The following is a 51,950-nucleotide window of genomic DNA, read 5'->3' on the forward strand; positions in this document are numbered from 1 at the left end:
GCCCCCAGGTACGGGACGGGTAGGGGCGGCGGGGGCGAGGAAACATAGGCTGCCCCCTGTGAACGCGAACCCCACCTTCGGCCCCGCCACCGGCATCGGTTCCCTGCCCGGCGGCGACGCCCGGGAAGCCGTCAAGGCGGCCACCGGGACCTTCGACGACTTCCCCTTCCTCCCCGAACTCCCCGCCAGGGGCCCAGGCGCCGACATGATCGGCCGCACCGCCGGAATGCTCGTCGAGATGTACGCGCGCGTGGAGCCAAGCGGCTGGCGCCTCGGCGACCGCCCAGGCCGGGACACCAAGCGGGCCCGCTCCTGGCTCGGCGAGGACCTCGACGCGCTGGAGGAGTTCACCCAGGGCTATGAGGGGCAGCTCAAGGTGCAGGCCGTGGGGCCCTGGACACTCGCCGCCGCCCTCGAACTGCGCAACGGCGAACTCGCCCTCTCCGACCCCGGCGCCTGCCGCGACCTCGCCGGCTCCCTCGCCGAGGGCATCCGCCTCCACCTCGACGAACTCCGCCGCCGCATCCCCGGCGCCCAACTCGTCCTCCAGCTCGACGAACCGTCCCTCATGGCGGTGCTGCGCGGCCAGGTGAGAACGGCCAGCGGCTACCGCACGCACCGCGTCCCGGACCGCCAGATCGCCGAGGCCACGCTCCGGGAGGTGATCGGCGTGCACCGTGACGGGCCCGTCGTCGTCCATTCCTGCGCCCCGGACGTCCCGTTCGCCCTGCTTCGCCGGGCCGGTGCCGCCGCCGTCTCCTTCGACTTCTCTCTCCTCACCGAACGTGACGACGACGCGATCGGTGAGGCGGTGGAGGCGGGGCTGCGGCTGTTCGCCGGTGTCGTGCCGGGCACGGACGGCCCGTTGTCAGACCCTGCCGGTAGCGTCAGTGGTGTCAGAACGCTGTGGCGCAGGCTGGGGCTGCATCCGGGACTTCTCGCGGAGGCGGTCACCGTCACTCCGTCGTGCGGACTCGCGGGCGCTTCCCCGCGGTACGCATGGGCGGCGCTCGCCCACTGCGTCCAGGCGGCGAGATCACTCGCGGACAACCCAGAGTAACGGGAGGACAACACGGTGGCCGGCGAACAGCACGCACAGACCACATCGGTGCCCGCCGAGGCGCGCGACAGGCACGCCCAGCTCGCCGAGCGCATCGAGGAACACCGCTTCCGGTACTACGTGAACGACGCTCCCGTCGTCAGCGACGCGGACTTCGACAAGCTCCTGCGCACCCTGGAGGCGCTGGAGGAGGAGTATCCAGAGCTGCGCACGCCCGACTCCCCGACCCAGAAGGTCGCGGGGGCGTACGAGACGGACTTCACCTCGGTGGAGCACCGCTCCCGCATGCTCTCCCTCGACAACGCCTTCGACGACCTGGAGTTGGCGGCGTGGGCGGAGCGCGTCCACAAGGACGTCGGCGCCTCCGAGCACCACTTCCTGTGCGAGCTGAAGGTCGACGGCCTCGCCGTCAACCTGACCTACGAGCACGGTCGGCTCACCCGTGCGGCGACCCGCGGCGACGGCCGCACCGGCGAGGACATCACGCCCAACGTGCGCACGATCGCGGAGATCCCGGACCGGCTCACGGGCGACCGGGTCCCGGACCTGGTCGAGATCCGCGGCGAGGTCTTCTTCCCGATGGAGAAGTTCGAGGAGCTCAACGCCCGTCTGGTGGAGGGCGGTGACAAGCCGTTCGCCAACCCGCGCAACGCGGCGGCCGGTTCGCTCCGCCAGAAGGACCCGCGCGTCACCGCCACCCGCCCGCTGCACATGGTGGTCCACGGCATCGGCGCCCTGGAGGGCTACGACCCGCTGACCTGCCTCTCCGAGGCGTACACCCTGCTGCACGGATGGGGCCTGCCGACCACGCGGTACGCGAAGCGGGTCGACGACCTCGACGGCGTACGGGAGTTCATCGCGTACTACGGCGAGAACCGGCACTCCGTGGAGCACGAGATCGACGGCGTCGTCGTCAAGCTCGATGAGATCCCGCTCCAAGGTCGCCTCGGTTCCACCTCCCGCGCTCCTCGCTGGGCCATCGCCTGGAAGTACGCGCCCGAGGAGGTCAACACCAAGCTCATCAACATCCGCGTGGGCGTCGGTCGTACGGGTCGCGTCACGCCCTACGCCCAGGTCGAACCGGTCACCGTCGCCGGCTCCGAGGTCGAGTTCGCCACCCTGCACAACCAGGACGTCGTCAAGGCCAAGGGCGTGCTCATCGGCGACACCGTGGTGCTGCGCAAGGCCGGTGACGTCATCCCGGAGATCCTCGGCCCGGTCGCCGACCTGCGCGACGGCACGGAGAGGCCCTTCGAGATGCCGGCCGTGTGTCCTGAGTGCGGTACGCCGCTGCGGCCCATGAAGGAGGGCGACATCGACCTCCGCTGCCCCAACGGGCAGAGCTGCCCCGCCCAGTTGAGGGAGCGGCTGTTCTATCTCGCCGGGCGCAAGTGCCTGGACATCGAGAACTTCGGTTACGTGGCCGCCGCCGCGCTCACCAAGCCGCTGGAACCGGCCGACCCGCCGCTCGTCGATGAGGGCGACCTCTTCGACCTCACCATCGAGCAACTGCTGCCGATCAAGGCGTACGTCCTGGACCAGGACAGCGGGCTGCCCAAGCGGGACCCGAAGACCGGCGAGGAGAAGATCGCCACCGTCTTCGCCAACCAGGAGGGCGAGCCCAGGAAGAACGCGGTGTCGATGCTCGCCAACATCGCCGCCGCCAAGGACCGTCCGCTCGCCCGGATCATCACCGGTCTGTCGATCCGGCACGTCGGTCCGGTCGCCGCCGAGGCGCTGGCCCGTGAATTCCGCTCGATCGAGCGCATTGAGCAGGCCTCCGAGGAGGAGCTGGCGACCACGGACGGGGTCGGCCCGATCATCGCGGCCTCCCTCAAGGAGTGGTTCGCGGTGGACTGGCATCAGGAGATCCTGCGCAAGTGGCGGGCCGCAGGGGTCCGGATGGAGGAGGAGCACTCCGGCGAGGACGAGGGGCCCAGGCCGCTCGAAGGGCTCACCGTCGTCGTGACCGGCACGCTGGAACACCACACCCGGGACGGCGCGAAGGACGCCCTACAGAGCCGTGGAGCAAAAGTGACCGGTTCTGTTTCGAAGAAGACGTCATTCGTGGTTGTGGGTGACAATCCTGGTTCGAAGTTCGACAAGGCCATGCAGTTGAAGGTCCCTGTGCTGAACGAGGACGGCTTTGCCGTACTGCTCGAACAAGGACCCGAGGCCGCGGCTGAAGTGGCTCTACCTAACGAAGAGTAGGGGTTGAAGACCACCCGATCGGCGCATACCAGATGCATACGGGTGGTTGGGTCGCATTCGGGCAACCGTCGGCGACCGCTGCCCGTGGAAGCCTTCCGCGGCCTACTGTTGACGTAAGCGCCCGCCGTGCCCGGAGCGGTTTCGGACGCGGTGCCGGTTGACGGTTGACGGACATCGGACCGCGTGGCGTGGGCACCGCCGGCTGTGAGAGGGACGGGAATGGAACCGACCGATAGCGCCGCCCCTCCCTCAAGGCTGCTCGGACGCCGGATATCCGGCGTCCGGCGCTGGGGCTCCGCCCTCCTCGCGGGCCGCCCAGGATCCGGCCGGGAGCCGGACGCGCCCCGCCGGACGGCGGGGTTCCTGGAGCGGGCGGGCGTCGGCGTCCGTACATCCGGACGCGCGTCCGGACCGGCGGGCGGCACCGGCACGGCGGGCGGAACAGGAGCGGGAGTCGCGGGCGGTGCCGGACCGTGCGTCGTCGCCGACAGCAGGGTGTCGACCCCGCTGACGGCCCACCTCACCGCCGAGGAGCGCGTCGCCCATCTGCACGCCCACGACCCCGCGCGCCAGTTGACCTGGCCCGCGCTGCCCGCGGCGGTCGTCGCGGCGGCCGGGTTCGTCCTCGGCGCCGGCTTCTACCGGGGCTTCACCGGTCACAGCGCGCTGTTCCCGTCCGGCACCGTCGGCTGGGCCCTCGCCGTGCTCACCGGGGTCATCGTCTTCCACCTCGTCGCCCTCGGCCGCGCCCGCTGGTGGGGCGGCACCGGCTCCGGCTCCGCCCTCACCCTCTCCGTGCTCCTGCTGTTCGGGTGGGTGCCGGCCGGCATGGTCAGCCTCACCGTCGTCGTCCTGGTCGGCGTGGCCCGGCGCCGCCGCTGGCGGGTGGGCCTGCTGCACGGGGCGGTGGACATCCTCGGCATCGGCGCCGGCGCGCTGGTGCTCGCCGCGTTCGGACGGGTCCCGTCCGTCGAGTCACCGTGGAACCCGCAGACCTGGAGTTTCTACACGGCACCCGAGGTGATGCTGGTCGCGGTCGCCTACCTGGTCCTCACCCGCACCCTGCTCTGGTATCTGCACACCCCGCGCGGCGGACTGCCCACGGCCGCCCGCTCCGCCCTGGTCAGACAGGGCCTGGTCGCGGTCGCGCTGCTCGCCATCGCACCGCTGATCTGCGTCGTCGCCGTCGCCCTGCCGATCCTGCTGCCGCTGTTCGCCATTCCGCTCATCGCCCTCGACTCCACCCTGTGGATAGCCAGGGTCCGGGCCGAGGAACAGCTCCGCGACCCGCTGACCGGGCTGCCCAACAGACAATGGCTCCTGGAACGGACCTGGACGGCCCTCGACGACGCCGAACGCATCGACGCGCGGGCCGCGTTGATGCTCATAGACCTCGACCGCTTCCGCTCCGTGAACGACACACTGGGCCACCTCGCCGGTGACCGTCTCCTCCTCCAGATAGCCGACCGGCTGCGCCTCGCGCTTCCGCGCGGCGCGGAGGCCGCCCGGCTCGGCGGCGACGAGTTCGCCGTGTTACTGCCGGTCGTCGACTCCACGACGTCCGCCACCCGCGTCGCCCGCAACCTGGTCACCGTGCTCGGCTCCCCGCTCGACCTCGACGGACTCACCCTCGTCCTGGAGGCCAGCGCGGGCCTCGCCGTCTTCCCCGACCACGCGCTCGACGCGGAGGGGCTGCTGCGGCGCGCGGACGTCGCGATGTACCAGGCGAAGCGGGACCGCACGGGCGTCGAGGTGTACGAGTCCAAGCGGGACTCGAACACCCCGGACCGGCTGGGCCTGCTGGGCGACCTGCGGCGCGCGCTCGACGCGCACGAGGTCGAACTGCACTACCAGCCCAAGGTGCGCTTCGACGGGCAGGTCGCCGGTCTGGAGGCACTGGTGCGATGGGTGCACCCGGAGCGCGGGAAGGTGCCGCCGGACGAGTTCATAGCCATCGCCGAGTCGTCCGGGCTGATGCCCCACCTCACGGAGTACGTACTGGAGACGGCGCTCGAACAGGTCGCCAAGTGGCGCTCCCAGAAGCTGTTCGTCCCGGTCGCCGTCAACGTCTCCCCGCGTGACGTCCACACCCCCGGCTTCGCCGGTTCCGTCGCCGCGCGCCTGGCCCGGCACGGGGTCCCGGCGGGAGCGCTCCAACTGGAGATCACGGAGCACGTGCTCCTGGAGGATCCGCAGAAGGCCGCGGACACGCTGGCCGCGCTGACCGGGCACGGCGTGAAGATGTCCCTGGACGACTTCGGGACCGGGTACTCGTCGCTGGTGCATCTGCGGCGGCTGCCGGTGAGCGAGCTGAAGATCGACCGGTCGTTCGTGGCGCGGCTGGCGGTGGACACGGAGGACGCGGAGATCGTGCGGTGCACGGTCGATCTCGCGCACTCCCTGGGACTGCTTGTCGTCGCCGAGGGCGTCGAGGACGACGAGACGTGGGAACGGCTGCGGGACATGGGCTGCGACGCGGTGCAGGGGTGGCTGGTCGCCGCCGCGATGCCTCCCGAGGAGGCCACGGCCTGGTTGCTGGCGCGGGGGACCCGGGGGTGGCAGCGGCCCCGGGCGGCTCTGCCCGCAGCAGAGTGATTCCGGGCGATCTCTCACCCGAGCGCCGCCCGTTTCCCGCGGCTGCCGGTCGCCGGAAACAATCCCGTGCGCGGGGTGGTTCGTCCGACCCCTAGGATTGGGGCCAAAACCACACCGCACTCACCCCAGAGGATCGCTGCATGCCTGGCATCACGCGCGAGGAGGTCGCCCACCTCGCACGGCTGGCGCGTCTGGAGCTGAAGGGCGAAGAGCTCGACCACTTCGCAGGCCAGCTCGACGACATCATCGGCGCGGTCGCCCGCGTCAGCGAGGTCGCCGACCAAGACGTACCGCCGACCTCGCACCCGCTGCCGCTGACGAACGTCATGCGCGCGGACGAGGTCCGTCCGTCGCTCACCCCCGAGCAGGCGCTCTCCGGCGCCCCGGCCCAGGAGCAGCAGCGTTTCAAGGTGCCGCAGATCCTGGGGGAGGACTAATCACATGACGGACCACAGCAGCATCATCCGGCTCACCGCCGCCGAGACCGCCGCGAACATCGCCTCCGGCGTCCTCACGGCCGTCGAGGTCACCGAGGCCCACCTCGCGCGTATCGAGGAGGTCGACGCGAAGGTGCACGCCTTCCTGCACGTCGACCGGGAGGGCGCCCTCGCCCAGGCCCGCGCCGTGGACGCCAAGCGCGAGCGCGGGGAGACGCTGGGCCCGCTGGCCGGCGTACCCCTCGCGCTCAAGGACATCTTCACCACCGAGGGGATCCCGACCACCGTCGGCTCCAAGATCCTCGAAGGGTGGATCCCGCCCTACGACGCGACGCTCACCAAGCGGCTGAAGGCCGCCGACGTCGTCATCCTCGGCAAGACCAACATGGACGAGTTCGCCATGGGGTCGAGCACCGAGAACAGCGCGTACGGGCCGACCGGCAACCCGTGGGACCTGACCAGGATCCCTGGTGGTTCCGGTGGTGGGTCGAGTGCCGCGCTCGCCTCCTTCCAGGCGCCGCTGGCCATCGGCACGGACACCGGCGGTTCCATCCGCCAGCCCGCCGCCGTCACCGGCACGGTCGGCGTGAAGCCGACGTACGGCGCCGTGTCGCGGTACGGCATGGTCGCCTTCTCGTCCTCCCTCGACCAGGGCGGGCCCTGCGCCCGTACGGTCCTGGACGCCGCGCTCCTGCACGAGGTCATCGCCGGGCACGACCCGCTCGACTCCACCTCGATCGACGCGCCGGTCCCGCCGGTAGTCGAGGCCGCCCGCAACGGCAGCGTCGAGGGCATGCGCGTCGGTGTCGTCAAGCAGTTCCGCGGCGAGGGCTACCAGGCCGGCGTCATCCAGCGCTTCGACGAGTCCGTCGCCCTTCTCAAGGAGCTGGGCGCCGAGATCGTGGAGCTGGACTGCCCGTCCTTCGACCTCGCTCTTTCGGCCTACTACCTGATCGCGCCCTCCGAGTGCTCGTCCAACCTCGCGCGCTTCGACGGACTGCGCTACGGCCGCCGTACGGGCGACGACGGCACGCACTCCGCCGAAGAGGTCACCTCGCTCACCCGTGCGGAGGGCTTCGGCCCCGAGGTCAAGCGCCGCATCATCCTCGGCACGTACGCGCTCAGCTCCGGCTACTACGACGCGTACTACGGCAGCGCCCAGAAGGTCCGTACGCTCATCACGCGCGACTTCGAGAAGGCGTTCGAGTCGGTGGACGTGATCGTCTCCCCGACGACGCCCACCACCGCCTTCCCGATCGGCGAGCGTGCCGACGACCCGATGGCGATGTACCTCGCGGACCTCTGCACCATCCCCACCAACCTGGCGGGCAACGCGGCCATGTCCCTGCCCTGCGGTCTCGCGCCGGAGGACGGACTGCCGGTCGGGCTCCAGATCATCGCCCCGGCGCTGAAGGACGACCGTCTCTACAAGGTCGGCGCAGCCGTCGAGGCCGCCTTCGTGGAAAAGTGGGGGCACCCGCTGCTCGAGGAGGCACCGTCGCTGTGAGCAATGCTCTTTCGAAGGCCAAGGGCTTCAAGAAGTCCAAGTCCGGCACGTACCTGTCCATCGCGACCACCGCGTTCGGAGCCGTCAGCGTCGTCAAGCAGGCCAGGAAGGCCCGCTCGGAGAGCGACACGCTGCGCCTCATCGACGCGGCCGTGTCCGCCGCCGCCATCGTCACCGGCCTCGCCATCCTCTACCGCGAGCTGAAGCGGCTGGGCGACGACGACGTCCTGCTGGGCTGAGAGGGAAGTTTTCACCGTGACCACCACGACCGACACCGAACTGGTGTCGTACGAGGACGCGCTGGCGTCGTACGACCCCGTCATGGGCCTTGAGGTCCACGTCGAACTCGGCACCAGGACCAAGATGTTCTGCGGCTGTTCGACCGAGCTGGGCGGCGAGCCCAACTCGCAGACCTGCCCGACCTGCCTCGGCCTGCCCGGCGCGCTCCCGGTCGTCAACGCGACCGGCGTCGAGTCCGCCATCAAGATCGGCCTCGCGCTGCACTGCGAGATCGCCGAGTGGTGCCGCTTCGCCCGGAAGAACTACTTCTATCCGGACATGCCGAAGAACTTCCAGACCTCCCAGTACGACGAGCCGATCGCCTTCAACGGCTACCTCGACGTCCAGCTGGAGGACGGCGAGACCTTCCGCGTGGAGATCGAGCGCGCCCACATGGAGGAGGACACCGGCAAGTCGCTGCACGTCGGCGGCGCGACGGGCCGTATCCACGGCGCCTCGCACTCGCTGCTCGACTACAACCGCGCCGGCATCCCCCTCATCGAGATCGTCACCAAGCCGATCGAGGGCGCCGGTGAGCGCGCTCCCGAGGTCGCCAAGGCGTACGTCGCCGAGCTGCGCGAACTCATCAAGGCGCTCGGCGTGTCCGAGGCCCGGATGGACCAGGGGCAGATGCGCTGCGACGTGAACCTGTCGCTGCGCCCGCACGGCCGCGAGAAGTTCGGCACCCGCAGCGAGACGAAGAACGTCAACTCGCTGCGTTCCGTGGAGCGCGCGGCCCGTTTCGAGATCCAGCGGCACGCCGCCGTGCTGAACTCGGGCGGGACGATCATCCAGGAGACCCGGCACTTCCACGAGGACACCGGGTCGACGACCTCGGGCCGCGTGAAGGAGGAGGCCGAGGACTACCGGTACTTCCCCGAGCCGGACCTGGTACCGGTGGCCCCCGCCCGTGAGTGGGTCGAGGAGATCCGCGCCGGGCTGCCCGAACTGCCGCTGGCCCGCCGCAACCGGCTCCTCGCGGAGTGGGGTGTCACGGCGACCGACATGCAGGCGATGCTCAACGCCGGTGCCATCGACCTGATCGTCGCCACCATCGACGCCGGTGCCGACGCGACCTCCGCCCGCAAGTGGTGGATGGGTGAACTCGCGCGCAGCGCCAACGAGTCGGGCACCCCGCTCGACGAACTGGCCATCACCGCCGAGCAGGTCGCCCGGGTCTCCGCGCTGGTCGCGTCGGGCGACCTGAACGACAAGCTGGCCCGCCAGGTCATCGAGGGCGTCCTCGCGGGCGAGGGCACCCCGGACGAGGTCGTCGAGAAGCGCGGTCTGAAGGTCGTCTCCGACGACGGCGCGCTCAACACGGCCGTCCAGGAGGCCATCGCCGGCAACCCGGGCATCGCCGACAAGATCCGCGGCGGCAAGGTGGCCGCGGTCGGCGCCCTGGTCGGCGCGGTCATGAAGGCGACCCGCGGTCAGGCCGACGCGGCCCGCGTCAAGGAACTGATCCTTGAGCAGTTGGGCGTCAGCGAAGGCTGAGCCGAGCGGCGAACAGCGGCCGAGGGGTGCATCGGGTTCCCGGTGCGCCCCTCGGCCTTTGCCGCCATCCCGGCTACGTGCGGGCATCCTGGGCCCGCAGCCGGATATTCAGATGGTCGCGCTACGCTCCCGCGCCATGGACGCGAAAGACGAGACCCGAGAGAACGAGGAGGAGCGCAAGGACGTGCGCGAAGAGGTGCGCGACGAGGTGCGCGAAGAGGTGCGCGAGACGGAGCGCGAGGCCGAAGCCGAAGTCAAAGTCGAAGCCGAAGTCAAAGTCGAAGCCGAAGCCGAAGGCGAAGACGAAGGCGAAGACGAAGGCGAAGGCGAAGGCGAAGTCACAGAGAAGCCTGAAGAGGAACTCGACGACGAGCGCGACACCAAGGACGAGGACGAGCTCGACGACGAAGAGGACGACGAAGAGGACGACGAAGAGGACGAGTACGAGTACGACGAAGAGGACGCGGAGCTGGACGCCCGGCGGGCCCGCTGGACGGCCACCGGGACCGGGGCGCTGCTGGCCCTCGTGGGACTCGCCGCCGCCACGATCCGCCTCCTCGGCCCCGCACCCGTGCTCGTGCCCGCCGCGTACGCCCTCGGCGCCGCCATATGTGTGCTCGCGGCGGTTTTGGGGTCACGGGGACGCACCCGGCGGGCCCTGTGGCTGCTGATTGTCGGCGTAATGGTGATGGCGCTCGGAGACCAGTTCGACTGAGCCCTACGAGCCCTTTATGTAGTCGTCCTCCGAGGTGACAGACCCCCTGTGATTGTCCTGTGATGTGACTCGCAATCTTGTGAATAAGGGCACTAACGGCTCAAACGATCATCAGCGCCTGTAACAGTGGTTCGGCATCGCTCTTGCGTTCTTTCGTCTCTTCGCGGGCTGTTCTGTTCATTCACGACTGCTCCCGGCCAAAGATCCATATGTCAACCAGGGAGCACGTCTGTGGCAGTCCTCGCGCGCTGGTGTGTCAGGCACCGCCTCGTCGTCGTTCTGCTCTGGCTCGCCGCCTTCGCCGGGGTGACCGCGGCCGCGGCCGTCGCGGGCTCGGCGTACTCGAACGACTACGAGGTCCCCGGCACCGAGTCGGGCCGCGCCGCCCACCTCCTGGAGAAGGGTTTCTCCGGGCTCGGGGGCGACACCGACACCGTCGTCTGGCACACCCGCTCCGGCACGGTCCGCGCCACCGACGTCGAGCAGCCGATGACCCGCACCCTGGACCGCATCGCGGACCTGCCCGGCGTGGCCTCGGTGGTCAGCCCCTACGAGGGCGGGGGCAGCGGCCGGATCAGCGCCGACGGGCGTACGGCGTACGCCACCGTCACCTTCGACAAGCCGGCCGAGGACGTCGGTGTGGGCGAGGCACGGGCCGTCGTCGGCGCGGCGGAGGCGGCGCGCGGCGACGGGCTCCAGGTGGAGCTGGGCGGCAGTGCCATCGCGCTCACCCAGTCGTCCGGCGGGCACCTCGCCGAGATCGTCGGCGTGGTCGTGGCGGGCGTCGTGCTGTTCCTCGCCTTCGGCTCGCTCGCCGCATCCCTGCTGCCCATCGCCACCGCCCTGGTGAGCGTCGGCACGGCGTACGCCGGGATCGGGCTCCTCGGGCACGCGATGACCGTCGCCGACTTCGCGCCCATGCTCGGCATGCTGATCGGCCTCGGCGTGGGCATCGACTACGCGCTGTTCATCGTCACCAGACACCGGCGCGGCCTGAAACGCGGCCTGCCCGTCGCCGAGGCCGCCACCAACGCCGTGACCACCACGGGACGGGCTGTCGTCTTCGCGGGCGCGACCGTTTGCATCGCGCTGCTGGGGATGCTGATCCTGCGCCTCGGCTTCCTCAACGGGGTCGCGATCGCGGCCTCGCTGACGGTGGTCCTGACCGTAGCGGCCTCCGTGACCCTGCTGCCCGCCCTGCTGTCGTTCATCGGGCCGCGCGCCCTGAGCCGGCGCGAGCGGCGCAGGCTGGCCGAGCACGGGCCCGAACCGGAGCTGCCCACCGGGTTCGCCGCCCGCTGGTCCGCGTTCGTCGAGCGCCACCCCAAGCTGCTCGGCGGCGCCGCCCTGGCCGTCATCGCGCTGCTCGCCGTGCCCACCCTCTCGCTCCACCTCGGCACCTCCGACCAGGGCAACAACCCGAGGACGACGACCACACGCCAGGCCTACGACCTCCTCGCCCACGGCTTCGGCCCCGGCGTCAACGGCCCCCTCACCCTGGTCACACACGTCTCCGACGCCGAGGACAAGCTCGTCCTCGACAACCTCGGCACGACCTTGCGGACCACCGAGGGCGTCGCGTCGTCCTCGCCGGTCACCTACAGCGCCGACGGCTCCACCGGGTACCTCACCGTCGTACCGGAGTCCTCCCCGCAGTCCGCGCGGACCGGCGACCTGGTGGAGCGGCTGCGCGAGAAGGTGCTCCCGCGCGCGGAGACCGGCACCTCGCTCGACCTGCACGTCGGCGGTGTCACGGCCAGCTATGACGACTTCGCGGCTGTGATCGTCGGCAAGCTGCCGCTGTTCGTCGGTGTCGTGATCAGTCTGGGCTGTCTGCTGCTCCTGCTCGCGTTCCGGTCGATCGGCATCCCGCTCAAGGCCGCCGCGATGAACGTGGCCGCCGTCGCCTCCGCGTTCGGGGTCGTCGTCGCGATCTTCCAGTGGGGCTGGGGGAGCGAACTGCTGGGCCTCGGCAGCGCGGGCCCGATCGAACCCTTCCTCCCCGTGATCATGGTCTCCGTCCTCTTCGGACTCTCCATGGACTACCAGGTCTTCCTGGTCAGCCGGATGTACGAGGAGTGGCTGGAGACCGGCGACAACCGGCGGGCCGTACGGGTCGGCCTCGCCGAGACCAGCCGCGTGATCAACTCGGCGGCGGTCGTCATGATCTCCGTCTTCCTCGCCTTCGTCCTCTCCGGCGACCGGGTGATCGCCATGTTCGGCATCGCGCTGGCCGCCGCAGTCGCCCTCGACGCCTTCGTCCTGCGTACGCTCCTGGTGCCCGCGCTGATGCATCTGCTCGGCGGCGCCAACTGGTGGCTGCCCCGCTGGCTGGACAAGCGCCTGCCCCGCATCAGCATCGAGCCGCCCGAGTGCCGCGCCGCCGCCGCGCAAATCCCGGGCGCCCGGAAGGCCGACCGTGCGAGCATGCCGGACGTGATCGACATGGACGTCATGGACGTCGTCGACGCTGTGGACGTACGGGACGTACTGGTGAAGGAGCGACCACAGGATGTACGCGATATCCCTGGGTGACGACGGCGCCGAACTCCGGCCCCTGGAGCCCTGGCACGCCGAGGAGTTCCTCGCGCACCTCGACCGGGGACGGGAGTTCATCACCCGCCACATCCCCTTCGGCATGAAGTCGACGGACGTCGACTCCGCGCGGGAGCAGCTCCAGCAGTACGCCGACCGGCGCGCCGCCGACTCCGGGTCGCTGCACGGGATCTGGCTGGACGGGAAGCTCGTCGGCGGAGTGCTGTTCCTCAACTTCAGCGCGGAGCACGGCAACTGCGAGGTCGGCTGCTGGCTGGAACCGGCCGGCACCGGACGGGGACTGATCACGCGCGCGATGCGGGTCCTCATCGACTGGGCGATCGACGTACGCGGCATGCACCGTGTGGAATGGCACGCGTCGTCCGTCAACGAGGCGAGCATCAACGTGGCGCGGCGGCTGGGGATGAGCCGTGAGGGCCTGCTGCGGGAGAACTATCCGCACCGGGGTGTCCGCGCGGACACCGAGATCTGGGCGGTACTCGCGCCCGAATGGCGCGACGCACGCGCGCGTGCCGCTCACAAGGATCGTTGACGATCGTCAGCGATCATTAAGGAACTTCTCAGACGACGTCCGTACGGTGCGGGCATGGGAACCAGGACAGCAGACGAGACCGGCGCCGAGACCGGTACCGAGGCGAAGAGTGACGACGTGAAGAGCGGTAACGACACGGTGGACATCACCAAGGACGAGCAGTCGGCGCAGGCCGAGACCGAGACCCACACCGACACCAAGGCGGAGACCCTGGGTGACGCGGACGAGTACGAGGGCGAGGCCGACCTGACGGACCTCGAGAAGGCGGAGCTCGCGGCCCTGACGGAGGGCCCCTCCGACGTGGGACAGGGCGCCGCCGCCGTCGTGTCAGCCATCCTCGGCTTCGTCTCGCTCACCGGCAGCTGGCTGGGCACGGTGGCCGGGGCGCGCGAGGGGCTCAAGGGCCAGCTGGCACTCCAGGCCGCGCAGTCGCCGAGCATCGCCACCGTCGTCAAGGAGCAGTACGGCGACGCCTGGCAGACCACCGCGCTGTGGGGCGGCATCTTCGCCCTGCTCGGGCTGCTCGTCGCCGTCGCGGCCCTCGCCCGGCCCGCGTTCGGCGCCCCGGGCAGGCCGCAGGCCGCCTGGATCAAGTCGGTCTCCTGGGCGGGCGTCGCCCTCGGCGTCCTCGGACTGCTCCTCGCGGTCCTGAAGTACACCGACGTCCTGCTGGGCCTGCCGTCCACGTCCTGACCCGGGAGCGGGAATCACCGCAGGTCATGAGGGGCCTTAGGCCGGTCGTAAGCACCTTACGGCCCGCCCGGGGCCCCTCACCCGTTTCTAAGGCCCCCACCCCCTCGGAAGATGCGGAACTCTCCCGATGTGGCGCACCCACCTGGGAGACGAAGGTTGAGACATCGCGGAAAGCGATGAACGACCGACTCGCCAGAGACTTGAGGGGCACCACATGTTCGAGTACGAACTCCAGCAGATGCGTTCCGCCGAACTGCGCCGCGAGGCCGCCGACGAGCGACTGGCCCGGGAGGTCGTCCGAGGCGCCCGTGCCGCCCGCCGAGAGGCAGCCGGCCGAGCCGCCGAGGGCGAGGTGCATTCCGACGGCCAGCGCCGGCACTGGTTCACCCGGGCCGCATGAGCACGGGGGGCCGGGCGCCCCGCAACGGGCCGGTCGCCGTGTCGGTGACCGGCCTTTCGGCTGCCCCGGCACCGGGCCGGACGTCCGGCCCGGCGCGCACCAACTCCAGCACCAACTCCAGCATCAACTCCAGCACCAGAGCCATCACCAGATCCATCACCTGGGCCGTCGGCCCGATAACCAGTCCCGCGATGTCAGAGCCCCGTGCGATGCTCTGGCCTGTGGAGACCAGGTCCGTCTGTCCGGTGTTCGTAGGTCGAGCCGATGAGTTGGGGGTGTTGCACGACGCGCTTGCCCGCGCCGCCGCCGGTGAGCCGCAGGCGCTGCTGCTCGGCGGGGAGGCCGGGGTCGGCAAGACGCGGCTCGTCGAGGAGTTCGCCGGCGCGGCCCGTGACCTGGGCGCCGTCGTCGCGCTCGGCGGCTGCGTCGAGATCGGCGCCGACGGCCTGCCCTTCGCGCCCTTCTCCACCGCCCTGCGTGCCCTGCGGCGGGCGCTGCCCGACGAACTGGCCACCGCCGCCGCCGGACAGGAGCAGGAACTGGCCCGGCTGCTGCCCGAACTGGGCGAGACCGGCACCGGCCGGCACGACGAGGAGGGCATGGCACGCCTCTTCGAACTCACCGCACGCCTCCTGGAACGCGTAGCCGCGGACCGTACGGTCGTCATCGCCCTCGAAGACCTCCACTGGGCCGACGCCTCCACCCGCCACCTGCTCGCCTACCTCCTCCGCACCCTGCGCACCGGCCGCCTCGTCGTCCTCGCCACCTACCGCGCCGACGACATCCACCGGCGCCACCCACTGCGCCCCCTGCTCGCCGAACTGGACCGGCTGCGCACCGTCCGCCGGATCGAGCTGGGCCGCTTCAACCGCGCCGAAGTGGGCCGTCAGATCGCCGGGATCCTCGCCGCCGAACCCGAACCGGCCCAGGTGGACGAGATCTTCGGCCGTTCCGACGGCAACGCCTTCTTCGTCGAGGAACTCGCCGTCGCCGCCCACGAGGGCTGCCAGACCCGGCTCACCGACACCCTCCGCGATCTGCTCCTCGTCCGCGTCGAAAGCCTGCCCGAGAGCGCCCAGCGGGTCGCCCGGATCGTCGCCGAGGGCGGCTCCACCGTCGAGTACCGGCTGCTCGCCGCCGTCGCCGGACCGGCCGAGGACGAACTCATCGAGGCACTTCGGGCGGCGGTCGGCGCCAACCTGCTGCTCGCCACCCCGGCCGGCGACGGCTACCGTTTCCGGCACTCCCTGGTCCGCGAGGCCGTCGCCGACGACCTGCTCCCCGGCGAACGCTCCCGCCTCAACCGCCGCTACGCCGAGGCCCTGGAAGCCGACCCGACGCTCGTCCCCGCCGACGAGAGCGCGATGCGCCTGGCCAGCTACTGGTACCACGCCCACGACCCGGCCAAGGCCCTCCCGGCCGTCCTGGACGCCTCGGTCACCGCCCGCCGCCGGTACGCCTACTCCGAGCAACTGTGGCTCCTGGAACGGGCGATGGAGCTGTGGGACGCGGCCCCCGACGAGGTACGGGCCGCGCTCCGGCCCGTCGACCACACCGAGGTCTACCCTCCCTGCGGCTGCGACCCGGCCGTCGGCGCCCTCCGCTACCTCGACCTGCTGGCCGAGGCCGCCGTCGCCGGCCGGCTGTGCGGCGAACGCGAACGCGCCCTGAAGATCATCAAGCGTGCGCTGCGTCTCCTGGAGGACGACGGCGACCCGCTGCGCGCCGCCTGGTTCTGGTGCCAGCGCTCCCGCCTGGTCCAGGCCCAGTCCCGGGGCGACGGCTGGCAGGAACTCGGCACCGCACAGGAACTCGTACGCGGCCTGCCGCCCTCCGAGGTGCATGCCGAGGTCCTGGCCAACGTCGCCGCCTGGTCGATGCTGCGCTCACCCGGCCCCGACGCCCTCGCCGCCGCCGAACAGGCGGTCGAGTACGCCCGGATGGTGGGCGCCCACGAGACCGAGCTGCACGCCCGCCTCACCCACGGCATCCTCCTGGTCGACGCCGGGGCCACGGAGACCGGGTTCGCGGAGATGCGCGCGGTCAAGGAACAGTCGGTCGCGGAGGACGTCTTCTTCGTCGCCGGACGCGCCTACATCAACCTCCCCAACGGACTCGAGTCGGTCGGCCGCTCCCGGGAAGCCGTTCCCGTCCTTGAGGAGGGCATCGCCTACACCCGGAAGTTCGGGCTGCTGGACTCCGAGGCCTGGGTGTGGGGCAACCTCTCCGAATCGCTGTACTCGCTCGGCCGCTGGGACGCCGCCGCCGACGCCGCGACGAACGCGCTGCGGCGCGGGCACAGCACCAAGCCGCAGGGCGCCGGCGCCGTCTCCCTGGCCCGGCTCGCCCTCGACCGGGGCGACCTGCCCGAGGCCGCGCGCCAACTGGCCACCGCCCAGGAGTACTTCGGCAGTCATGACCCCGTGCCCCAGCACGATCTCCTGCTCGTCCTGATCACCCTCGGGCTCGCCGCCGCCGAGGGCCGCCTCCACGACGCCCGCACCGAACTGGACCACGTCCTGGACACCGGCTTCCCGCCCGGCACCCACCGCTACGGCTGGCCATTGCTGCTCGCCGCCGCCATCGCCGAGGCCGACGCCCGCGCCCTGCCCACCGCCGGGGCGGGCCGGCCGGCGGTCCTCGAACGCATCCGCGACACCGCGCAGAAGCTCACCACGGGCGCCCCCGTCTGGCTCGCCCACGAGCAGTGGGTCCGCGCCGAACTCGACCGCGCCGCCGGCACCGCCGACCCCGACACCTGGTCGCCGCTGGTCACCTCCTTCGAGGCCCTGGACCGCCCGTACGACCTCGCCCGGGTCCGCCACCGCCTCGCCGAGGCACTGCTGACGGACGGCGCCGGACCCGACGACCGCGACCGGGCGACGGAACTCCTCCGCCTGTCCGCCACCGTCGCCGATCACCTTGGCGCCCGCCCCCTCGCCGACGCCGTCACCCTCCTGGCCCAACGCGCCCGCCTCTCCCTGGCTCACACCCCGTCCCGGCCCACGGCGGACCCCGCACAGTCCCTGGGCCTCACCAGCCGCGAACGGGACGTACTGCGCCTGGTCTCCGCCGGCCGCACCAATCGCCAGATCGCCGGGGAGCTCTTCATATCCCCCAAGACGGCGAGCGTCCACGTCTCCAACATCCTGGCCAAGCTGGGCGTCTCGGGCCGGGGAGAGGCGGCGGCGACGGCACACCGGCTGGGGCTCTTCCCACCGGAGACGGTCCCGGCCCCGACGGCCGGCTGAGGCGGAGAGTTACGCTTCAAGAGACCCAGGCCCAGGGGAGGCCCCGTGTTCAACATGTTCGAGGAGCTCTTCGCACCAGGACGCAAACACCAGCGCGACGAACAGAACCGGCTGGAACTGACCCGCGTGGACGTCGGCGACGGCGACCCGGGACGCGGGCCGATAGACCTCGCGTCCGGAAAAGTCGTCGTACGCCCGTCCGAGAAGCCGGATCCGGCAGAGGCGCCTGATCAGCCGGAGCGACCTGAACCGCCGGAAGCCTCTCAGGAACCCTGAGCGGATGCCTCGGGTCGGCGAGAGCCGGTCGAGGTTGTTCCCGGCCGGTGCACACCGACCACCTCGAACCGGGACACTGACGGCACGACAAGCTTCGCGGAGGTGCGGTGCTGTATCAGATCGAGTTCACCGAGCGTGCCGCCGTACAGCGCGACACGCTTCCCGAGGACCGGCGCAAGCTCCTGGAGCGCGGGCTGCTGAAGCCGGCCGAGGATCCCTTCACACCGGTGTCGCAGGCCGTCAGCGGCGAGGACATCCGGGTGGTGTCCGTCGCCCCGGGGCTGATCGTCGGCTACCTGGTCCACCGGGCGTTCCTGATCCTGGTCTCGGTCGCGGTCCTCGACCAGTCGTTGACAGACGAATAGGCCTCCGCGACAGACGAACAGGCCCCTGCCGGACAGCTACGACACCTGAAGCTCCAGGATCCGGTCGTCCCCCCTCTCCGGGGACCCCCTCCCGTCCGTCTCGCTCGTCATCAGCCACAGCTTGTCGCCGCCCGCCGACACGACCGTACGGAGCCTGCCGTAGCGGCCCTTCAGGAACGCCTGCGGGGCCGCCGACGCCTCCGTGCCCTTCAGGGGGATCCGCCACAGGCGCTGCCCCTTCAGCCCCGCCATCCATATCGAGCCCTCGGCGTACGCGATGCCGCTGGGGGACGCCTCGTCCGTGTGCCACTGGGCGACGGGGTTGTGGAACGCGGGGTCGTCGCTGTGGCCCTCAGCCTCGGGCCAGCCGTAGTTGTCGCCCGGCTTGATCTGGTTCAGCTCGTCCCAGGTGTCCTGGCCGAACTCCGAGGCGAACAGCCGCTGCTTCCGGTCCCAGGCGAGGCCCTGCACATTGCGGTGGCCGTACGAGTACACCGGGGAGTCGGGGAAGGGGTTGCCCGGGGCGGGTTCGCCTTCCGGGGTCAGGCGCAGGATCTTGCCGCCCAGTGATGCCTTGTCCTGGGCCAGCCCGGTGTCGCCGCTCTCGCCGGTGCCCGCGTACAGCATCCCGTCCGGGCCGAAGGCGATCCGGCCGCCGTTGTGGATGTAGCCCTTGGGGATGCCACGCAGGACCGTGTCGGGGGCGCCCAACCGCTCGCCCGCCGGTTTCTCCTCCTCGTACAGCATGCGGGCGATCCGGTTGTCCGAGTCGGTCGTGAAGTAGGCGTAGACCATGTGGTCAGACGCGAAGGACGGCGACAGCGCGAGGCCCAGCAGACCGCCCTCGCCGGCGGCGGAGACGCCCGGCACCTCGCCCACCTCGGATTTCTTGCCCGTCTTCGTGTCGACCCGGGTGATCGTGCCGTCGTCGCGGGAGGAGACCAGCAGATCGCCGTCCGGCAGCGGGGCCAGGCCCCAGGGGGTCTTCAGGCCCTCGGCGACCGTGCGCACCACCCTCACAGAGCCCTTGGCGGGCGGGGCGGACTCGGTCACCCGCGCCGGGGGTGACGACCGCGCGCTCGTACGGCCCGGCGGCGCACTGCCGTCCCCGCCCGGGCCACCGCCGTCCCCCCGCTCGCCGGAGGAGCAGCCGGACGCGAGCAGGAGCGTGGCCGCCGCCAGTACGGCCGTCAGGGCTCCGCGTTGCACGATCCTGGTCACGATCATGGTCCCTTCGACGCGCGGCGGGTTCTCCATGTCATACACCGCTCGCGCCCCACGAGTTCCCGATTCCGGCCTCAGTCCCACGATCCCTGGGCCCTGGGCAGTGCCGCCACCTCGGCCAGGTCCGCCGCCGACAGCCGCAGCGGCGCGGCCCCCGCGTTCTGCGCCACCCACCGCTCGTGCTTCGCCCCCGGTACGGGCACCACGTGCCGGCCCTGCGCGAGCACCCACGCCAGCGCCACCTGGGCCGGGACGACGTCCGGACCGATCCGGCCCGCCACCCGGCGCAGGCCCGCCACGATCGGCTGGTTCGCGGCCATCATCTCGGCCGTGAAGCGGGGATGACGGGCCCGGATGTCCTCCCGTTCGAAACCCTCGCCCGGAGTCAGCGTCCCGGTCAGGAAGCCGTTGCCCAGGGGCATCGCCGCCAGAAAGCCGACCCCGCGCGCGGCGCACCACGGCAGCAGCGTGTCCAGCGCCTCCCTCGACCACACCGACAGCTCGGCCTGCACCGCGCTGACCGGAAACACCTGCTGCACCCGCTCCAGCTGGCGGATCGTCGCGTCGTGCAGCCGCGCCCCCGCCCCGGCCCCCGCACCGGTCCCCGTACGGCGCTCGGCCCGCGCGCCCATCGCGGACAGGCCCAGCGCCCGCACCTTTCCCGCCTGTACGAGCTCCGCGAGCGCGCCCCAGGTCTCCTCGACGGGTACCTCCGGGTCCGCGCGGTGCAGTTGGTACAGGTCGATGACGTCCGTCTGGAGACGGCGCAGCGAGGCGTCGCAAGCCCGTTTGACGTATCCGGGGCGGCCGTTGGCCACGATGTGCTGATCACCCACCAGCAGACCGACCTTCGTCGACACGAAGGCGTCCCGGCGCCGCTCCCGCAACACCCGTCCCACCAGCAGCTCGTTGGTGAACGGGCCGTACATGTCGGCGGTGTCCAGCAGCGTCGAGCCCTCGTCCAGGGCCCGGTGCACGGCCCGCACCGACTCGTCGCCACGCCGCCGGGAGGCGCTGTACGCCCAGGTCATCGGCATGCACCCGAGGCCGACCGCCCCCACTTCGAGCGCCGTCGCGCCGATCGTCCTGCGCTCCACCTGGTCGTGAACCTCTCTCTGCTCGCCCCCAAACCTAACCTCTGTACGCACAGGGGTTCGCCTAGGCTCGTGACCATGACTGCTGACGTGTGGCTCCCCATCCCGCCGGAGGAGATCGAGGGCCTGCCCGAAGGGCCCAACTACCTCTTCTGGAACGGCGATCACGACTACCCGGGGAACCCGGCCGACTGTGTGTTCTACGTCGTCCCGTACATGAAGCCCGTCGAGGTCTGCGTACGTCCCCTGCCCGCCATGACGGGTGTCCGCGTGGTGCAGACGCTGACCGCGGGCGTCGACAACGTCCAGCCCGGGCTCGCGTACCTGCCCGCAGGCGTACCGCTGTGCAACGCGCGCGGTGTGCACGAGGCGAGCACCGGGGAACTGGCCCTCACCCTGATCCTGGCCTCCCTGCGCGGCATCCCCGAGTTCGTGCGGGCGCAGGACAAGGGGGAGTGGCGGGGCGGCTTCCGGCCGGCGCTCGCCGACAAGAGCGCCCTCATCGTCGGCTACGGGGCCATCGGCGCGGCCATCGAGGACCGGCTCGCGCCCTTCGAGCTCGCGCGGGTGGCGCGCGTCGCGCGCTCTGAGCGCACCACGGCGCGCGGACCGGTGCATCCGCTCACCGAACTGCCCGCCCTCCTGCCCGAAGCCGACATAGTGATCCTCGCCACTCCTCTCACCGATCAGACAAGAGGGCTGGTGAACGCCGATTTCCTGGCCCGGATGAAGGACGGGGCACTCCTCGTGAACGTGGCCCGCGGGCCCGTCGTCGACACCAAGGCGCTGCTCGCCGAGCTGGAGTCCGGGCGCCTCACGGCCGCCCTGGACGTCACCGACCCCGAGCCGCTGCCTCCGGGGCACCCGTTGTGGCAGGCGCCCGGAGTGCTGATCAGCCCCCATGTCGGCGGCCCCACGTCCGCGTTCCGGCCGCGCGCCGAGCGGCTGCTGGTGGACCAGCTGGGCCGGTTCCTGAACCGGGAGCCGTTGCGGAACGTGATCCTTACGACGGGGGCGGCCGGCGCGTAGTCCGGTTCGGACACCCTTCGCATTCCCCCGTATGCGGGGTGTGTCGCTGCCGCCGTCCGCCGTTACGGAGAGTAGAGGAACTATGTCCCTGAGTGACGAGACTGGTGTATCGTCCCGACAGGGGCTGCGCCGCGAACCGTTCGGCGCCGGGGATGGACATTGCAGACTGTGAGGGGGGCGACGGGCGATGCACGGCCAATGGACGAACGATCCGACGCGGCAAGGCCGCCGGCGGCGACCCTGGCGTACGGCCACGCGCAGACGCGGCCACGGCAGCCATCATCAGCACCGCCGGCCCAGCGGGCGCCGGAGGCACACCCACACCGCGCCGCCGGCACCCGGCGCGCACCCCGCGCGGGGGCTCCCGCCGGCCACGGCCGCGGTGCGGGCCCGGGGCGTCCGGTGAGTTCCCCCGGAGCGCTGCTGGCCCGCCGACCGGTCCCCGGCAGTGGCGCGAGCCTGGTCTCGCAGCTCGTGCTGGCCCTGGTCTGCGCGGGATACGCCGTCGGTTCCGCGCTCGGCTGGGGCTCACCCCGGCTCGCCCTGATCATGGGTGACTTCGGCCTGAGCGTCGCGGCGGCCACCGCGGCCGTGTCCTGCTTCCTCTACGCCCGCCGCCGGATCCGCTTCCGACCCGCCTGGCTGCTGTTCGGGCTGTCGTCCGCCATGGCCTCCCTGGGCAACCTCGTCTGGGGGTGGTACGAGGTCGTGCTCGACGAGACCGTGCCCAGCCCCAGCTTCGCCGACCTGTTCTTCCTGTGCTTCGCGCCACCCGCCATCGTGGGACTCCTGGTCCTCGCCAAGCGGCCGGTGACGAAGGCCGGCTGGGTCTGCATGGTCCTGGACGCCTGGCTGATCGGCGGCTCGCTGCTCACCCTGTCCTGGAGTCTCGCCCTGGCACAGGCGGCCAAGGCGGACGGGCCGAGCGTCGCGCACACCGCGCTGTCGCTGGCCTATCCGCTGCTCGACATCGCCCTCGTCAGCATGGTCCTCGCGCTGCACTTCCGGCGCTCGACCGGCAAACGCTCCGCCGCGAACACCGCGATCGGCGCGCTCGCCCTGACCGTCGGCTGCGACGCCCTGTTCACCTCGCCCCTGATGCACAACAGCTACCACTCGGGCCAACTGCTCGACGCGGGCTGGTTCGCGGGCTCGCTGCTGCTGGCGTACGCCCCCTGGGTCGACTCCGGACAGAGCGCCCCGGGCGAGCCCGAGGGGCACACGCGCGTGGTGCACGAACACCGCCCCGCGCGGCAGCACCCGGACCGGCCCGGGGGACAGCGGCCCGTACTCCGCCAGGGCCAGGCGCCCGCAGCCGGCCAGGGACGCGTGCATCCGCCCGCACCGGGAGGCGAGCACAGCAGGTATCCGGCCACCCGGCCCATCACCGGCTCGCTGGCGGCGCTCACGCCGTATCTGGCCGCCGCCGTGTGCACGCTGGGCGTTCTCTACAACGTTCTCAACGGCCGCAGCCCGGACCGCGTCGTCCTCATCACCGCGGGTGGCGTCGTCCTCGCGCTGGTCATGCGCCAGGGCATCATGCTGCTCGACAACATCACCCTCACCCAGGAACTGGCCCAGAAGGAGAACCACTTCCGCTCCCTGGTCCAGGGCTCCAGCGACGTCATCATGATCGCCGCTCCGACCGGGATGCTGCGCTACGTCAGCCCGGCCGCCGCCGGGGTCTACGGACGGGCCGCCGAGGAACTCGTGGGCACCGAACTGGCCCATCTCATCCACCCGGAGGACCTGGGCTGCGTGGTGCACGAAGTGCGCCGCTTCCTCGCCGCCAGCCCCGGCGACGAACCCACCACCCGCATCGAGTGCCGCTTCAAGTCCGGCGACGGAGGCTGGCTGAACGTCGAGTCCACCGTCAACCGGCACCACGGAGGCCTCATCTTCAACAGCCGGGACGTCACCGAGCGGGTGCGGCTCCAGGCCCAGTTGCAGCACAACGCCGAGCACGACCCGCTCACCGACCTGCCCAACCGCGCGCTGTTCACCCAGCGTGTGCAGCAGGCCCTGTCCGGCCGCCGCTCCACCGACCGGGGCACGGCCGTCCTCTTCATCGACCTCGACGGCTTCAAGGCCGTCAACGACACCATCGGCCACCAGGCCGGGGATGAACTGCTCGTCCAGGCCGCCCGCAGGCTCCAGGACGCCGTCCGGTACGGGGACACCGCCTCCCGCCTCGGCGGTGACGAGTTCGCCGCCCTGATCGTCGGGGACGGCACCCGGGACCGTACGGCACGCGAGCGCCACATAGGGGAACTGGCCGACCGGCTGCGGCTCACCCTCTCCCAGCCCTACGACATCGACGGCAACGATGTCCGGGTCAACGCCTCGATCGGTGTCGCCTTCGCCGAGCCGGGCCTCGGCGCGGGCGAACTGCTGCGCAACGCCGACCTGGCGATGTACCGCGCCAAGGCCTCCGGCAAGGGCCGCGTCGAGCTCTACGCGCCCCAGATGCAGCAGGACGTCGTACGCAAGGCGGAGCTGGCCACGCGCCTGCGTGCCGCACTGCACGACGGCGAGTTCGCGCTGCTGCACCAGCCCGTGGTGGCGCTGGACAGTGGCCGGATCACGTCGGTCTCCGCCCAGGCGCGCTGGCGCTCCTCCCAGGGAGTGCTCTTCACCCCCGCCGAGTTCCTGCGCGTCACCGAGGACAGCGACAAGACGGCCGAGCTGGACCGCTGGATGCTGGAGGAGGCCGTCGAACAGGCCGCCGAACGTGCCGCGACCGGTCTCGCCGTACCCGTCGGCGTCCGGATGAGCGCCCGGCGGATCCTCGACCGCTCCCTGCCCCTCGGGTCGATCGAGACCCTGCTGACCCGTCACGGGCTGCCCACCGGCGCCCTGGAGATCGAACTGACCGACACCGACCCCCGGGTCTCCCTCGACGAGCTGGAGCGCCGGCTGAACGCCTTCAGACGCCTCGGCGTCCGGATCGCGCTGGACGGCTTCGGCAGCGGCTACGCGGCGATCACGGCGCTGCGCCGGCTCCCCGTCGACGTACTGAGACTCGACCGCGGTCTGGTCGACGGCGTCGTCGAGTCCGCGCGGCTGCACAAGATCACCAGCGGGCTGCTCAGAATCGCCGGCGACCTCGGGCTCCAGTCCGTGGCCGACGGCGTGGACCTGCCCGAGCAGGTGACCGCCCTGCGCGCGATGGGCTGCACGCACGGGCAGGGCATGGCCTTCTCCGGGCCGCTGGACGAGTACCGGCTGCGCCGGGCCCTGTCCACGGGCCGCTATCCGGTGCCGAAGGGCCCGGCCGAGCCCGCGTTCGCGGGCGGCGGTCCGGGGGTGTACACAAGTACAGGTGTGCCCGCTGTTTTCGGAGGCGGAACAGCCCTCCGTTCACATAATGAGACTCCCGTCCCACCCACTTGACAGTCGGTGTGCGCCGGGGGGAGGGTCGACCCCATGCGCACCCGAATTCTCGTACTTGGAAAGCGCGTCGGCTGACGCTGGTGAACGTTTCGGACGGACCCGGAACTCCCAGCGACCGCACCCGGCGCGCTCCCCTCGCTTGCCTCACGGCACGAGGGGTTTTTTGTTGCACCGGAACCGGTCGATCAGCGACGCAACCGCAACGCACACCGCACAAACCTCGCAAAAAACCCTCAGCATCGAGAAGAGAATGCCGATGACCGAGCAGGCCACCGGGGCCCATCACCCGCAGCCGCGGCCCCGTTCCGGAGGACACCAGTCCGCCCCCGAGCACGTGACGGGTGCGAAGTCCCTCATCCGCTCGCTTGAGGAGGTCGGGGCCGAGACGGTGTTCGGCATTCCCGGGGGCACGATCCTGCCGGCGTACGACCCGATGATGGACTCCACGCGGGTGCGCCACGTGCTGGTCCGGCACGAGCAGGGCGCCGGCCACGCGGCCACCGGTTACGCGCAGGCCACCGGCAAGGTCGGCGTCTGCATGGCGACCAGCGGCCCCGGTGCCACCAACCTGGTGACCCCGATCGCGGACGCGCACATGGACTCGGTGCCGCTCGTGGCGATCACCGGGCAGGTCGTGTCCAAGGCGATCGGCACGGACGCCTTCCAGGAGGCGGACATCGTCGGCATCACCATGCCGATCACCAAGCACAGCTTCCTGGTCACCAAGGCGGAGGACATCCCCCGGGCGATCGCGGAGGCCTTCCACATCGCCTCCACCGGCCGCCCGGGCCCGGTCCTGGTCGACATCCCCAAGGACATCCTCCAGGCCCAGACCGTCTTCCAGTGGCCGCCGGTCACCGACCTGCCCGGCTACCGCCCGGTGACCAAGCCGCACGCCAAGCAGATCCGCGAGGCCGCCAAGCTGATCACCGCCGCCAAGCGGCCGGTGCTGTACGTCGGCGGCGGCGTCATCAAGGCGAAGGCCACGGCCGAGCTGAAGGTCCTCGCCGAACTCACCGGAGCGCCCGTCACCACCACCCTGATGGCGCTCGGCGCGTTCCCCGACAGCCACCCGCTGCACGTGGGAATGCCGGGCATGCACGGTGCGGTCACCGCCGTCACCGCGCTTCAGAAGGCCGACCTGATCGTCGCCCTCGGAGCCCGCTTCGACGACCGTGTCACCGGCAAGCTGTCCAGCTTCGCCCCGCACGCCAAGATCGTCCACGCCGACATCGACCCGGCGGAGATCGGCAAGAACCGCGCCGCCGACGTCCCGATCGTCGGGGACGCCCGCGAGGTCATCGCCGACCTGGTCCAGGCGGTGCAGAAGGAGCACAGCGAGGGTCACACCGGCGACTACGCCGCCTGGTGGAAGGACCTCAACCGCTGGCGCGAGACCTACCCGCTGGGCTACGAGCAGCCCGACAACGGCTCGCTCTCCCCGCAGAAGGTCATCGAGCGCATCGGACAGCTCGCCCCCGAGGGCACGATCTTCACGGCGGGCGTCGGCCAGCACCAGATGTGGGCCGCGCACTACATCCAGTACGAGAAGCCCGCGACCTGGCTGAACTCCGGCGGCGCCGGAACGATGGGGTACGCGGTCCCCGCCGCGATGGGAGCCAAGGCCGGCGCCCCGGACCGTACGGTCTGGGCGATCGACGGCGACGGCTGCTTCCAGATGACCAACCAGGAACTCACCACCTGCGCGCTCAACAACATCCCGATCAAGGTCGCCGTCATCAACAACGGCGCCCTCGGGATGGTCCGCCAGTGGCAGACCCTGTTCTACAACCAGCGCTACTCCAACACCGTGCTGCACTCCGGTCCGGACGACGTCAACCCGCAGGCCAGGGGCACCCGCGTCCCGGACTTCGTGAAGCTGGCCGAGGCGATGGGCTGCTACTCGATCCGCTGCGAGTCCCCCGACGACCTCGACAAGGTCATCGAGGAGGCGAACTCGATCAACGACCGCCCCGTCGTGATCGACTTCATCGTCCACGAGGACGCCATGGTGTGGCCGATGGTCGCCGCCGGCACCTCGAACGACGAGATCATGGCCGCCCGGGACGTCCGCCCCGACTTCGGCGACAACGAAGACGACTGAGCGAGAGAGACCCCCAGACATGTCCAAGCACACCCTCTCCGTCCTCGTCGAGAACAAGCCAGGTGTCCTCGCCCGGATCACGGCCCTGTTCTCCCGGCGCGGCTTCAACATCGACTCGCTCGCCGTCGGTGTCACCGAGCACCCCGAGATCTCCCGCATCACCATCGTGGTCAACGTGATCGAGGCACTGCCCCTCGAACAGGTGACCAAGCAGCTCAACAAGCTGGTCAACGTGCTGAAGATCGTCGAACTGGAATCCGGCTCGGCCGTTCAGCGTGAACTCGTCCTGGTGAAGGTGCGCGCGGACAACGAGACGCGCTCCCAGATCGTCGAGATCGTCCAGCTCTTCCGCGCCAAGACCGTCGACGTCTCCCCGGAGGCCGTCACCATCGAGGCCACCGGCAGCAGCGACAAGCTGTCCGCCATGCTCAAGATGCTGGAGCCGTACGGCATCAAGGAGCTGGTGCAGTCCGGCACCATCGCGATCGGCCGCGGCGCGCGCTCGATCACGGACCGGTCGCTGCGCGCCCTCGACCGCTCCGCGTAACCCCGGAACCGGGCGGTCGGGTGACACCGGCCGCCCGTATACCGAGACCCCCGATCCTCACTTCCGCCCGCCGTCATACGGTGGGACGCACAACCTGCACTCAAGGAGAGAACCCAAAGTGGCCGAGCTGTTCTACGACGCCGACGCCGACCTGTCCATCATCCAGGGCCGCAAGGTCGCGGTCATCGGTTACGGCAGCCAGGGCCACGCCCACGCGCTGTCGCTCCGTGACTCGGGTGTCGACGTCCGTGTCGGTCTGCACGAGGGCTCCAAGTCGAAGGCGAAGGCCGAGGAGCAGGGCCTGCGCGTGGTGAGCCCGTCGGAGGCCGCCGCCGAGGCCGACGTCATCATGATCCTCGTCCCGGACCCGATCCAGGCCCAGGTCTACGAGGAGCACATCAAGGACAACCTCAACGAGGGCGACGCGCTGTTCTTCGGCCACGGCCTGAACATCCGCTTCGACTTCATCAAGCCCCCGGCGGGCATCGACGTCTGCATGGTCGCCCCCAAGGGCCCCGGTCACCTCGTGCGCCGCCAGTACGAGGAGGGCCGCGGCGTTCCGTGTATCGCGGCCGTCGAGCAGGACGCAACCGGCAACGCCTTCGCGCTGGCCCTGTCGTACGCCAAGGGCATCGGCGGCACCCGCGCCGGCGTCATCAAGACAACGTTCACCGAGGAGACCGAGACCGACCTGTTCGGTGAGCAGGCCGTTCTCTGCGGTGGTACGGCCGCGCTGGTCAAGGCCGGTTTCGAGACGCTGACCGAGGCCGGCTACCAGCCCGAGATCGCGTACTTCGAGTGCCTGCACGAGCTGAAGCTGATCGTCGACCTCATGTACGAGGGCGGCCTGGAGAAGATGCGCTGGTCGGTCTCCGAGACCGCCGAGTGGGGCGACTACGTCACCGGTCCCCGCATCATCACGGACGCCACCAAGGCCGAGATGAAGAAGGTCCTCGCCGAGATCCAGGACGGCACCTTCGCGCGTGAGTGGATGGCCGAGTACCACGGCGGTCTGAAGAAGTACAACGAGTACAAGTCCCAGGACGAGAAGAGCCTCCTGGAGACCACGGGCAAGGAGCTCCGCAAGCTCATGTCCTGGGTCGACGACGAGGCGTAAGCCGTGAGCGATGGGGCCGTGGCGGCATGCCGCGGCCCCATTGCCTAACCCTGGGTAAGGCCTTGTCCGCGTTGATCGGCCACGGATGAGTGATCCTTTCGCGTAGGCGCAAATGTGCCCCTTGCGCGCCACTACACTGCCGTACAACATTCGCGTCAGGCCCACAGCGTCGTGCGTCTCCACGCGGTAGCCCCTCCACCGCCTGCGGCCGTCGGGACGGCCGTCCGCATAGGACTGAGTGAGGACCTCACGTGAGCTCGAAACCTGTCGTACTCATCGCTGAAGAGCTGTCGCCCGCGACCGTCGACGCGCTAGGCCCGGACTTCGAGATCCGGCACTGCAACGGAGCGGACCGAGCCGAACTGCTCCCCGCCATCGCCGACGTCGACGCGATCCTGATCCGCTCGGCCACCAAGGTCGACGCGGAGGCGGTCGCCGCCGCCCGCAAGCTGAAGGTCGTCGCACGAGCCGGCGTCGGCCTGGACAACGTGGACGTCTCCGCCGCCACCAAGGCCGGCGTGATGGTCGTCAACGCCCCCACCTCGAACATCGTCACCGCCGCCGAGCTGGCCTGCGGTCTGCTGCTGGCGTCCGCGCGCCACATCCCGCAGGCCAACACCGCGCTCAAGAACGGCGAGTGGAAGCGCAACAAGTACACCGGCGTCGAGCTGGCCGAGAAGACCCTCGGTGTCGTGGGCCTCGGGCGCATCGGCGCGCTCGTCGCGCAGCGCATGTCCGCGTTCGGCATGAAGGTCGTCGCGTACGACCCGTACATCCAGCCCGCGCGAGCCGCGCAGATGGGCGTCAAGGTGCTGTCCCTCGACGAGCTGCTCGAGGTCTCCGACTTCATCACCGTGCACCTGCCGAAGACCCCGGAGACGGTCGGTCTCATCGGTCACGAGGCGCTGCACAAGGTCAAGCCGAGCGTGCGCATCGTCAACGCCGCGCGCGGCGGGATCGTCGACGAGGAGGCGCTGTACTCGGCGCTCAAGGAGGGCCGCGTCGCCGGCGCCGGTCTCGACGTGTACGCGAAGGAGCCCTGCACGGACTCCCCGCTGTTCGAGCTGGACCAGGTCGTCTGCACCCCGCACCTCGGCGCGTCCACGGACGAGGCGCAGGAGAAGGCGGGCATCGCCGTCGCCCGTTCCGTCCGCCTCGCGCTCGCCGGTGAGCTGGTCCCGGACGCGGTGAACGTCCAGGGCGGCGTCATCGCCGAGGACGTCAAGCCGGGTCTGCCGCTCGCCGAGAAGCTCGGCCGGATCTTCACCGCCCTCGCGGGCGAGGTCGCGGTCCGGCTCGACGTCGAGGTGTACGGCGAGATCACCCAGCACGACGTCAAGGTGCTCGAACTCTCCGCGCTGAAGGGCGTGTTCGAGGACGTCGTCGACGAGACCGTGTCGTATGTCAACGCCCCGCTGTTCGCGCAGGAGCGCGGCGTCGAGGTACGGCTGACGACCAGCTCGGAGTCGGCCGACCACCGCAACGTGGTGACCGTGCGCGGCACGCTCTCCAACGGCGAGGAGGTGTCGGTCTCCGGCACGCTCGCCGGTCCCAAGAACCACCAGAAGATCGTCGCGGTCGGCGACTACGACGTCGACCTCGCGCTCGCCGACCACATGGTCGTGTACCGGTACGCGGACCGGCCGGGTGTGGTCGGCACGGTCGGCCGGATCTTCGGTGAGGCCGGGATCAACATCGCCGGGATGCAGGTTTCGCGGTCGGTGGCGGGTGGGGAGGCGCTGGCCGTCCTTACCGTCGATGACACGGTTGCGCCCGGCGTGCTGGCGGAGGTCGCCGAGGAAATTGGGGCGACCTCGGCTCGTTCGGTGAACCTGGTCTGAGGTGAGCGTGTCTCTGGGGGCTCCGCCCCCAGACCCCCGTTCGCCCTGAACGGGCTCGTCCTCAAACTCCCCCAGAGGGGGGACCCCAACGGGCTGAAGATGCGTGCCCGAGCTTGTACGTGAACGCGGGCCGACCGAGAATCCTCGGTCGGCCCGCGTTTTTCGTTGCCCTCAGACGCGGCAGCCCTCCGCTTCCGCCCCCTCTGCCTCCTCAGCGGAGGCGTCCCGCACCGTCACGCCCCGAAGCGCCCGAGCCGCCAGTACCGCCGCCCCCAGCAGCACCACCACCCCCGCGATCGCAGCCGCCTGCATGCCGTGGGTGTACGCCTCCCTGGCCGTCGTGATCAGCGCGTCTCCCGTGCGCGCCGGGAGTTGCCGGGCCACGGCCAGGGCGCCGCCCAGGGTTTCGCGGGCCGTGTCGGGGGCCGAGGCCGGGATGTCGTGGCGGTAGACCGCCGTACCGATCGAGCCCAGTACCGCCATGCCGAGCGCGCCGCCGAACTCCGCGCCCGTCTCCAGCAGGGAGGCGGCGGCGCCGGCCTTGTCGAGGGGGGCGGTGCTCAGGCCCAGGTCCATCATCTGGGACATCACGACGACGATGCCGGCCGCGAGGACACCCGCCCCGGCCAGTACCAGCCAAAGCGAGTCCGTGCCGGCCAGGGCCAGCAGCCCGTATCCGCCCGCCGCCGTGACGAAGCCGCCGGCGACGACCTTGGCGCGCTCAACGCCCCGCTGGACCAGTGCGGCGGCGACGGGAGCCGCGACACCGACCAGGACCGTCGGCAGCAGGCCCCACAGCGCGGCCTCGATGGAGCTTTTGCCGAGCACCGACTGGAGGTACTGCGTGGTGAAGTACGCCGAACCCATCATCGCGAACGCCGAGAGCAGGTTCAGGGTGACGGCCGGGCCGAAGCCCCGTCCCCGGAACAGCGCGGGGGAGATGAGGGGCGAGGCGGCCGTGCGCTGGCGCTGGACGAACAGGTACGCGAAGAACAGGCCGACGGTGACCGAGACGACGTACTCCGTGTGCCAGCCCTCCGACGGGATCTCCTTCAGGCCGTAGATCACGGGGAGGACCGCCGCCATCGACAGGGGGACGCTGAGGAGGTCGAAGCGGCCGGGGTTCGGGTTCTTCGACTCCGGGAGCAGGACCGGGCCCAGGACCAGCAGCAGTGCCATCGCGGGCAGGTTGACCAGGAAGACCGAGCCCCACCAGAAGTACTGGACCAGCAGTCCGCTCATCACCGAGCCGAGGGCGATGCCGCCGGTCATCACGCCGGACCACATGCCGATCGCCTTGGCGCGCTGGCCGGGGTCGCGGAACATCGCGCGGACCAGGGCCATCGTGGACGGCATCAGGGTCGCGCCGCCGATGCCGAGGACCGCACGGGCCGCGATCAGGGTCTCGGCGCTGTTGGCGTAGGCGGCGAGCAGGGAGCCCCCGCCGAAGGCGGCGGCGCCGAGGAGGAGGAGCCGGCGGCGGCCGATGCGGTCGCCGAGGGAGCCCATCGTCATCAGCAGGCCGGCCAGCACGAAGGCGTAGATGTCGAAGATCCAGAGCTGCTGGGTGCCGGTCGGCGCCAGGTCGGCGCTGATCGCGGGGACCGCGAAGTAGAGGACGGACACGTCCATCGAGACCAGCAGCAGGGGCAGCATCAGCACGCCCAGAGCGGTCCATTCGCGGCGGCCGGCGCGGGCGTCGGGGGAAGCGGTCGTGCTTGTCGGGTTCGTCATGGCAGTGAATATACGGACGTCTTAAACGGTTGTCTAGAACGGTCGTGTAATTCGTTTGTCTAGGACGGTCGTATGGATCGCGGGTAGGGTGGTCGCATGGGACATCGCGAGGATCTGCTCGAAGGCGCGAAGCGCTGCCTGCTGGAGAAGGGCTTCGCGCGCACGACCGCGCGCGACATCGTCAAGGAGTCGGGCACCAACCTGGCGTCGATCGGCTACCACTACGGCTCGAAGGACAAGCTCCTCGCGGAGGCGTACGTCTCCCTGGTGGAGGGGCTCTCCGACGACTTCAGCCCCGCCGCGGGGGCCTCCGACGACACCGGACCCGGTTCGCTCGACCGGTTCCAGGAGGTCTGGTCGAACATCATCGCCACCATGCGTCAGCCGGGTTCGCTGTGGCGCCTGAGCATGGAGATCGTGGTCATGGGAGACCAACTGCCCGCCGTCCGCGACCACTTGGCGCAGGCCCAGCGTGAGGCGGGGCGCGGCCTCATCCCGATGTTCCTCGGGGGCAAGGAGGAGGACGTGCCGGAGGACGACGTCGACTCCGTCGGCAAGTTCTACAACGTCCTGATGACCGGGCTCATCTGCCAGTACGTCTTCGACCCGACGACGGCACCGAGCGCGGAGCAGCTCACGGAGGGGCTGCGCCGGGTCATCGGGGCGGCTCGGGCCCAGGAGCCGTCCTAGGGATTCAGGGGTTGCCCCGGAGCCTGGCGCCCTTCAGTGCCATGTGCAGCAGCAGGCGGTCCTCGCCCTCGTCCAGGTCCAGGCCCGTCAGCTGCTCCACCCGGGACAGGCGGTAGTAGAGCGTCTGGCGGTGGATGCCCAGTTCGGCGGCGGTGCGGCCCGCCTGGCCCGCGCGGTCGAGGTAGACCTCGGTGGTGCGGGCCAGTTCCCGGTGGGCGGGGGCGAGCAGGGTGCGTACGGCGGGGTCCTGGGCCGCGTCCGGGGGCAGCGCGGTGAGCAGGCGGTACGGGCCGATCGCGCCCCACTCCGTGACCGGGCCGAGACGCGGTTCCGCCAGGGCCGCGCGGGCCGCCGCCGAGGCCTCCCGCCAGCCGGCGTCCAGACCGGCGAGGCCGGTGCGCGGCGCGCCGACACCGGCCGCGACCGTGCTCTCGGTGCCTCCCGTCTCCTTCAGCACCCGGGAGGCGGCCGTCAGTGCCGGGGCGGGTACGTCCGTCGCGCGCAGCCGGATCAGCAGCGCCAGGCTCTGGGCCGCCGGGCCCCACGGCACCGTGCACACCGCCGTCGCGTGCGGCACCGTACGGGCCGACGGGGCGTCGTCCGGATCCGCCGACGGCCAGGGCGCCACGCACACCACCGCGTGCGGGCCCTCGCCGCGCGCTCCCAGGGCCGTGCGCAGCGCCGCCACCGCCATGTCCCGCTGCCAGCCGCGCTCGGCGGTCAGCACCGTCCGGAACTCCCGGGTCAGGTCGGCGCCCGTCTGCGCGTCGTCCGCGAGCAGCGCGCCGATCCGGTCCGCCACCTCCATGGCCGCCGTGAGCTGCTCCGCCGAGGGCCCCGGATCGTCGTCCAGCAGCCAGACGTAGCCGAGAACGACACCCCGATGGCGTACGGGGAGACAGATCCGGCCCCGGTAGACGCCCGCCTCCGGGGTGGGCGGGATACGCACCGGGCCACTCGCACGTGTGATGCCGAAGCCCTCGAACCATTCGCGCACCGCCGGTGTCGAGCGCCGGGTCAGGATCGAGCGGGCGCGCACCGGGTCGAGCGCCGACGCGTCCAGCTCGCCCTCGCTGTCATAGGCGCCGAAGGCGAGCAGTTCGAAGTCACGGTTCTCCAGTGTCGCCGGGGCGCCGAGAAGCTCCGAGATGTCGTCCACCAGTTCCTGGTAGTCGCCGTGGTGGTCGCCGCTGGCCTGGCTCATGGGGGCATTCTCGCGTATTCCGGCGCCCGCTTCAGACATTTGTATGAGATCTGGGGCACGGATGCGTGACAGGTGTCGATGGCCCACGATCGGAGAGATCCCTAGGTTTCACGGTGGTTCTCCGGTTCTCCGGTTTCCGTCTACCGGCCTTTTGTGGAGGTGCCCCGTGCTGGGTCCCGTGATTCTCGCCGCCTCGCGCAGCGACCGGATGCGCCGACTGATCTCGGCGGCCCCGGTGACCAGGCCGGTCGTCGAGCGTTTCATCCCCGGCGAGACGGTCGACGACGTCGTACCGATCGTCCAGGACCTCACCGGCCATGGACTCCAGGTCACCCTGGACGTCGTCGGCGAGGACATCACCAGCCCCGGCCAGGCCGCCGCCGCCCGGGACGCCTATCTGGAGCTGGTCGAGCGGCTCGGCGAACTGGAACTGGGCACCCGCGCCGAGATGTCCGTCAAGCTGTCGCTGTTCGGGCAGGCGCTGCCGGGCGGCCACGAGCTGGCCCTCGCCAACATCCGGCCCGTCGTCGAGGCCGCCGCCGCGATCGGTACGACGGTCACACTCGACGCCGAGGACCACACCACCCTCGACTCGATGTTCGCCATCCACGAGGAACTTCGGAAGGACTTCCCGCAGACCGGCTGCGTCATCCAGGCCTACCTGTACCGCACCGAGGCCGACGCCCGCCGCCTCGCCGACAGCGGCAGCCGTGTACGGCTGGTCAAGGGCGCGTACAAGGAGCCCGCCGAGGTCGCCTACCAGCAGAAGTCGGAGACGGACAAGGCGTACGTCCGTGTTCTGCGCATCCTGATGGAGGGCGAGGGGTACCCGATGGTCGGGTCCCACGACCCGCGCCTCATCTCCATCGCCCAGGAACTCGCCCGGCGAGCCGGCCGCAAGCCCGACGAGTACGAGTTCCAGATGCTGTACGGGATCAGAAGCGACGAACACCTGCGGCTCGCCGCCGAAGGGCACCGGATGCGCGTCTACACCGCCTACGGGACGGACTGGTACGGCTACTTCATGCGTCGCTTGGCCGAACGCCCCGCCAACCTGCTGTTTTTCGCCCGCTCGATCCTCACCAAGGGCTAGACCCGGCTGGATCAAGGGCTGAGACCAAGGATTCGGCCCCTCCACACACACCCACCCGCTCACTCGCCCCGCAAGGAGATTCGGAAGCCATGGACGCCGTCACCCAGGTCCCCACCCCCGTCAACGAGCCGGTGCACGGTTACGCCCCCGGGTCGCCCGAGCGGGCCCGGCTGGAGGCCAGGCTCAAGGAGCTGGCCGAGAACCCCGTCGACCTGCCGATGACCATCGGCGGCGAGCGGCGCATGGGCGGCGGCGAGCGGTTCGACGTCGTACAGCCGCACAACCGCAAGGCCCGCCTCGGCACCTACGCCAACGCCACCCGGCAGGACGCCCAGGACGCGATCGACGCGGCCCTCGCCGCCGCGCCCGCCTGGCGCGCGATGTCGTTCGACGACCGTGCCGCGATCATCCTGCGCGCCGCCGAACTGCTGGCCGGCCCCTGGCGCGAGACCCTCGCCGCGTCCACCATGCTCGGCCAGTCGAAGACCGCCCAGCAGGCCGAGATCGACTGTCCGTGCGAGCTGGTCGATTTCTGGCGCTTCAACGTCAAGTACGCGCGCGACCTGCTCGCCGAGCAGCCGCCCGCCAACTCCCCGGGCGTCTGGAACCGTCTCGACCACCGCCCCCTCGAAGGGTTCGTCTACGCGATCACCCCCTTCAACTTCACGGCGATCGCGGGCAACCTGCCCACCGCGCCCGCCCTCATGGGGAACGTGGTGGTGTGGAAGCCGTCCCCGACGCAGACCCACGCCGCTGTCCTTCTGATGCGGTTGCTGGAGGAGGCCGGGCTCCCCAAGGGCGTCATCAACCTCGTCACCGGTGACGGCATCGAGGTCTCCGAGGTGGCCCTGGTCCACCGGGATCTGGCCGGCATCCACTTCACCGGGTCGACGAAGACCTTCCAGCACCTGTGGAAGACGGTCGGCGCGAACATCGAGAAGTACCGGTCGTACCCGCGTCTCGTAGGTGAGACCGGCGGCAAGGACTTCGTCGTCGCCCACCCGAGCGCCGACCGGGCGGTCCTCAAGACGGCCCTCACACGCGGAGCCTTCGAGTACCAGGGCCAGAAGTGCAGCGCGACCTCCCGCGCCTACATCCCGGCCTCCATCTGGAACGACGGCTTCCGGGAGGAGTTCGCCGCCGAGGTCGACCAGTTGACGATGGGTGACGTCACCGACCTGTCCAACTTCATTGGCGCGGTCATCGACGATCGTGCCTTCGCCAAGAACAAGGCGGCCATCGACCGCGCGAAGTCCGACCCGACGTGCACGATCGTGGCGGGCGGCTCGTACGACGACTCGGTCGGGTACTTCGTCCGCCCGACGGTCGTGGAGTGCACGGATCCGGCCAACCAGGTCTTCACCACCGAGTACTTCGGCCCGTTCCTCGCCGTGTACGTCTACGACGACAGCTCGGCCGACGCCTACGACGTCATGCTGACGCAGATGGAGTCCGTGTCCGACTACGCGCTGACCGGATCGGTCATCTCCGGTGACCGCGCGGCAGCCGCGCACACGATGGAGAAGCTGCGCTACGCGGCCGGCAACTTCTACATCAACGACAAGTCGACCGGCGCGGTCGTCGGCCAGCAGCCGTTCGGCGGCGGGCGCGCGTCCGGCACCAACGACAAGGCGGGCGCCCCGCAGAACCTGATGCGCTGGACCCTGACCCGCGCCATCAAGGAAACCCTGGTCGCTCCGACCGATTTCGGGTACCCGCACATGGGGTGAAACGCCCTCGCGAGCCAGGTCATGGGCAGGGCAGACTCGGCCCATGACCTGGACGCGGAGTGAGCAGGAGACCGTACGGACCGACGACGGGACAAGGCTCTGGGCCCGCCGGTCGGGCCGGGGCGAGCCATTGGTGCTGTGCCACGGCGGGCCCGGGCTGTGGGACATGTTCGACGACGTCGCCGAGCTCGTCGGAGATCTGGCCTCGGTGGTCCGCTGGGACCAGCGCGGCTGCGGGCGCTCGGACCCGTCCGACGGGCCGTGGACGAGCGAGCGGGCCGTGGCCGATCTTGACGCCGTACGAGGGCACTTCGGCCTGGACCGGATGGTGCTGCTCGGCCACTCCTGGGGCGCGCAACTGGCCCTGAACTATGCGCTGGCCCATCCGGAGCGGGTCAGCGCCCTCCTCTATGTGAGCGGTACGGGAATCGGTCCGGACACCGACTGGCACGACGCCTTCCAGCGCAACTTCCATGCCCGCCTGGCGGAGTCGCCCGAACTCGTCGCCCGCTGGCACGAGTTGGGTGACCGTCAGGCGTCCGGACTGTCCGAGGCGGAGGAGCGGGAGCGTGCCGTGCTGCGGTGGTCGGCCGAATTCACGGAGCGGGAGCGGGCGTTGGACCACGCCCGGCGCATGGCCGAACCTTGGTTCGGCGTCAACTCCGCCTCCAACCAGGCCTTCAACGCTGAGCGGAAGCGGACCTGGGGCACACCCGCCCTGTACGACCGCTGCCGGGCGCTCGACGTTCCCGTGGTCATCGTCGACGGGCCGGCCGACATCCGCCCCCGTACGGCGGTGGACTCCCTGGAACGGGCCCTGCCGAGCGTACGAAGGGTGATCCTGCCCGAAGCCGGGCATCTCCCGTGGGTCGAGGACCCGACGGGCTTCCGGCAGGCTGTCGCATCGGTGCTGTGATCAGCCCGCGCGGGTCGTGCGGCCCGGCCGGCGCCGATCCGTTTCGCGGCTGCCTGGCCGCGTGCGTTTCAGCGGATTCTCTTCAGTGGGTCGACGCGTGGACGCCGGGCAGGTCGTCGAAGGCCGCGTTGTCGTCCGTGGTGAGCAGGATCCGGGCGGTGGCGGCGGTGGCGGCGATGATCAGGTCGCGGGCACCGCGCGGCTTGCCTTCTTTGCGTACATGGGCAAGGAGACGCGCGTGGACCCGGGCCACGTCCGCCGTGAGTCCTCGACCGGGATCAGCGCGCGGATGCCGTCGACGAACTCCTGCCGCCTGGCCCGGCGGGCTTCGTCGGCGAGTTCCACGAGTATCCGATTTTGGCTGCCCGCCGGCTTCTGCGGGTATCACGAGGCCTGAATTGGCCCCTCTCTCGGCACCGGTCGGAATACTGGCCCCATGTCCGCTGTCCTGCGCACAGCCCACACATCCGACCTCACCCCCGCCGAACTCGCCGCCGCCCGCGGCCTCATGGACGCCGCCTTCGGTGGTGACTTCGCCGACGAGGACTGGGAGCACGCGCTCGGTGGTATCCATGCCCTCGTCCACGACGGCACCGGTCTTCTCGCCCATGGCGCGGTCGTCATGCGTCGCGCGCTGCACCGTGGTCGGTGGCTGCGCGTCGGGTACGTCGAAGCGGTCGCCGTCCGTGCCGACGTCCGGCGGCGCGGGTTCGGCGGGCAGGTGATGGGCGCGCTGGAGCGGTGTGTCGACGGTGGCTACGACTTCGGCGCGCTGTCCGCGAGTGACGAGGGCTCCGCCCTCTACACGGCCCGGGGCTGGCAGCTATGGCCGGGCCGGATCAGCGCACTCGGTCCGCGGGGCGTGGTCCACCTGCCGGAAGAGGAGGGTGGCACCTTCGTACGCCCGGCTGTTCCCGGTGCGCTCGATCCGGCGGCGGACGGGCTGGTATTCGACTGGCGTGATGGTGACGTGCTGTAAGGCGTGCGGTAAAAGGGCAGGTCAGCGTGGTGTGACCCAATCCACCGTCTCAGATAGTAGGAAGTCCGAGTAATTGTGGAGACAGATGCGCTGTCCTCGCCTAGCTTTGTAGAAGCCGAACGTCTCGCTGGACCAAGCGAATGACGGTCGTGAGCCGGTGCCTCGTGCAGGCAACCCCTGCGGCACCGACGCTCCCCGTCCCACCCGGCACCTCGAAACCCCCCTCTCCGCGCTCCCTTCCGGGTTCCCGGATTCTTCGAAGGAGTCGATTTCCCATGGCCGAGACGACCGTCCGCCGCCGAGTCCGCCACGTCTCCCCGACGAGCGAGTCCGACCGCAAGAACGCCGCCGCCGCCCTCCAGCGCGCCCTCGACCGCCGGGACAACGGCGGCCAGACAGGTCACTGAGGCGCTGAGGCACTGAGCCGCTGAGCTCCTGGCGCACTGGGTGCGCCGTGGCTCGTCAGCCTCGCCGTACCTCGAAGTGGTCGATCCGCTGCCCGCTCTGCGCCAGCGCGGACACCTTCAGCAGGGGAGCCGTGCCCGGTACGCCGGCCGTCGCCTCCACCGAGAGGAACGAGTAGCCGGTGTAGCGCACCCGCGACCACTCCACGGTGTCCTCGTGCCGGTCCTGGGACTTCGTCCAGTGGTAGGTCTCCACCGACTCCCGGTCGGTGACCTTCCCCTCGTAGCTGTCCTTCACCCCGTACGGGAAGCTGTACAGGCTCTGGCCCGCGCCGCCCGCCGTGACGTACACCGTGCCGTCCCGCGTCGGGTCGGTCGACGCGCCGACCGGTATTCGCCGGCCCACCCGGCCACCCTTGAGGGCGTCCGTCCGCTCGTACACATGGTTGTGGCCGTTGATCACCAGATCCACCTGGTGCTTGTCGAAGAGCGGCAGCCAGGCGTCCCGGACGCCGCCGTCGGAGGCGTGGGCGGACGTCGTCGAGTACGCGCAGTGGTGGAAGAAGACCACGACGAAATCGACCGCGTCCGATGCGCGCAGCTCCGCCAGCCGCCGGTCCAGCCACGCCGTCTGGCGGCCGTCCGAGTGGCCCAGGTTCGCCGGGATCTCGTACGACACGTCGTTCGCGTCCAGCGCCACGACCCCGACATTGCCGTACACGAAGGAGTAGGCGCCCGGTGTGTTCCGGGCGTCGAAGCCGTTGTCCGGGAGCGACCAGCGGGCCGACTGGCCGCCGTAGCCGTTCGGCGAGTACCACGCCTCCATGTCGTGGTTGCCGGTCGTCACCATCCACGGCACCGACCGCGCGACCGTCTCCGTCTGCTTCAGGAACAGGTCCCACGCGGTCGGGTCGTAGCCGTCCGACTTCTCGCCGTGCCCGGTGCCGTCCGCGTAGCAGATGTCACCCGCGTGGAGATGGAACGCGGGGTTCTGGCGCAGGAGCACCTTGTCGTTGGCCAGCGCGTCTTGTGTCACGCCCTGGTCGCCGAAAGCCGTGAACACGAAGCTCGCGGGGGCCGTCGCGGGGGCCGTACGGAAGGTGGCGAGGGTTGCCCTGTGCGCGCTCGACGCCGGGTCGAAGCCCTCGTGGCCCACGCCGTAGTAGTACGTCGTCCCGGGGCGCAGCCCGTCGAGCGCCGCGTGCACGTAGTACTGGTCCAGATCGAGGCGTACGCCCGTCACGCCCGGCGTGTGCAGCGGGCGGAGTTCGGCCTCGATGCGGCGGCTCAGGTCACCGGGCGTCGGCCCGACACGGATGTACGGCTTCCGTACCGCGAACGGGACCTGCCAGGAGATCCGCATCTGCGTCTTCGGGTCGGCGCCGAAGGCGAGATGGCGGCCGAAGGGCTTGACGGCGGAGCCGGGGACCTTGCTGGTCGCGGGGTTCGCCGCAGCCGTACCCGGGCCCGACGAGCAGCCGGAGAGCAGGCCGCCGCCGGCCAGCGCGCCCGCCGTCACCAGCGCGCGGCGCCGGGTGAGCCGCGCCCGCAGATACTCGTACTGCTCCGCCATACTCATCCGGCGGGCCAGCAGCGGCGGGATGCCGACGTCGGGTGTATCGGGTGCGTCCGTGTCCGGGGGGCTGTCCATGGGAGGGAATTTCCCAGCAATCCCCAACGTCCGCCACACATACAGGTGAACGCCGGCCGAAGAGCGCCCGCCGCTGTCCCTTTCGTCCACCCGTTCGCACCCATTCGCTGTCCGTATCGCGGACACGGCGTGTCATCCCATGGGACCCGGAGTACGGTGCCGTCATGTCTCGCAGCATCAATCTCGCAGTGATTCCCGGTGACGGCATCGGCCAGGAGGTCGTGGCCCAGGGGCTGAAGGTGCTCTCCGCCGTCCTTCCGCAGGATGTGAAGCTGGAGACCAAGGAGTTCGACTTCGGCGCCCGGCGCTACCACGCCACCGGTGAGACCCTCACCGAGGCCGACCTCGACGCGCTCAAGAAGCACGACGCCATCCTCCTCGGCGCGATCGGCGACCCGAGCGTGCCCTCCGGCGTCCTGGAGCGCGGCTTCCTGCTGAAGCTCCGCTTCGCCTTCGACCACCACGTCAACCTGCGTCCGTCGCGGCTGCTCCCCGGGGTCGCCACCCCGCTGGCCGGGCAGCCCGCGATCGACTTCGTGGTCGTCCGCGAGGGCACCGAGGGCCCGTACACCGGCAACGGCGGCACCATCCGCCAGGGCACCCCGCACGCGGTCGCCACCGAGGTTTCGCTCAACACCGCCTTCGGTATCGAGCGTGTCGTCCGCGACGCCTACGCCCGCGCCCAGGCCCGCCCCCGCAAGAAGCTGGCGCTCGTCCACAAGAACAACGTGCTCGTGCACGCCGGTCACCTGTGGACGGACATCTTCAACAAGGTGGGCGAGGAGTTCCCCGAGGTCACCACCGAGTACATGCACGTGGACGCGGCGACGATCTACCTCGTCACGCAGCCCGAGCGCTTCGACGTGATCGTCACCGACAACCTCTTCGGCGACATCATCACCGACCTCGCCGCGGCCGTCTCCGGCGGCATCGGCGTCGCCGCGAGCGGGAACATCAACCCGTCCGGCGACTACCCCTCGATGTTCGAGCCCGTCCACGGCTCGGCCCCGGACATCGCCGGTCAGGGCAAGGCCGACCCCAGCGCCACCGTCCTGTCCGTCGCCCTCCTGCTGCGCCACCTCGGCTACGAGTCCGAGGCCGCCCGCATCGAGGAAGCCGTCACCGCGGACCTCGCGGAGCGCGGCACCACTGCCCGTACGACGGACGAGATCGGCGACGCCCTCGCCGTACGAGTAGCCGGCTGACCCGCGGCGCTCACTGGAAGCATCTCCAAGCCGCCGGGTCGCATCCGCACCCGGCGGCTTCTCTATGTCCCCGCCGGGTGTCACCATCATCCCCTGGGTCGCATTCACGCCCTTTTCGTCCACGGCCACCGTCGCGCGATAATCGAACGCGGAGCCGCGGACTGAGGGAATGCTCGGACGTCCTAACACTGACCACGATGACTGCCAGTCATACGGTCATGGTTGCGGGCGTGGGGCGCGGCCCGTCACACACAAGACCGGTGAAGGACACCCACTCATGACGACGCCCACGATCGAGCTCAAGCCCTCGGCCTCGCCACTCTCCGGCGCGGAGCGCGAGGCGATCCTGGCCAGCCCCGGCTTCGGCCGCCACTTCACCGACCACATGGTGACGATCAAGTGGACCGAGGGCCGCGGCTGGCACGACGGACAGCTCGTTCCGTACGGCCCGCTCTCCATCGACCCGGCGAACATGACCCTGCACTACGCGCAGGAGATCTTCGAGGGACTCAAGGCCTACCGGCGGCCCGACGGCTCCGTCGCCACCTTCCGGCCGGAGCGCAACGCCCTGCGCTTCCAGCACTCGGCGCGCCGCCTCGCGATGCCCGAGCTGCCCGTCGACACGTTCATCGAGGCCATAGACGCGCTGGTGCGCCAGGACCGGGACTGGGTGCCCGCCCACGGTGGCGAGGAGTCCCTCTACCTGCGCCCCTTCATGATCGCCACGGAGGTCGGCCTCGGCGTCAAACCGGCCAACGAGTACCTGTTCCTGGTGATCGCGTCCCCGGCCGGCGCCTACTTCCCCGGTGGCGTCAAGCCCGTCTCCATCTGGCTCTCCGAGGACCGCGTCCGCGCCGTCCCCGGCGGCATGGGCGACGCCAAGACCGGCGGCAACTACGCGGCCTCCCTGCTCGCCCAGGCCGAGGCCGCCGAGCACGGCTGCGCGCAGGTCTGCTACCTCGACGCCGTCGAGCACAAGTGGATCGAGGAACTCGGCGGTATGAACCTGTACTTCGTGTACGGGGACCGCATCGTCACCCCCTCCCTCACCGGCTCCATCCTGGAGGGCGTCACCCGTGACTCGCTCCTCACCGTCGCCCGTGACCTCGGCTACACCGCCGAGGAGGGGCGTATCTCCCTCGACCAGTGGCAGCGGGATGCCGAGAACGGCAGCCTGACCGAGGTGTTCGCCTGCGGGACCGCGGCCGTCATCACGCCCGTCGGGACGGTCAAGCGGACCGGGGTCGAATGGCAGCAGGCGGGTGGCGAGCCCGGGGAGGTCACGCTGCGGCTGCGGGAGGCGCTGCTCGACATTCAGCGGGGGACGGCTGAGGACGTGCACGGCTGGATGCATCTTCTCGGCTGAGGGCTTGGCGGTTGTTCGGCTGCGGGTCCGGTGGGGGCTGGGCGCGCGGTTCCTCGCGCCCCTTTGGGGTCCGCCCCGTGGTTGTTCGGCTGCGGGTCGGTGGGGGCTTGTCGCGCGGTTCCTCGCGCCCCTTTGGTGGGGCCGGGGGCCGGGGAGCTGCGTGGTTCCCGGAATTGGTGAGGTGTACACGGACGCGTGAACTGGGCGCCAGGTTCTGCGCGTTGTGGGCGGTCGAGCCGTACCGTGGAGGGCGTTTGCAGTGTGTGCAGCGCCCTGCGGGGGCAGGGGGACGGGGGAACGCATGTTTGGGATTACGCGTGCCGTGAGTGTTGCGGCGGTCGTGGCGGGGGTGGTCGCGCTGTCGGGGATCCCGGCGGCCTCGGTGGCGCCGAGGGCGACCGAGCGGGTCACCGTGTCGGGCGCCGGGGAGCAGGGCGACAGCTACTCGGCCGGGCCCTTCCTCAGTGACAACGGCCGCTATGCCGCCTTCCAGTCCAACGCCAAGAACCTGGTGGCGGGGGACACGAACGGTGTGGAGGACGCCTTCGTCCGGGATCTGCGTACGGGCCGGGTGACCCGGGTCAGCCTGGCGACGGACGGGACTCAGGCCGACGCGGGCACCGGCGTGGTGGACATCAGTGCCGACGGCCGCTTCGTGGTGCTCGTCTCGACGGCGACCAACCTCGCCAAGTGGCCCGGGCCGCAGCCCTACTGGGCCCAGGACGTGTACGTCCACGACCGCCGCACCGGCCGTACGGACCTGATCAGCAGGACCCCGACGGGCGCGTCCTCCTACGCCCATGGAGCCGCCGCGATCTCGGACGACGGCCGTTATGTCGCCTTCAACGCCCGGCCCAGCCAGATGGAGAGCCCCGACAAGCCCATCTTCCCGGCGGTGTACGTCACCGACCGCCGCACCGGGAAGACCGAGCGGATCACCAACCGCGACTACCCGACCCTCGCCGCCTATCACCTCGACCTGAGCGCGGACGGCCGCTATGTGGCGTACACACAGATCGAGCCGCGCGGCGGCGGTGGCCGCCTGTGGGTGCACGACCGCCGTACCCACACCGAGGAACTGGTCAACGTGAAGCCGGACGGCACCCCGTCCGCGGTCTACGCCCTCGACCCGTCGCTCTCGGCGGACGGCCGGACCATCTCCTTCGAGTACCGGGGAGACGACCTGGTGGCAGGCGGCGCCGTCAACACCGGCACCTACGTGCGCGACCTGCGGACCGGCAGGACCCGGGGCGTCGTCCACGACGGACCGGGCGGCGCGTCGGTCTTCGGCCCCCAGCTCAGCCGCGACGGCCGGTACGTCGGCTATGTGTTCGCCGCCCCGCAGGGCCAGGGCAACGCGTACGTACGGGATCTGCGCACCGGGAAGTCCCGGCTCGCCAGTCCCGCGGTCAGCGGCGGCCCGGTCACGGACGAGGCCGTCTACATCACCTCGTTCGGCGGCGGGGACCGACTCCTCGGCATCGGCAGCTCGTCCGCCCAGTTGGTGAGGGGCGACACGAACGGCGAGACCGACGGCTTCGTGCGCCGCCTGCGCTGAGCCACTGCCGGTACCCGGCCGGTTCGCGTGATCCGTAACGTTCGTGCGTTCCATACGGTCCATACGGTCCGTGCGTTCCGTACGGTTCGTATCGTGAGACGCCGTGAAGCGCGGGGGCGGTGCTGTGCAAGACTGCTCCCGTGCTCTCGTTCGCCACGATTATTGGCAGCAGGCGCGCCGGTCCGCAGTGACCGCCTCGTACCCACCCGGTACGGGCGGCCATCGTCGTCTTCGACCCGCGCGCAGACCTCTCGCACCCGCGAGGGGTTTTTCGCTTTTCTGGCCCACCTTCAGCCGGAGAAGGAGCGCGAGGGATCATAGGGGGACGGTGGAACCGGTCATTCCGGTACAGACCGAGATCGACATCCTCAGGAGCCTTGAGATCATGACGGAATCCAGCGAAACCAGCGAACCCAGAGTGCTCGACGACTCGTTCCATGTCTTCGACACCACCCTGCGCGACGGCGCCCAGCGCGAGGGCATCAACCTCACCGTCGCCGACAAGCTGGCCATCGCACGGCACCTGGACGACTTCGGCGTCGGTTTCATCGAGGGCGGCTGGCCGGGCGCCAACCCGCGCGACACCGAGTTCTTCGCCCGCGCCCAGCAGGAGATCGACTTCAGGCACGCCCAGCTCGTGGCCTTCGGCGCGACCCGCCGGGCCGGCGGCAAGGCGAGCGAGGACCCGCAGGTCAAGGCCCTGGTGGACTCCGGAGCACCCGTCGTCACGCTGGTCGCGAAGTCCCACGACCGGCACGTCGAGCTGGCGCTGCGCACGACCCTCGACGAGAACCTGGAGATGGTCCGCGACACCGTCGCCCACCTGCGCTCCCAGGGCCGCCGTGTCTTCGTCGACTGCGAGCACTTCTTCGACGGCTACCGCGCGAACCCCGAGTACGCGAAGGCCGTCGTCCGCGCCGCGTCCGAGGCCGGCGCCGATGTCGTCATCCTCTGCGACACCAACGGCGGCATGCTCCCGGCCCAGGTCCAGGCGGTCGTCGCCACGGTCCTCGCGGACACCGGAGCCCGCCTCGGCATCCACGCCCAGGACGACACGGGCTGCGCGGTGGCCAACACCCTCGCCGCCGTCGACGCGGGCGCGACCCACGTCCAGTGCACGGCGAACGGCTACGGCGAACGCGTCGGCAACGCCAACCTGTTCCCCGTCGTGGCGGCCCTTGAGCTGAAGTACGGCAAGCAGGTTCTGCCCGAGGGCGCGCTGCGCGAGATGACCCGTATCTCCCACGCCATCGCCGAGGTCGTCAACCTGACGCCGTCCACGCATCAGCCGTACGTGGGAGTCTCCGCCTTCGCCCACAAGGCCGGCCTGCACGCCTCCGCGATCAAGGTCGACCCCGACCTCTACCAGCACATCGACCCCGAGCAGGTCGGCAACACCATGCGGATGCTGGTCTCCGACATGGCGGGCCGCGCCTCCATCGAGCTCAAGGGCAAGGAACTCGGCGTCGACCTCGGCGACGACCGTGAGCTGGTCGGCCGGGTCGTCGAGCGGGTCAAGGAGCGCGAGCTTCAGGGCTACACGTTCGAGGCGGCCGACGCCTCCTTCGAGCTGCTGCTGCGCGCGGAGGCCGAGGGCAGGGCGCGTACGTACTTCGAGGTCGAGTCCTGGCGCGCGATCGTCGAGAACCGCCCCGACGGCAGCCACGCCAACGAGGCCACGGTCAAGATCTTCGCCAAGGGCGAGCGCATCGTCGCGACGGCGGAGGGCAACGGCCCGGTCAACGCCCTCGACCGCGCCCTGAAGGTGGCCCTGGAGAAGATCTACCCGCCGCTCGCCAAGCTGGAGCTGGTCGACTACAAGGTCCGCATCCTGGAGGGCAAGCACGGCACGCAGTCCACGACCCGCGTCCTCATCTCCACATCGGACGGCAAGGGCGAGTGGTCGACGGTGGGCGTCGCCGACAACGTGATCGCCGCGTCCTGGGAGGCGCTGGCGGACGCCTACACCTACGGCCTGCTGCGGGCGGGCGTGGAGCCCGCCGAGTAGAAGACCGTGGAGGACTGTAGAGGACCGGTTTCGGCCTCAGTGGCGTGCGGCGGTTTCGCACCTTGACGGCTCAAAGGGGCACTTGTTGACTCGCGGCGTGTGCCAAGCCGCGAGTACACACGAGGTGTTCAAGTGGACTCACGGACTTGAGGACCTCAAGGACCTCAAGGACTGCATTCGCCCCAGAGCCGAGGGAAGGTCCATGCGACGAACCGCCCTGCTCGTCTGTGCCACTTTGCTGACCGGGCTGCTGCCCCTGGCCGCCGCGAGCACGGCGGCCGGTGCGGCGGCCAGGGCGGACGACCCCGCCCCCGCACCGGCGCCCGTCCCCGTCGACCGCTTCGAGGGCGAGGTCCCCTTCGCCTCCCCGCCCGCCGACGGAATCTTCACCTGGGGCGGCGACGCCGACGACCCGCCCCGGCTCGCCCTCACCGAACGGGCGGACGCCCCCGAGGGCGCCGAGGTCCTCACCGGCACGTACGACATCAACAACTACGGCGGCTTCAGCCACGACTTCGCCTTCGCCGAACCCGCCCACGACTGGTCGGCGAGCAGGGGCGTCCGCTTCTGGTGGGAGGGCCGGAACAACGGCAGGAAGGTCAACTTCGAGCTGAAGGACGGCGGCGCCAACGGCGAGGCCTCCGAACTCTGGACGACCTCCTTCACGGACGACTTCACCGGCTGGAAGCGGATCGAGCTGCCCTTCACCGACTTCGCGTACCGCACGGACTACCAGCCGGTCGGCGGCATCGACCAGATCCTCGGCCTCACCGCGATGTGGGGGTACGCCCTCACGCTCCCCACCGGGATCAGCGGCCGGTTCGCCATGGACGGCGTCGAGCTGTACGGCAAGGCCGATCAGTCGCTGCGCGCGTCGGTCACCACCGACTCCGCCGTGTACCCGGTGAAGGAGGGCGGCACGGCGAAGGTCGCCGTCACGGTCGGTACGACGGGATCCGCGCCGCTCACCGACCCGGTGACGGTCACATACGAGACGACGACGGACGGCACGGCCTCGGACGCCACCGACTACACACCGGTCCGCGGCGAGTTGACCTTCCCGGCGGGCACCGCCTCCGGCACCTCCCGCACGATCCAGGTCCCCACCCGCAAGGACAGGGCGGCGGAGCCGGCCGAGACGATCCCCCTCAGGCTCACGGTCACCGGCGCCAAGGCGCCGCCCGAGACCCCGCAGATCGTCATCGACGCCCACGGACTCCCGTATCTGAACGGCAAGTTGCCGGTGAAGCAGCGCGTCGCCGACCTCCTCTCCCGTATGTCCCTGGCGGAGAAGGCCGGCCAGATGACCCAGGCCGAGCGCGGCGCGGTCGTGGCGACCCCGGGTGACATCGCCTCCTACGGCCTCGGCTCACTGCTCTCCGGCGGTGGTTCGACGCCCAACCCCAACACCCCGGCGGCCTGGGCGAGGATGATCGACGGCTTCCAACTCCGGGCGCGGGCAACGCGGTTCCAGATCCCCCTGATCTACGGGGTGGACGCGGTGCACGGTCACAACAACCTCGTCGGCGCCACGATCCTGCCGCACAACATCGGCATCGGGGCGAGCCGCGACCCCCAACTCGCTTACCAGGCAGGGAAGGTGACGGCGGCCGAGGTCCGGGCGACCGGCGTTCCCTGGGACTTCGCACCCTGTCTCTGCGTGGCCCGTGACGAACGCTGGGGGCGGACGTACGAGTCGTTCGGCGAGGACCCGGCTCTGGTGGAGTCGATGGAGACGGTGATCCAGGGCCTCCAAGGGCGCGCGGACGGCACGGAGTTGAAGAGGAACGACAAGGTCCTGGCGACCGCCAAGCACTTCGTGGGCGACGGCGGCACGGCATACGGCTCCTCGACCACCGGCTCGTACACCATCGACCAGGGCGTCACCGAGGTCACCCGCGATCAGCTTGAGGCGGTCCACCTGGCGCCGTACCAGGACGCCGTCGACCGGGGAGTCGGCTCGGTCATGCCGTCCTACTCCTCCCTCGACATCGCGGGGGACGGCCAGGGCCCGGTGAAGATGCACGCCCGCGCCGACATGATCAACGGTGTGCTGAAGGGCCGGATGGGCTTCGACGGCTTCGTCGTCAGCGACTGGCAGGCCATCGACCAGATCCCCGGCGACTACGCCTCGGACGTCCGTACGTCTGTCAACGCGGGCCTCGACATGATCATGGTCCCGTACGCCTACAAGGACTTCCGGGCCACCCTGGTCACCGAGGCGACAGCCGGCCGGATCACCAGCAGCCGGATCGATGACGCGGTCTCCCGCATCCTCACCCAGAAGTTCGAACTGGGCCTCTTCGAGAAGCCGTACGCCGACACGAGCGGCGCGGCGGCCATCGGCTCGGCCGAACACCGAGCGGTGGCACGGCAGTTGGCGGCGAAGTCACAGGTGCTGCTGAAGAACGCGAACGGCGTGCTGCCCCTCACCAAGTCCCAGAAGGTGTACGTCGCCGGGTCCAACGCCGATGACCTCGGCAACCAGACCGGCGGCTGGACCGTCACCTGGCAGGGTTCCTCCGGGAAGATCACCGACGGCACGACGATCCTGGAGGGCATGCGCGGGGCGGGCGGTGACATCACCTACTCCAAGGACGCCTCCGCCCCGACCGCCGGATACGACGCCGGGGTGGTGGTGGTCGGCGAGACGCCCTACGCCGAGGGCATGGGCGACGTCGGCAACGGCAACGACCTGGAGCTGACCGACGCCGACAAGGCAGCGGTCGACAAGGTGTGCGCGGCGATGAAGTGCGCGGTGCTGGTGGTCGCCGGGCGCCCCCAGCTCATCGGCGACCGGCTCGGTCGCATCGACGCCCTGGTCGCCTCCTGGCTGCCGGGCACCGAGGGCGACGGCGTCGCCGACGTGCTCTACGGCAGGCGGGCGTTCACCGGCCAACTGCCGCTCACCTGGCCGAAGTCGATGGCCCAGCTCCCGATCAACGTGGGCGACGCGACATACGATCCGCAGTTCCCGTACGGCTGGGGTCTGACGACGAGGACCAGGATCCCGGAGGGCGGCGAGAAGACCCTGAAGGCGCTGGGGGCCTCGGCAGCCGCGGCGGAGAAGGCCCATGACTCGAAGGCCGGACGCGCCCTGGTGACCAAGGCGCGGCTGATCGCGCAGGAGAGGATCGGCGGGCGGATCGCACCGGCCGCCGCCAAGCCCTTCGCCGACGCCGACCATCTGCTGCTGACCGGCAGGTACGGCGCGGCCGTGGCGAAGCTGAGGGCCGCGTACAGGGCGGCCTGAGCGTGCGGGAACGGTCCTGGGGAGGAGGGCGAGGAGGGCGAGGGGGGATCCTCACCAGGACCAGGACCGATCTCCGTTTTCCCGGTTCCTCGGGTAGCTTCGAACATATGAAGGCCGTACCGGTCCCGACTCTCGTACGCCTGCTGCTGGTGCCCCTCGTCGCGACACTCGCGGTACTCGCGCTGCTGACGGCCGCCGCGCCCGGCGCGCACGCGGCCACCGACATCTCGAAGATCGCCGAGGCGCTGCGCGCGGGCCCGGTGTACGTGGACCCGGCCGCCTCCGGCCTGCTGTCCCCGTCCGATGCCCGAGCGCTCGCCGCGAAGATCAAGCACGCGGACAAGCCCGTCCTCGTGGCCGTCCTCCCGGCCGGCTACCCGACGGCGAACCTCTTCACGAACCTCCGTACGGAGACAGGGATCACGGGTGTGTACGCCGTCCGCCTCGGCGACAGATTCGACGCGCGGGCGGACAGCAGCGTGCTCGGCCGGCCGGCGGTCCACAACCTGGTGACGGCGGCACGGACCGAGAGGGACACGAAGACCCAGCTCAACGACTTCGTCGACGCGGCGCTGCGCGGCACCGTCGGCGGTTCGGCGCCGGCCACCTGGAGCGGCTCGGGCGGCGGCGACACGGGTGGCGGGGTGAACACGGGGGCGCTGATCGCCTTCGGTGTGGTGCTGGTGGCGGGCGGGGCGGGCGCGTACGCGCTGGTCCGGCGCAATCGCGCACGCCACGAGGAGGAGCGGCGGGAGGCGCTGGCGAAGCTGACGGTCGTCGTCGACGAGGACATCACCGCGTTCGGCGAGGAACTCGACCGGCTCGACTTCCACCCCGCCGAGGCGGGCGCCGACGCCTCGATGCGCGCGGACTTCGAGCGGGCGCTGGACGCGTACGACAAGGCGAAGTCGCTGATGGCGGCCACCCGGCGGCCGGAGGAGGTGCGCGGGGTGACGCAGGCGCTGGAGGACGGCCGGTTCTCGCTCGCGCAGCTCGCCGCGCGCCGTGAGGGGCGCCCGCTGCCCGAACGGCGTGGCCCGTGCTTCTTCGACCCTCGGCACGGTCCGTCGGTCGCCGACGCGACCTGGACGCCGGCGGGCGGATCACCCCGCGAGGTCCCGGTCTGCGCCGCCGACCGGGCCCGCCTGGCCGACGGCCACGACCCGGCGGTCCGCGAGGTGGAGACCGCCTCGGGGCCCCGCCCCTACTGGGACGCGGGCCCGGCGTACGGCCCCTGGGCGGGCGGCTATTTCGGCGGTGGCATCCTCCCCGGCCTCCTCGTCGGCACGCTGCTCGGGAGCATGATGGCCACCCCGTCCTACGCGGCCGACTACGGCACCGGATACGGCGACTTCGGCGCCCCCGGCGGCTTCGACGGCGGCGACATGTCCGGCGCGGACTTCGATCCCGGGGACTTCGGCGGAGGGGATTTCGGG

General features: G+C 70.7%; 39 protein-coding genes and 1 pseudogene. 33 read left to right on the forward strand and 7 right to left on the reverse strand.

Annotated features, from left to right (window positions below):
* Positions 1 to 58: 58 nt before the first annotated feature.
* From AOK08_RS15200 to AOK08_RS15255, 12 genes and pseudogenes are all read left to right on the forward strand, one after another.
* On the forward strand, positions 59 to 1,060 hold the full coding sequence (locus AOK08_RS15200; protein WP_055526097.1) for a methionine synthase: 1,002 nt from the start codon (positions 59 to 61) through the stop codon (positions 1,058 to 1,060).
* A 15-nt stretch (positions 1,061 to 1,075) separates the two neighbouring features.
* Positions 1,076 to 3,271 carry an NAD-dependent DNA ligase LigA gene (gene ligA / locus AOK08_RS15205; RefSeq protein WP_055526098.1) on the forward strand — a complete coding sequence of 732 codons (2,196 nt, stop codon included), beginning with the start codon at positions 1,076 to 1,078 and terminating at the stop codon, positions 3,269 to 3,271.
* A gap of 219 nt (positions 3,272 to 3,490) precedes the next feature.
* The gene (locus AOK08_RS15210; RefSeq protein ID WP_055526099.1) at positions 3,491 to 5,866 is read left to right on the forward strand and encodes a putative bifunctional diguanylate cyclase/phosphodiesterase; all 2,376 of its coding nucleotides are present in this window, start codon (positions 3,491 to 3,493) and stop codon (positions 5,864 to 5,866) included.
* Between the two features lie 140 nt (positions 5,867 to 6,006).
* The gene (gene gatC, locus AOK08_RS15215) at positions 6,007 to 6,303 is read left to right on the forward strand and encodes an Asp-tRNA(Asn)/Glu-tRNA(Gln) amidotransferase subunit GatC (protein ID WP_015036350.1); all 297 of its coding nucleotides are present in this window, start codon (positions 6,007 to 6,009) and stop codon (positions 6,301 to 6,303) included.
* A gap of 4 nt (positions 6,304 to 6,307) precedes the next feature.
* Positions 6,308 to 7,810 carry an Asp-tRNA(Asn)/Glu-tRNA(Gln) amidotransferase subunit GatA gene (gene gatA, locus AOK08_RS15220; RefSeq protein WP_055526100.1) on the forward strand — a complete coding sequence of 501 codons (1,503 nt, stop codon included), beginning with the start codon at positions 6,308 to 6,310 and terminating at the stop codon, positions 7,808 to 7,810.
* A complete protein-coding gene (locus AOK08_RS15225) occupies positions 7,807 to 8,049 on the forward strand; it encodes a hypothetical protein (RefSeq protein WP_055526101.1) in 243 nt (80 codons plus the stop codon). The genes gatA and AOK08_RS15225 overlap by 4 nt, the downstream gene beginning before the upstream one ends.
* A gap of 16 nt (positions 8,050 to 8,065) precedes the next feature.
* Positions 8,066 to 9,586 carry an Asp-tRNA(Asn)/Glu-tRNA(Gln) amidotransferase subunit GatB gene (gene gatB, locus AOK08_RS15230; RefSeq protein ID WP_079054037.1) on the forward strand — a complete coding sequence of 507 codons (1,521 nt, stop codon included), beginning with the start codon at positions 8,066 to 8,068 and terminating at the stop codon, positions 9,584 to 9,586.
* Positions 9,587 to 10,052: 466 nt separating this feature from the next.
* A pseudogene (locus tag AOK08_RS15235) lies at positions 10,053 to 10,301 on the forward strand (hypothetical protein); the annotation flags it as partial.
* Between the two features lie 231 nt (positions 10,302 to 10,532).
* Complete coding sequence (locus tag AOK08_RS15240) at positions 10,533 to 12,836, forward strand: MMPL family transporter (protein WP_055526102.1); 2,304 nt, start codon at positions 10,533 to 10,535, stop codon at positions 12,834 to 12,836.
* Positions 12,814 to 13,389: a GNAT family N-acetyltransferase gene (locus tag AOK08_RS15245; RefSeq protein WP_055526103.1), complete on the forward strand. Its 576-nt coding sequence runs from the start codon at positions 12,814 to 12,816 to the stop codon at positions 13,387 to 13,389. Before AOK08_RS15240 ends, AOK08_RS15245 begins: the two co-directional genes overlap by 23 nt.
* A gap of 54 nt (positions 13,390 to 13,443) precedes the next feature.
* Positions 13,444 to 14,082: a hypothetical protein gene (locus AOK08_RS15250; protein ID WP_055526104.1), complete on the forward strand. Its 639-nt coding sequence runs from the start codon at positions 13,444 to 13,446 to the stop codon at positions 14,080 to 14,082.
* Between the two features lie 214 nt (positions 14,083 to 14,296).
* A complete protein-coding gene (locus AOK08_RS15255) occupies positions 14,297 to 14,482 on the forward strand; it encodes a hypothetical protein (RefSeq protein ID WP_055526105.1) in 186 nt (61 codons plus the stop codon).
* On the opposite strand, the gene AOK08_RS45745 is transcribed toward AOK08_RS15255, so the two are convergent.
* Positions 14,466 to 14,639, reverse strand: coding sequence for a hypothetical protein (locus AOK08_RS45745; RefSeq protein WP_157876683.1), 174 nt, complete (start codon positions 14,637 to 14,639; stop codon positions 14,466 to 14,468). The genes AOK08_RS15255 and AOK08_RS45745 overlap by 17 nt on opposite strands.
* Positions 14,640 to 14,691: 52 nt before the next feature.
* Here AOK08_RS45745 and AOK08_RS15260 point away from each other — a divergent pair, with 52 nt between their 5' ends.
* From AOK08_RS15260 to AOK08_RS15270, 3 genes are all read left to right on the forward strand, one after another.
* Positions 14,692 to 17,733 carry a helix-turn-helix transcriptional regulator gene (locus AOK08_RS15260; protein ID WP_198539275.1) on the forward strand — a complete coding sequence of 1,014 codons (3,042 nt, stop codon included), beginning with the start codon at positions 14,692 to 14,694 and terminating at the stop codon, positions 17,731 to 17,733.
* 45 nt (positions 17,734 to 17,778) lie between these two features.
* Positions 17,779 to 18,009, forward strand: coding sequence for a DUF6191 domain-containing protein (locus AOK08_RS15265; protein ID WP_055526107.1), 231 nt, complete (start codon positions 17,779 to 17,781; stop codon positions 18,007 to 18,009).
* A gap of 107 nt (positions 18,010 to 18,116) precedes the next feature.
* Positions 18,117 to 18,374, forward strand: coding sequence for a hypothetical protein (locus AOK08_RS15270; protein ID WP_063794059.1), 258 nt, complete (start codon positions 18,117 to 18,119; stop codon positions 18,372 to 18,374).
* Between the two features lie 36 nt (positions 18,375 to 18,410).
* Here the strand turns inward: AOK08_RS15270 and AOK08_RS15275 are convergent, their stop codons facing one another.
* Positions 18,411 to 19,601 carry a PQQ-dependent sugar dehydrogenase gene (locus tag AOK08_RS15275; protein ID WP_241826960.1) on the reverse strand — a complete coding sequence of 397 codons (1,191 nt, stop codon included), beginning with the start codon at positions 19,599 to 19,601 and terminating at the stop codon, positions 18,411 to 18,413.
* Positions 19,602 to 19,672: 71 nt separating this feature from the next.
* Complete coding sequence (locus AOK08_RS15280) at positions 19,673 to 20,695, reverse strand: aldo/keto reductase (RefSeq protein ID WP_055526108.1); 1,023 nt, start codon at positions 20,693 to 20,695, stop codon at positions 19,673 to 19,675.
* A 75-nt stretch (positions 20,696 to 20,770) separates the two neighbouring features.
* On the opposite strand from AOK08_RS15280, the gene AOK08_RS15285 reads away from it, so the two are divergent.
* From AOK08_RS15285 to serA, 6 genes are all read left to right on the forward strand, one after another.
* Positions 20,771 to 21,721 (forward strand): 2-hydroxyacid dehydrogenase, encoded by a 951-nt coding sequence (locus AOK08_RS15285; RefSeq protein ID WP_055526130.1) that lies wholly within the window; start codon positions 20,771 to 20,773, stop codon positions 21,719 to 21,721.
* A 198-nt stretch (positions 21,722 to 21,919) separates the two neighbouring features.
* Positions 21,920 to 25,114: a putative bifunctional diguanylate cyclase/phosphodiesterase gene (locus AOK08_RS15290; protein WP_107100951.1), complete on the forward strand. Its 3,195-nt coding sequence runs from the start codon at positions 21,920 to 21,922 to the stop codon at positions 25,112 to 25,114.
* A 256-nt stretch (positions 25,115 to 25,370) separates the two neighbouring features.
* Entirely contained in the window at positions 25,371 to 27,218 is a 1,848-nt protein-coding gene (locus AOK08_RS15295) for an acetolactate synthase large subunit (RefSeq protein WP_198539274.1), read from the forward strand.
* Between the two features lie 19 nt (positions 27,219 to 27,237).
* Positions 27,238 to 27,765, forward strand: coding sequence for an acetolactate synthase small subunit (ilvN, locus tag AOK08_RS15300; protein ID WP_053739835.1), 528 nt, complete (start codon positions 27,238 to 27,240; stop codon positions 27,763 to 27,765).
* Positions 27,766 to 27,883: 118 nt separating this feature from the next.
* Complete coding sequence (gene ilvC, locus AOK08_RS15305; RefSeq protein ID WP_055526111.1) at positions 27,884 to 28,882, forward strand: ketol-acid reductoisomerase; 999 nt, start codon at positions 27,884 to 27,886, stop codon at positions 28,880 to 28,882.
* A 251-nt stretch (positions 28,883 to 29,133) separates the two neighbouring features.
* Entirely contained in the window at positions 29,134 to 30,723 is a 1,590-nt protein-coding gene (serA, locus tag AOK08_RS15310; protein ID WP_055526112.1) for a phosphoglycerate dehydrogenase, read from the forward strand.
* 171 nt (positions 30,724 to 30,894) lie between these two features.
* Here serA and AOK08_RS15315 read toward each other — a convergent pair whose 3' ends face one another.
* A complete protein-coding gene (locus tag AOK08_RS15315; protein ID WP_055526113.1) occupies positions 30,895 to 32,457 on the reverse strand; it encodes an MFS transporter in 1,563 nt (520 codons plus the stop codon).
* A gap of 96 nt (positions 32,458 to 32,553) precedes the next feature.
* On the opposite strand from AOK08_RS15315, the gene AOK08_RS15320 reads away from it, so the two are divergent.
* On the forward strand, positions 32,554 to 33,147 hold the full coding sequence (locus AOK08_RS15320) for a TetR/AcrR family transcriptional regulator (protein ID WP_055526114.1): 594 nt from the start codon (positions 32,554 to 32,556) through the stop codon (positions 33,145 to 33,147).
* A gap of 4 nt (positions 33,148 to 33,151) precedes the next feature.
* Here AOK08_RS15320 and AOK08_RS15325 read toward each other — a convergent pair whose 3' ends face one another.
* Positions 33,152 to 34,351 carry a PucR family transcriptional regulator gene (locus AOK08_RS15325; RefSeq protein ID WP_107100952.1) on the reverse strand — a complete coding sequence of 400 codons (1,200 nt, stop codon included), beginning with the start codon at positions 34,349 to 34,351 and terminating at the stop codon, positions 33,152 to 33,154.
* 166 nt (positions 34,352 to 34,517) lie between these two features.
* Between AOK08_RS15325 and AOK08_RS15330 the strand changes: the two genes are divergently transcribed.
* From AOK08_RS15330 to AOK08_RS15340, 3 genes are all read left to right on the forward strand, one after another.
* Positions 34,518 to 35,444 (forward strand): proline dehydrogenase family protein, encoded by a 927-nt coding sequence (locus AOK08_RS15330; protein WP_055526116.1) that lies wholly within the window; start codon positions 34,518 to 34,520, stop codon positions 35,442 to 35,444.
* A gap of 89 nt (positions 35,445 to 35,533) precedes the next feature.
* The gene (gene pruA / locus AOK08_RS15335) at positions 35,534 to 37,174 is read left to right on the forward strand and encodes an L-glutamate gamma-semialdehyde dehydrogenase (RefSeq protein ID WP_055526117.1); all 1,641 of its coding nucleotides are present in this window, start codon (positions 35,534 to 35,536) and stop codon (positions 37,172 to 37,174) included.
* A gap of 43 nt (positions 37,175 to 37,217) precedes the next feature.
* Positions 37,218 to 38,090, forward strand: coding sequence for an alpha/beta fold hydrolase (locus AOK08_RS15340; protein WP_055526118.1), 873 nt, complete (start codon positions 37,218 to 37,220; stop codon positions 38,088 to 38,090).
* An 82-nt stretch (positions 38,091 to 38,172) separates the two neighbouring features.
* Here AOK08_RS15340 and AOK08_RS45750 read toward each other — a convergent pair whose 3' ends face one another.
* Positions 38,173 to 38,343 carry a hypothetical protein gene (locus AOK08_RS45750; protein WP_157876684.1) on the reverse strand — a complete coding sequence of 57 codons (171 nt, stop codon included), beginning with the start codon at positions 38,341 to 38,343 and terminating at the stop codon, positions 38,173 to 38,175.
* A 183-nt stretch (positions 38,344 to 38,526) separates the two neighbouring features.
* Here AOK08_RS45750 and AOK08_RS15345 point away from each other — a divergent pair, with 183 nt between their 5' ends.
* Both AOK08_RS15345 and AOK08_RS48420 read left to right on the forward strand, forming a co-directional pair.
* Complete coding sequence (locus tag AOK08_RS15345; protein ID WP_055526119.1) at positions 38,527 to 39,069, forward strand: GNAT family N-acetyltransferase; 543 nt, start codon at positions 38,527 to 38,529, stop codon at positions 39,067 to 39,069.
* A gap of 275 nt (positions 39,070 to 39,344) precedes the next feature.
* Complete coding sequence (locus AOK08_RS48420; protein WP_006374903.1) at positions 39,345 to 39,476, forward strand: hypothetical protein; 132 nt, start codon at positions 39,345 to 39,347, stop codon at positions 39,474 to 39,476.
* 55 nt (positions 39,477 to 39,531) lie between these two features.
* Here AOK08_RS48420 and AOK08_RS15350 read toward each other — a convergent pair whose 3' ends face one another.
* Positions 39,532 to 41,124, reverse strand: a complete 1,593-nt coding sequence (locus AOK08_RS15350; RefSeq protein ID WP_055526120.1) for a purple acid phosphatase family protein — start codon at positions 41,122 to 41,124, stop codon at positions 39,532 to 39,534.
* 164 nt (positions 41,125 to 41,288) lie between these two features.
* Here AOK08_RS15350 and AOK08_RS15355 point away from each other — a divergent pair, with 164 nt between their 5' ends.
* The 6 genes from AOK08_RS15355 to AOK08_RS15380 all read left to right on the forward strand — a co-directional run.
* Positions 41,289 to 42,329: a 3-isopropylmalate dehydrogenase gene (locus tag AOK08_RS15355; protein ID WP_055526121.1), complete on the forward strand. Its 1,041-nt coding sequence runs from the start codon at positions 41,289 to 41,291 to the stop codon at positions 42,327 to 42,329.
* Between the two features lie 277 nt (positions 42,330 to 42,606).
* Positions 42,607 to 43,695, forward strand: a complete 1,089-nt coding sequence (locus AOK08_RS15360) for a branched-chain amino acid aminotransferase (protein WP_055526122.1) — start codon at positions 42,607 to 42,609, stop codon at positions 43,693 to 43,695.
* A 322-nt stretch (positions 43,696 to 44,017) separates the two neighbouring features.
* On the forward strand, positions 44,018 to 45,253 hold the full coding sequence (locus AOK08_RS15365; protein WP_107100953.1) for a TolB family protein: 1,236 nt from the start codon (positions 44,018 to 44,020) through the stop codon (positions 45,251 to 45,253).
* Between the two features lie 385 nt (positions 45,254 to 45,638).
* On the forward strand, positions 45,639 to 47,261 hold the full coding sequence (gene cimA, locus AOK08_RS15370) for a citramalate synthase (RefSeq protein ID WP_055526131.1): 1,623 nt from the start codon (positions 45,639 to 45,641) through the stop codon (positions 47,259 to 47,261).
* Positions 47,262 to 47,463: 202 nt separating this feature from the next.
* Entirely contained in the window at positions 47,464 to 50,514 is a 3,051-nt protein-coding gene (locus tag AOK08_RS15375) for a glycoside hydrolase family 3 protein (protein ID WP_055526124.1), read from the forward strand.
* 107 nt (positions 50,515 to 50,621) lie between these two features.
* The coding region (locus tag AOK08_RS15380; protein WP_055526125.1) for a hypothetical protein at positions 50,622 to 51,950 on the forward strand (1,329 nt) is incomplete at its 3' end.

This window comes from Streptomyces graminilatus (assembly GCF_001418565.1).
GTDB classification, from domain to species: Bacteria; Actinomycetota; Actinomycetes; order Streptomycetales; family Streptomycetaceae; genus Streptomyces; species Streptomyces graminilatus.

Bases quoted from the DNA above. Each gene is read 5' to 3' on its own strand.
- AOK08_RS15260 (WP_198539275.1), top strand. From the start codon at position 14,692: ATGCTCTGGCCTGTGGAGACCAGGTCCGTCTGTCCGGTGTTCGTAGGT.
- AOK08_RS15360 (WP_055526122.1), top strand. From the start codon at position 42,607: ATGACGACGCCCACGATCGAGCTCAAGCCCTCGGCCTCGCCACTCTCC.
- AOK08_RS15275 (WP_241826960.1), bottom strand. From the start codon at position 19,601: ATGATCGTGACCAGGATCGTGCAACGCGGAGCCCTGACGGCCGTACTG.
- cimA (WP_055526131.1), top strand. From the start codon at position 45,639: ATGACGGAATCCAGCGAAACCAGCGAACCCAGAGTGCTCGACGACTCG.
- AOK08_RS15325 (WP_107100952.1), bottom strand. From the start codon at position 34,351: ATGAGCCAGGCCAGCGGCGACCACCACGGCGACTACCAGGAACTGGTG.
- gatC (WP_015036350.1), top strand. From the start codon at position 6,007: ATGCCTGGCATCACGCGCGAGGAGGTCGCCCACCTCGCACGGCTGGCG.
- AOK08_RS15320 (WP_055526114.1), top strand. From the start codon at position 32,554: ATGGGACATCGCGAGGATCTGCTCGAAGGCGCGAAGCGCTGCCTGCTG.
- AOK08_RS15210 (WP_055526099.1), top strand. From the start codon at position 3,491: ATGGAACCGACCGATAGCGCCGCCCCTCCCTCAAGGCTGCTCGGACGC.
- AOK08_RS15255 (WP_055526105.1), top strand. From the start codon at position 14,297: ATGTTCGAGTACGAACTCCAGCAGATGCGTTCCGCCGAACTGCGCCGC.
- AOK08_RS15290 (WP_107100951.1), top strand. From the start codon at position 21,920: ATGGACGAACGATCCGACGCGGCAAGGCCGCCGGCGGCGACCCTGGCG.
- AOK08_RS15315 (WP_055526113.1), bottom strand. From the start codon at position 32,457: ATGACGAACCCGACAAGCACGACCGCTTCCCCCGACGCCCGCGCCGGC.
- AOK08_RS15345 (WP_055526119.1), top strand. From the start codon at position 38,527: ATGTCCGCTGTCCTGCGCACAGCCCACACATCCGACCTCACCCCCGCC.
- AOK08_RS45745 (WP_157876683.1), bottom strand. From the start codon at position 14,639: ATGGATCTGGTGATGGCTCTGGTGCTGGAGTTGATGCTGGAGTTGGTG.
- AOK08_RS15355 (WP_055526121.1), top strand. From the start codon at position 41,289: ATGTCTCGCAGCATCAATCTCGCAGTGATTCCCGGTGACGGCATCGGC.
- AOK08_RS15245 (WP_055526103.1), top strand. From the start codon at position 12,814: ATGTACGCGATATCCCTGGGTGACGACGGCGCCGAACTCCGGCCCCTG.
- AOK08_RS15250 (WP_055526104.1), top strand. From the start codon at position 13,444: ATGGGAACCAGGACAGCAGACGAGACCGGCGCCGAGACCGGTACCGAG.
- pruA (WP_055526117.1), top strand. From the start codon at position 35,534: ATGGACGCCGTCACCCAGGTCCCCACCCCCGTCAACGAGCCGGTGCAC.
- AOK08_RS15350 (WP_055526120.1), bottom strand. From the start codon at position 41,124: ATGGACAGCCCCCCGGACACGGACGCACCCGATACACCCGACGTCGGC.
- AOK08_RS48420 (WP_006374903.1), top strand. From the start codon at position 39,345: ATGGCCGAGACGACCGTCCGCCGCCGAGTCCGCCACGTCTCCCCGACG.
- ilvN (WP_053739835.1), top strand. From the start codon at position 27,238: ATGTCCAAGCACACCCTCTCCGTCCTCGTCGAGAACAAGCCAGGTGTC.
- AOK08_RS15375 (WP_055526124.1), top strand. From the start codon at position 47,464: ATGCGACGAACCGCCCTGCTCGTCTGTGCCACTTTGCTGACCGGGCTG.
- AOK08_RS15285 (WP_055526130.1), top strand. From the start codon at position 20,771: ATGACTGCTGACGTGTGGCTCCCCATCCCGCCGGAGGAGATCGAGGGC.
- gatA (WP_055526100.1), top strand. From the start codon at position 6,308: ATGACGGACCACAGCAGCATCATCCGGCTCACCGCCGCCGAGACCGCC.
- AOK08_RS15295 (WP_198539274.1), top strand. From the start codon at position 25,371: ATGACCGAGCAGGCCACCGGGGCCCATCACCCGCAGCCGCGGCCCCGT.
- AOK08_RS15340 (WP_055526118.1), top strand. From the start codon at position 37,218: ATGACCTGGACGCGGAGTGAGCAGGAGACCGTACGGACCGACGACGGG.